This window comes from Pseudomonas sp. UF-293 (genome assembly GCF_058245595.1).
Window position 1 is genome coordinate 341,078 of sequence record NZ_JBSICA010000001.1, and the last position, 57,467, is coordinate 398,544.

At 55.7% G+C, this 57,467-nt stretch carries 49 protein-coding genes and 3 pseudogenes (1 of these 52 cut by a window edge); 27 read left to right on the forward strand and 25 right to left on the reverse strand.

All coding sequences use genetic code 11. The annotated features are described in order from the left end of the window. Positions 1-516 precede the first annotated feature (516 nt). Positions 517-2,439, forward strand: coding sequence for an acetyl-CoA hydrolase/transferase C-terminal domain-containing protein (locus AC4IHP_RS01575; RefSeq protein WP_490830708.1), 1,923 nt, complete (start codon positions 517-519; stop codon positions 2,437-2,439). Between the two features lie 132 nt (positions 2,440-2,571). Here AC4IHP_RS01575 and AC4IHP_RS01580 read toward each other — a convergent pair whose 3' ends face one another. After that, positions 2,572-3,144: a xanthine phosphoribosyltransferase gene (locus AC4IHP_RS01580; protein ID WP_016772573.1), complete on the reverse strand. Its 573-nt coding sequence runs from the start codon at positions 3,142-3,144 to the stop codon at positions 2,572-2,574. Positions 3,145-3,201: 57 nt separating this feature from the next. After that, positions 3,202-5,211, reverse strand: a complete 2,010-nt coding sequence (gene rep, locus AC4IHP_RS01585) for a DNA helicase Rep (RefSeq protein ID WP_016772574.1) — start codon at positions 5,209-5,211, stop codon at positions 3,202-3,204. 272 nt (positions 5,212-5,483) lie between these two features. Here rep and AC4IHP_RS01590 point away from each other — a divergent pair, with 272 nt between their 5' ends. Further along, entirely contained in the window at positions 5,484-7,157 is a 1,674-nt protein-coding gene (locus AC4IHP_RS01590; RefSeq protein WP_490830709.1) for a putative bifunctional diguanylate cyclase/phosphodiesterase, read from the forward strand. 128 nt (positions 7,158-7,285) lie between these two features. Here AC4IHP_RS01590 and AC4IHP_RS01595 read toward each other — a convergent pair whose 3' ends face one another. Then, the gene (locus tag AC4IHP_RS01595; RefSeq protein WP_490830710.1) at positions 7,286-8,680 is read right to left on the reverse strand and encodes a NorM family multidrug efflux MATE transporter; all 1,395 of its coding nucleotides are present in this window, start codon (positions 8,678-8,680) and stop codon (positions 7,286-7,288) included. A gap of 159 nt (positions 8,681-8,839) precedes the next feature. Here AC4IHP_RS01595 and AC4IHP_RS01600 point away from each other — a divergent pair, with 159 nt between their 5' ends. The 3 genes from AC4IHP_RS01600 to AC4IHP_RS01610 all read left to right on the forward strand — a co-directional run bounded on the left by AC4IHP_RS01600 (position 8,840) and on the right by AC4IHP_RS01610 (position 13,334). Beyond that, on the forward strand, positions 8,840-9,760 hold the full coding sequence (locus AC4IHP_RS01600; protein ID WP_490830711.1) for a LysR substrate-binding domain-containing protein: 921 nt from the start codon (positions 8,840-8,842) through the stop codon (positions 9,758-9,760). Positions 9,761-9,947: 187 nt separating this feature from the next. Then, positions 9,948-11,924, forward strand: coding sequence for a methyl-accepting chemotaxis protein (locus tag AC4IHP_RS01605; protein WP_016772578.1), 1,977 nt, complete (start codon positions 9,948-9,950; stop codon positions 11,922-11,924). A gap of 195 nt (positions 11,925-12,119) precedes the next feature. Beyond that, positions 12,120-13,334, forward strand: coding sequence for an aldose 1-epimerase family protein (locus AC4IHP_RS01610; protein WP_490830712.1), 1,215 nt, complete (start codon positions 12,120-12,122; stop codon positions 13,332-13,334). Here AC4IHP_RS01610 and AC4IHP_RS01615 read toward each other — a convergent pair. Continuing rightward, positions 13,331-13,978: pseudogene (locus tag AC4IHP_RS01615) on the reverse strand (ATP-binding protein); the annotation flags it as partial. The gene AC4IHP_RS01610 and the pseudogene AC4IHP_RS01615 sit on opposite strands and share 4 nt — an antisense overlap. Positions 13,979-14,215: 237 nt before the next feature. Here AC4IHP_RS01615 and AC4IHP_RS01620 point away from each other — a divergent pair. From AC4IHP_RS01620 to AC4IHP_RS01640, 5 genes are all read left to right on the forward strand, one after another. Beyond that, complete coding sequence (locus tag AC4IHP_RS01620) at positions 14,216-14,785, forward strand: TnsA endonuclease N-terminal domain-containing protein (protein ID WP_490830790.1); 570 nt, start codon at positions 14,216-14,218, stop codon at positions 14,783-14,785. Continuing rightward, complete coding sequence (locus AC4IHP_RS01625; RefSeq protein ID WP_490830713.1) at positions 14,782-16,704, forward strand: transposase; 1,923 nt, start codon at positions 14,782-14,784, stop codon at positions 16,702-16,704. Before AC4IHP_RS01620 ends, AC4IHP_RS01625 begins: the two co-directional genes overlap by 4 nt. Continuing rightward, complete coding sequence (locus tag AC4IHP_RS01630; RefSeq protein ID WP_490830714.1) at positions 16,701-17,588, forward strand: TniB family NTP-binding protein; 888 nt, start codon at positions 16,701-16,703, stop codon at positions 17,586-17,588. Before AC4IHP_RS01625 ends, AC4IHP_RS01630 begins: the two co-directional genes overlap by 4 nt. Before the next feature lie 32 nt (positions 17,589-17,620). Continuing rightward, complete coding sequence (locus tag AC4IHP_RS01635; RefSeq protein WP_490830791.1) at positions 17,621-18,664, forward strand: TniQ family protein; 1,044 nt, start codon at positions 17,621-17,623, stop codon at positions 18,662-18,664. Positions 18,665-19,124: 460 nt separating this feature from the next. Then, positions 19,125-20,090 carry a hypothetical protein gene (locus tag AC4IHP_RS01640; protein ID WP_490830715.1) on the forward strand — a complete coding sequence of 322 codons (966 nt, stop codon included), beginning with the start codon at positions 19,125-19,127 and terminating at the stop codon, positions 20,088-20,090. 13 nt (positions 20,091-20,103) lie between these two features. On the opposite strand, the gene AC4IHP_RS01645 is transcribed toward AC4IHP_RS01640, so the two are convergent. Beyond that, positions 20,104-21,927, reverse strand: coding sequence for a hypothetical protein (locus AC4IHP_RS01645; protein WP_490830716.1), 1,824 nt, complete (start codon positions 21,925-21,927; stop codon positions 20,104-20,106). 799 nt (positions 21,928-22,726) lie between these two features. On the opposite strand from AC4IHP_RS01645, the gene AC4IHP_RS01650 reads away from it, so the two are divergent. Continuing rightward, complete coding sequence (locus AC4IHP_RS01650) at positions 22,727-23,116, forward strand: hypothetical protein (RefSeq protein ID WP_490830717.1); 390 nt, start codon at positions 22,727-22,729, stop codon at positions 23,114-23,116. A gap of 52 nt (positions 23,117-23,168) precedes the next feature. Here AC4IHP_RS01650 and AC4IHP_RS01655 read toward each other — a convergent pair whose 3' ends face one another. Then, the gene (locus tag AC4IHP_RS01655) at positions 23,169-23,876 is read right to left on the reverse strand and encodes an antitoxin Xre/MbcA/ParS toxin-binding domain-containing protein (RefSeq protein ID WP_490830718.1); all 708 of its coding nucleotides are present in this window, start codon (positions 23,874-23,876) and stop codon (positions 23,169-23,171) included. A gap of 299 nt (positions 23,877-24,175) precedes the next feature. Here AC4IHP_RS01655 and AC4IHP_RS01660 point away from each other — a divergent pair, with 299 nt between their 5' ends. From AC4IHP_RS01660 to AC4IHP_RS01675, 4 genes are read left to right on the forward strand one after another with little or no spacing between them, the layout of a single operon-like run. Further along, on the forward strand, positions 24,176-24,496 hold the full coding sequence (locus tag AC4IHP_RS01660) for a hypothetical protein (protein ID WP_490830719.1): 321 nt from the start codon (positions 24,176-24,178) through the stop codon (positions 24,494-24,496). A 21-nt stretch (positions 24,497-24,517) separates the two neighbouring features. Beyond that, positions 24,518-25,729 carry a PfkB family carbohydrate kinase gene (locus AC4IHP_RS01665; RefSeq protein ID WP_490830720.1) on the forward strand — a complete coding sequence of 404 codons (1,212 nt, stop codon included), beginning with the start codon at positions 24,518-24,520 and terminating at the stop codon, positions 25,727-25,729. Beyond that, on the forward strand, positions 25,726-26,331 hold the full coding sequence (locus AC4IHP_RS01670; RefSeq protein ID WP_490830721.1) for a 7-cyano-7-deazaguanine synthase: 606 nt from the start codon (positions 25,726-25,728) through the stop codon (positions 26,329-26,331). Before AC4IHP_RS01665 ends, AC4IHP_RS01670 begins: the two co-directional genes overlap by 4 nt. Next, positions 26,309-26,989: a nitroreductase family protein gene (locus AC4IHP_RS01675; protein WP_490830722.1), complete on the forward strand. Its 681-nt coding sequence runs from the start codon at positions 26,309-26,311 to the stop codon at positions 26,987-26,989. Before AC4IHP_RS01670 ends, AC4IHP_RS01675 begins: the two co-directional genes overlap by 23 nt. Here the strand turns inward: AC4IHP_RS01675 and AC4IHP_RS01680 are convergent. The 4 genes from AC4IHP_RS01680 to AC4IHP_RS01695 form a co-directional block, all read right to left on the reverse strand. Next, the gene (locus AC4IHP_RS01680) at positions 26,924-27,757 is read right to left on the reverse strand and encodes an 8-oxoguanine DNA glycosylase (protein ID WP_490830723.1); all 834 of its coding nucleotides are present in this window, start codon (positions 27,755-27,757) and stop codon (positions 26,924-26,926) included. The genes AC4IHP_RS01675 and AC4IHP_RS01680 overlap by 66 nt on opposite strands. After that, positions 27,757-28,434, reverse strand: coding sequence for a DNA adenine methylase (locus tag AC4IHP_RS01685; RefSeq protein ID WP_490830724.1), 678 nt, complete (start codon positions 28,432-28,434; stop codon positions 27,757-27,759). Before AC4IHP_RS01685 ends, AC4IHP_RS01680 begins: the two co-directional genes overlap by 1 nt. Before the next feature lie 134 nt (positions 28,435-28,568). After that, complete coding sequence (locus AC4IHP_RS01690) at positions 28,569-29,294, reverse strand: hypothetical protein (RefSeq protein WP_490830725.1); 726 nt, start codon at positions 29,292-29,294, stop codon at positions 28,569-28,571. Positions 29,295-30,099: 805 nt separating this feature from the next. Beyond that, positions 30,100-31,080, reverse strand: a complete 981-nt coding sequence (locus tag AC4IHP_RS01695; protein WP_490830726.1) for a toll/interleukin-1 receptor domain-containing protein — start codon at positions 31,078-31,080, stop codon at positions 30,100-30,102. A 247-nt stretch (positions 31,081-31,327) separates the two neighbouring features. Here AC4IHP_RS01695 and AC4IHP_RS01700 point away from each other — a divergent pair, with 247 nt between their 5' ends. From AC4IHP_RS01700 to AC4IHP_RS01710, 3 genes are all read left to right on the forward strand, one after another. Beyond that, complete coding sequence (locus AC4IHP_RS01700; protein WP_490830727.1) at positions 31,328-31,798, forward strand: hypothetical protein; 471 nt, start codon at positions 31,328-31,330, stop codon at positions 31,796-31,798. Positions 31,799-31,871: 73 nt separating this feature from the next. Further along, the gene (locus AC4IHP_RS01705) at positions 31,872-34,931 is read left to right on the forward strand and encodes an HsdM family class I SAM-dependent methyltransferase (protein ID WP_490830728.1); all 3,060 of its coding nucleotides are present in this window, start codon (positions 31,872-31,874) and stop codon (positions 34,929-34,931) included. A 74-nt stretch (positions 34,932-35,005) separates the two neighbouring features. Continuing rightward, entirely contained in the window at positions 35,006-35,659 is a 654-nt protein-coding gene (locus AC4IHP_RS01710; protein WP_490830729.1) for a hypothetical protein, read from the forward strand. Positions 35,660-35,822: 163 nt separating this feature from the next. On the opposite strand, the gene gapS6b is transcribed toward AC4IHP_RS01710, so the two are convergent. Together gapS6b and gapS6a are read right to left on the reverse strand one after the other, a co-directional pair. Further along, the gene (gene gapS6b / locus AC4IHP_RS01715; protein ID WP_490830730.1) at positions 35,823-39,155 is read right to left on the reverse strand and encodes a GapS6b family protein; all 3,333 of its coding nucleotides are present in this window, start codon (positions 39,153-39,155) and stop codon (positions 35,823-35,825) included. Between the two features lie 20 nt (positions 39,156-39,175). Continuing rightward, on the reverse strand, positions 39,176-39,520 hold the full coding sequence (gene gapS6a, locus AC4IHP_RS01720) for a GapS6a family protein (RefSeq protein WP_490830731.1): 345 nt from the start codon (positions 39,518-39,520) through the stop codon (positions 39,176-39,178). 267 nt (positions 39,521-39,787) lie between these two features. Between gapS6a and AC4IHP_RS01725 the strand changes: the two genes are divergently transcribed. Beyond that, positions 39,788-41,062 carry a YiiX/YebB-like N1pC/P60 family cysteine hydrolase gene (locus tag AC4IHP_RS01725; RefSeq protein ID WP_490830732.1) on the forward strand — a complete coding sequence of 425 codons (1,275 nt, stop codon included), beginning with the start codon at positions 39,788-39,790 and terminating at the stop codon, positions 41,060-41,062. A gap of 56 nt (positions 41,063-41,118) precedes the next feature. On the opposite strand, the gene AC4IHP_RS01730 is transcribed toward AC4IHP_RS01725, so the two are convergent. The 5 genes from AC4IHP_RS01730 to AC4IHP_RS01750 all read right to left on the reverse strand — a co-directional run bounded on the left by AC4IHP_RS01730 (position 41,119) and on the right by AC4IHP_RS01750 (position 44,684). Further along, on the reverse strand, positions 41,119-41,448 hold the full coding sequence (locus AC4IHP_RS01730) for an antitoxin Xre/MbcA/ParS toxin-binding domain-containing protein (RefSeq protein ID WP_490830733.1): 330 nt from the start codon (positions 41,446-41,448) through the stop codon (positions 41,119-41,121). Positions 41,449-41,721: 273 nt separating this feature from the next. Next, positions 41,722-41,991, reverse strand: a complete 270-nt coding sequence (locus tag AC4IHP_RS01735; RefSeq protein WP_490830734.1) for a hypothetical protein — start codon at positions 41,989-41,991, stop codon at positions 41,722-41,724. A 164-nt stretch (positions 41,992-42,155) separates the two neighbouring features. After that, positions 42,156-42,593 carry a hypothetical protein gene (locus AC4IHP_RS01740; RefSeq protein WP_490830735.1) on the reverse strand — a complete coding sequence of 146 codons (438 nt, stop codon included), beginning with the start codon at positions 42,591-42,593 and terminating at the stop codon, positions 42,156-42,158. 839 nt (positions 42,594-43,432) lie between these two features. Next, positions 43,433-44,215: a hypothetical protein gene (locus AC4IHP_RS01745; RefSeq protein WP_490830736.1), complete on the reverse strand. Its 783-nt coding sequence runs from the start codon at positions 44,213-44,215 to the stop codon at positions 43,433-43,435. 43 nt (positions 44,216-44,258) lie between these two features. Beyond that, the gene (locus AC4IHP_RS01750; RefSeq protein WP_490830737.1) at positions 44,259-44,684 is read right to left on the reverse strand and encodes a hypothetical protein; all 426 of its coding nucleotides are present in this window, start codon (positions 44,682-44,684) and stop codon (positions 44,259-44,261) included. Positions 44,685-45,013: 329 nt separating this feature from the next. Here AC4IHP_RS01750 and AC4IHP_RS01755 point away from each other — a divergent pair. The 3 genes and pseudogenes from AC4IHP_RS01755 to AC4IHP_RS01765 all read left to right on the forward strand — a co-directional run. Beyond that, positions 45,014-45,574, forward strand: a pseudogene (locus tag AC4IHP_RS01755) (type 1 glutamine amidotransferase domain-containing protein); the annotation flags it as partial. A gap of 71 nt (positions 45,575-45,645) precedes the next feature. Next, positions 45,646-46,272, forward strand: coding sequence for a glutathione S-transferase family protein (locus AC4IHP_RS01760; protein ID WP_490830738.1), 627 nt, complete (start codon positions 45,646-45,648; stop codon positions 46,270-46,272). A 106-nt stretch (positions 46,273-46,378) separates the two neighbouring features. After that, positions 46,379-46,918, forward strand: coding sequence for a hypothetical protein (locus AC4IHP_RS01765; RefSeq protein WP_490830739.1), 540 nt, complete (start codon positions 46,379-46,381; stop codon positions 46,916-46,918). A 184-nt stretch (positions 46,919-47,102) separates the two neighbouring features. On the opposite strand, the gene AC4IHP_RS01770 is transcribed toward AC4IHP_RS01765, so the two are convergent. From AC4IHP_RS01770 to AC4IHP_RS01780, 3 genes and pseudogenes are all read right to left on the reverse strand, one after another. Continuing rightward, a complete protein-coding gene (locus AC4IHP_RS01770) occupies positions 47,103-47,486 on the reverse strand; it encodes a hypothetical protein (protein ID WP_490830740.1) in 384 nt (127 codons plus the stop codon). Positions 47,487-48,248: 762 nt separating this feature from the next. Continuing rightward, positions 48,249-49,100, reverse strand: a pseudogene (locus AC4IHP_RS01775) (YifB family Mg chelatase-like AAA ATPase); the annotation flags it as partial. 381 nt (positions 49,101-49,481) lie between these two features. Beyond that, positions 49,482-49,946 carry a hypothetical protein gene (locus AC4IHP_RS01780; RefSeq protein ID WP_423522332.1) on the reverse strand — a complete coding sequence of 155 codons (465 nt, stop codon included), beginning with the start codon at positions 49,944-49,946 and terminating at the stop codon, positions 49,482-49,484. A 251-nt stretch (positions 49,947-50,197) separates the two neighbouring features. Here AC4IHP_RS01780 and AC4IHP_RS01785 point away from each other — a divergent pair, with 251 nt between their 5' ends. Next, positions 50,198-50,467, forward strand: a complete 270-nt coding sequence (locus AC4IHP_RS01785; protein ID WP_490830741.1) for a HigA family addiction module antitoxin — start codon at positions 50,198-50,200, stop codon at positions 50,465-50,467. A 212-nt stretch (positions 50,468-50,679) separates the two neighbouring features. Here the strand turns inward: AC4IHP_RS01785 and AC4IHP_RS01790 are convergent, their stop codons facing one another. Then, entirely contained in the window at positions 50,680-50,940 is a 261-nt protein-coding gene (locus tag AC4IHP_RS01790; protein ID WP_007920416.1) for an accessory factor UbiK family protein, read from the reverse strand. A 394-nt stretch (positions 50,941-51,334) separates the two neighbouring features. On the opposite strand from AC4IHP_RS01790, the gene glnK reads away from it, so the two are divergent. The 4 genes from glnK to sutA all read left to right on the forward strand — a co-directional run bounded on the left by glnK (position 51,335) and on the right by sutA (position 54,116). Beyond that, entirely contained in the window at positions 51,335-51,673 is a 339-nt protein-coding gene (gene glnK / locus AC4IHP_RS01795) for a P-II family nitrogen regulator (RefSeq protein ID WP_002555808.1), read from the forward strand. A 37-nt stretch (positions 51,674-51,710) separates the two neighbouring features. After that, on the forward strand, positions 51,711-53,048 hold the full coding sequence (locus AC4IHP_RS01800) for an ammonium transporter (protein WP_041476939.1): 1,338 nt from the start codon (positions 51,711-51,713) through the stop codon (positions 53,046-53,048). Between the two features lie 214 nt (positions 53,049-53,262). Next, on the forward strand, positions 53,263-53,688 hold the full coding sequence (locus tag AC4IHP_RS01805) for a secondary thiamine-phosphate synthase enzyme YjbQ (RefSeq protein WP_490830742.1): 426 nt from the start codon (positions 53,263-53,265) through the stop codon (positions 53,686-53,688). A gap of 101 nt (positions 53,689-53,789) precedes the next feature. Then, positions 53,790-54,116 carry a dormancy-specific transcriptional regulator SutA gene (gene sutA / locus AC4IHP_RS01810; RefSeq protein ID WP_016772583.1) on the forward strand — a complete coding sequence of 109 codons (327 nt, stop codon included), beginning with the start codon at positions 53,790-53,792 and terminating at the stop codon, positions 54,114-54,116. 189 nt (positions 54,117-54,305) lie between these two features. On the opposite strand, the gene AC4IHP_RS01815 is transcribed toward sutA, so the two are convergent. The 4 genes in view from AC4IHP_RS01815 to dapF are tightly spaced (at most 13 nt apart) and all read right to left on the reverse strand, a layout consistent with a single transcriptional unit that may run on beyond the window. Then, positions 54,306-55,013: an HAD family hydrolase gene (locus AC4IHP_RS01815; RefSeq protein WP_490830743.1), complete on the reverse strand. Its 708-nt coding sequence runs from the start codon at positions 55,011-55,013 to the stop codon at positions 54,306-54,308. Further along, complete coding sequence (xerC, locus tag AC4IHP_RS01820; protein WP_039757393.1) at positions 55,010-55,909, reverse strand: tyrosine recombinase XerC; 900 nt, start codon at positions 55,907-55,909, stop codon at positions 55,010-55,012. The genes AC4IHP_RS01815 and xerC overlap by 4 nt, the downstream gene beginning before the upstream one ends. Before the next feature lie 2 nt (positions 55,910-55,911). Beyond that, positions 55,912-56,637, reverse strand: coding sequence for a DUF484 family protein (locus AC4IHP_RS01825; RefSeq protein ID WP_042607115.1), 726 nt, complete (start codon positions 56,635-56,637; stop codon positions 55,912-55,914). Positions 56,638-56,650: 13 nt separating this feature from the next. Continuing rightward, on the reverse strand, positions 56,651-57,467 hold the 3' portion of the coding sequence (gene dapF / locus AC4IHP_RS01830; protein ID WP_122506201.1) for a diaminopimelate epimerase. Its footprint extends 14 nt past the window's final position; 817 of the gene's 831 nt are visible here — the last part of the coding sequence; its start codon lies beyond the right edge, outside the window; it ends in the stop codon at positions 56,651-56,653.

The following is a 57,467-nucleotide window of genomic DNA, read 5'->3' on the forward strand; positions in this document are numbered from 1 at the left end:
GCAGCATCCTTGCCAACACTGTGAACAGCAGCTAGTGCATGGTCGTGAACCGCTGCTTGCTGCGCTCAAGTTACTGAATGCTTGAATCGCCAAAGTTGAGATTGGTGTCGTTGAGTTTAGAACGCGTGCTCGGGCACGACGGATTGCTAAGAAGTCGATTTCCATAATTGAGCCTTGACGTGAATTAGTGTTTGCCTTGATGGCATAAGTTTCTGGAGTGTTCCGTTATGAATCCTAGCGAGGATTGAAATAACTTCAATTCAGACGCTTCCTGTAGTCATGCATGATTAAATTCGGTTCGATGTAGGAAAAATACCTAGAAGTTTGTGAGGTGATTCATTGGGCGCGGACAATTCATTGTTATTGCTATATATTTTTTTTAGGTATTTGCAACCTGACTTGAGGTTCGACCCATCAAGAAATTTCGCGGTTTTTCTTTTTAATCACCTTCCCTCGGAAGTAATTCCCCGGCAATCTCGGTCTACCCCTATCAACGGAACGGGCGGGAGGCTTCAGATGGTGCAGTTGTGTTCGATCGAACAGGCGGTGGACGACGTACTGGCGCGCTTGCCTGCGCACATCCACATGGGCCTGCCGCTGGGGTTGGGCAAGCCGAATCACTTCGTCAACGCGCTGTACCGGCGCATCAAGCAGATGCCCGAGCGGCAGCTGACGATCTATACCGCGCTATGTCTCGGTCGGCCGAATCTGGGCGATGGCTTGCAGAGGCGCTTTATCGAGCCCTTCGTCGAGCGCGTGTTTGGTGATTATCCGGAATTTGATTTTCTCGCGGATCTCCAGCATGACAGCCTGCCCGCCAACATCCGCATCCAACAGTTCTTCATGCAGCCGGGCAGTCTGCTCAACAGCGCGCCGGCGCAGCAGGATTACGTCAGCAGCAATTACAGCCATGCCGCCCGCGACATCAATGCAGCGGGTCTGAACCTGGTGGCGCAACTGCTGGCCAGCAGCAGCGAACATCCCGATCGTCTGAGCCTGAGTTGCAACCCGGACATCACCCTCGACCTGTTGCCGATGATCGCCAAGCGCCGCGAGGCGGGGGAGACCGTTGTGCTGGTCGGCCAGGTGCATACGGATCTGCCGTACATGCCCGGCGATGCTGAAGTCGACATCGACACCTTTGATCTGCTGATCGACGAGAAGGACAGCAGCACGCTGTTTTCCACGCCGAACATGCCGGTAGGCTTTCAGGATCATTTCATTGGTTTGCACGCCAGTGCGCTGGTGCGCGATGGCGGCACGTTGCAGATTGGCATCGGTTCGATGGGTGATGCCCTGACCGCTGCGTTGCTTGCCCGTCAGGCCGATAACGCCGGTTATCAGGCGTTGCTCGATGACATCAACCTCAGCCAATGGGCGCAATTGATCCAGCGCGAGGGCGGGACCACGCCATTTGCCAAAGGCCTCTACGGTTGCAGCGAGATGTTCGTCAACGGCCTGCTGGTTTTGGCGGATGCCGGGATCATCCGGCGCAAAGTCTATCCGGATGTGCCGACCCAGGAGCAGGCTAACGCCGGCACCCTCGACGAAGCCGCACAGCCCGACGGTATTTCGGTGCACGGCGGCTTCTTCCTTGGCCCGCGCAGTTTCTATGAGCGGCTGCGCGAGTTGCCGCAAAGCAGGCTGCTTGATTTCAACATGACCCGCATCAGCTACATCAACGAGCTGTACGGCCAGGAAGAACTCAAGCGCTTGCAGCGCATCGATGCGCGCTTCATCAACACCGTGTTTACCATGACTCTGCTCGGCGCCGGCGTGGCTGATCAATTGGCAGACGGACGTGTGCTCAGCGGTGTCGGTGGCCAATACAACTTTGTTGCTCAGGGCCACGCGCTGGACGGCGCACGATCGATGTTGATCCTGCGCAGCTGGCGCGAGTCCGGCGGTGAGGTCAGCTCCAATATCGTCTGGGATTACGGTCACTGCACGATCCCGCGGCATCTGCGTGACATCGTCGTCACCGAGTACGGCATCGCTGATCTGCGCGGTAAATCCGACGCGGCGGTGATCGAAGCGCTGCTCAATATCAGCGATTCGCGGTTCCAGCCGGGGCTGATCGAGCAGGCGCAAAAGGTTGGCAAACTGCCGAAGGATTTTCGTCTCGATCCACGTTTCGCCGACAACACACCGCAACGCTTGCAGGCGATTGCTGCGCGGCATCCGAACCTGTTTCCGGAGTATCCGCTGGGTTGTGATTTCACCGCGATCGAACGGGATCTGCTGCGGGCGCTGAACTGGCTGAAGAGCAAGTTCAAGCTGACCGAGATTCTGGAATTGGGCAAGGCAGCGCTGGATGCACCCGAGGCATCGGCGTTCCCGGAACATCTTGAGCGGATGCAGCTGACGAATCCGGAAGGCTTGAAGGAGGACCTTTTCCAACGCCTGCTGCTCACAGGCCTCAAAGCTACCGCGCAATAACTGACCACCCCCAGAACCCACTGTGGGAGCGAGCCTGCTCGCGAAAGCGGTGTGTCAGTCACTCAACAGGGTGACTGACACAATGCATTCGCGAGCAGGCTCGCTCCCACAGGGGTAACTCGGTGCCGCTGGTTACTCGATGAAGGTGACGACGCCATCCTTCAGCGATTGCACGCGAGCCAGCGATTCAACGCGGTAGCCCTGCGAGTCCAGTTCGGCGCGGCCGCCCTGGAACGATTTCTCGATGACGATGCCCAGACCGGCAACGGTGGCGCCGGCCTGTTTGATGATCGAGATCAGTGCTTGCGAGGCCTTACCGTTGGCCAGGAAGTCGTCGATGATCAGCACGCGGTCGCTGCTGGTCAGGTGGCGCGGGGAGATGGCCACGGTGCTTTCGGTCTTCTTGGTGAACGAGTAGACGGTCGCCGAGAGCAGGTTTTCAGTCAGGGTCAGGGACTGTTGCTTGCGGGCAAAGATCACCGGTACGCCGAGGTTCAGACCGGTCATGATCGCCGGAGCGATGCCTGAAGCCTCGATGGTGACGATCTTGGTGATCCCCGAATCCTTGAACAGTGCGGCGAATTCGTCACCGATCAGCTTCATCAGGGCCGGGTCGATCTGATGGTTCAGGAAAGCGTCGACTTTCAGGACCTGATCGGAAAGCACGATGCCTTCTTCGCGGATTTTTTTGTGCAGTGCTTCCACAACAGCTTCCTCTGTTGGCGCGATGGGCGCCGAAGGTAGATTAAAAAGTAGTCGATTCTAGCGCTTTAACATCGCGCGTATATCGGCCAATGCGCTATTGCCACGCACGGCTTTGACTTCAGTCGGGGTGTCGTCGTTGCCTTCCCACGCCAGATCGTCCGGCGGCAGTTCATCCAGGAAGCGGCTCGGCGCGCAGTCGATGATTTCACCGTACTGCTTGCGCTTGGCTGCGAAGGTGAAGGCCAGGGTCTGGCGGGCGCGGGTGATGCCCACGTAGGCCAGGCGACGTTCTTCTTCGATGGTGTCGGCTTCGATGCTGGAGCGGTGCGGGAGGATTTCCTCTTCCATGCCCATGATGAACACGTAGGGGAATTCCAGCCCTTTGGAGGCGTGCAGCGTCATCATTTGCACGCCTTCGGCACCGTCCTCTTCTTCCTGCTGGCGCTCGAGCATGTCACGCAGCACCAGTTTGCCGATGGCGTCCTCGACGGTCATTTCGCCGTCTTCGTCTTTCTCGAGGGTGTTTTTCAATGCCTCGATCAGGAACCAGACGTTGCCCATACGGTAGTCGGCAGCCTTGTCGCTGGAGCTGTTGGTACGCAGCCAGTTCTCGTAGTCGATGTCCATGACCATGCTGCGCAGCGCCGAGATCGGATCTTCGCCGGCGCACTGCTCGCGGACCTTGTCCATGAAGCGCTTGAAGCGTGCCAGCCGATCGGTGAAACGGCTGTCGAGATGTTCGCCAAGACCGATTTCGTCGGTGGCGGCGTACATCGAGATCTTGCGCTCGGTGGCGTAGTTGCCGAGCTTTTCCAGGGTGGTCGAGCCGATCTCGCGACGCGGCACGTTGATCACGCGCAGGAAGGCGTTATCGTCATCCGGGTTTACGATCAGGCGGAAGTAGGCCATCAGGTCCTTCACTTCCTGGCGACCGAAGAAGCTGTTGCCGCCGCTCAGGCGATACGGCACCTGATGGTGTTGCAGCTTCAATTCGATCAGCTTGGCCTGGTAGTTACCGCGATAGAGAATTGCGAAATCGCTGTACGGGCGGTCGGTGCGCAAGTGCAGGCTGAGGATTTCCATGGCCACGCGCTCGGCTTCGGCGTCCTCGTTGCGGCAGCGGATCACGCGGATCTCGTCGCCGTGGCCCATCTCGCTCCACAACTGTTTTTCGAATTCGTGCGGGTTGTTCGAGATCAGCACGTTGGCGCAGCGCAGGATGCGGCTGGTGGAGCGGTAGTTCTGCTCGAGCATGACCACTTTCAGGGACGGATAGTCGTCCTTGAGCAGCATCAGGTTTTCCGGGCGCGCGCCACGCCAGGCGTAGATCGACTGGTCATCGTCGCCCACCACGGTGAACTGGTTGCGCTTGCCGATGAGCATCTTCACCAACAGATACTGACTGGCGTTGGTGTCCTGATATTCGTCGACGAGCAGATAACGGACCTTGTTCTGCCACTTTTCGAGAATGTCGGCGTGCTCTTCGAAGAGCTTTACCGGCAGCAGGATAAGGTCGTCGAAGTCCACCGCATTGAACGCCTTGAGCGTGCGCTGATAGTGGGTGTAAACGATGGCGGCGGTCTGTTCCTTGGGATTGCGCGCGTTTTCCAGGGCCTGGGCGGGCAGGATCAGGTCGTTTTTCCAGGCGCCGATCATGTTCTTGATCTCGTCGACGCCGTCGTCGCCTGCGTATTCCTTCTGCATGATGTCGGTCATCAGGGCTTTGACGTCGGTCTCGTCGAAGATCGAGAAACCGGGTTTGTAGCCCAGTCGCGCATGTTCCTTGCGGATGATGTTCAGGCCCAGGTTGTGGAAGGTGCAGACCGTCAGGCCGCGCCCTTCGCCGGCACGCAACAGGGTGCCGACCCGCTCTTTCATCTCGCGCGCGGCCTTGTTGGTAAAGGTCATGGCGACGATGTACTGGGCGCGGATGCCGCAGTTCTGGATCAGGTGCGCGATCTTGCGCGTGATCACGCTGGTCTTGCCGGAGCCAGCACCGGCGAGCACCAATAGAGGGCCGCCGACATAGTTCACGGCTTCTTGCTGCCGGGGATTGAGTCGGGACATACGAAAATTCGGGAGTCGTTGACGAAATGGGCCGGCATTTTAACAGGCTCAGCGATTTCTGCTGCTCTGTCCGACTTGTGACGCAGCACGCGATTCAGATTTGCCGGTTTTGTTACTTTCACGCAGGATACGCGGGGATTTTGCGGCTAATGTTCTCATTCGTGACACAAAATAACGTTTCGATGCCGTTGTCATCAGACAACGCATTGGTCATTGTTCAGCACACCGGCATAATGCCCCGCCTACATCATTGCAGAGTCTAGGGAGTCAGCTTGTCTACGCCTGTCGAACCCTTGCGTTTGCTGCTACTGGCCGAAGAGCCAGCGTGGACAGCGTTGTTGCGTGAGTGTCTGGCTCCGATGGGGAGCGCGGCGGTGCTGATCAGCGCGCCGAACTGGGATTCGGTCAGCCGCCTGTTCGAGGACAACCGCCACGCGGTGCTGCTGACTCTGCCAGCGTTGCAACCGGCGCCGGGGCGTTGCAGCCTGCCGACCGTTCTGCTGCTGGAACACGAGCCGGCCACCGCGCCGGTCGGTGTCAGCGACTGGCTGGTGTTCGACGCCCTCGACGCTGGCATGCTCCAGCGTTGCCTGCGCCATGTGCGCGAACGCGGCGTACTGGAAAACACCCTGCAGCGCCTCGCCGAACAGGATCCGCTGACCGGCATCGCCAATCGCCAGGGCTTTCAGACCCTGCTTACTGCGCGTCTTGCCGAAGGCGACGGGCGCGGTCTCGCCCTCGGCCATCTCGATCTCGACAATTTTCGCCATGCCAACGACGCCCTCGGGCATCAGGCCGGGGATCGTCTGATTCTGCAGGTCGTCGCGCGGCTGAAAAGTCAGCTGGAGGCCGGCGATCAACTGGCACGGCTGGGCAGCGATGAATTCGCTCTGCTGATCGATACCCGCCGCGCGCCGCAACGCGCCGAGTGGATGGCCGAACGCATCACTGAGGCGTTGGCCGAACCTTATTGGGTCGACGGCGAGAGTCTGCTGATCGGTTCCAGCCTTGGCATCGCCCATGCCCGCGCCAATGGCGGTGCCGATCCGCTGATGTGGCACGCGCACATCGCCATGCAGCAGGCCAAGAGCACACAGGGCTGCACCTTTCATATCTTCAACGAACGCATCAATCGCAATGCGCGGAGCATGGCTGATCTGGAAAGCGAGCTGCGTCGGGCGTTGCGCCGCGATGAACTGGAACTGCATTACCAGCCACGCCTGAATCTTGAGGACGGTCAGATTGTCGGCCTCGAAGCGCTGGTGCGCTGGCGTCATGGCGAGCGCGGTCTGTTGCCACCGAGCGAGTTCGTGCCGCTGGCCGAGCAGAGCGGGCTGATCGTGCCATTGGGTTACTGGGTGATTTCTCGCGCCTTGCGCGACATGCAGGCCTTGCGCGAGCAGGGTCTGCCGGCGCTGCACATGGCGATCAACCTGTCGTTCCGCCAGTTTCAGGACAGTCAGTTGCTGCCGACGCTCAGCCGCTTGATTGCCGAGCGTGGCGTCGAAGCGCAGTGGCTGGAATTCGAACTGACCGAAACCGCGGTGATGCGGCGCAGCGATCTGGTCAAGCAGACCATGGACGCCCTCGGCCGCCTCGGCGTGCGCTTCTCGCTGGACGATTTCGGCACCGGTTTTTCGTCGTTCGTGCACCTCAACAGCCTGCCGATCACCTTGTTGAAGATCGACAAGAGTTTTGTCGGCGGCATGGAACAGCGCGAAGAGAACCGCAAACTGGTGCACGCGATGATCAACCTTGCGCACAACCTGCACCTGGAAGTAGTTGCCGAAGGGGTCGAGACGCCGGAGCAGTTGGATCTGTTGCGCGGATTCGGCTGCGATCAGGTACAGGGTTACCTGATTAGCCGACCGTTGCCGCTGGATGAGTTGGTGGAATATCTGGCGTCTGGATCGAACCAGCAGCCGGCTTTGGAAATCGTCGGTTGATCACGATTGTTGCGGCCGGCACAAATCCCCGTGGGAGCGAGCCTGCTCGCGAAGGCGTTCTGTCAGCTGAATGATCTGTGCCTGACGCTCGGTCTCCGCGAGCAGGCTCGCTCCCACAAAGGAAACCCTCATTCGGCCTGGGGGATGTTGAAACCTAGAGATTGCGGCTCGCGCCGAATCATCCGCTGCATCTTCCATTCAAACGCCAGCGTCAGGCTCACCGCCGCGCACGCCAACCCCAGCGCCAGACCCCACCAGACGCCGGTTGGTCCCCAGTTCAGGTGAAACGCCATCCACCACGCCGCTGGCGCGCCAATCAGCCAATAGCAAGCGAGCCCCACGAGAAACGTCGTCTTGGCATCCTTGAGCCCGCGAATACAGCCCATGGCAATCGTCTGCGTGCCGTCGAACAGCTCGAACCACGCCGCTACGGCCAGCAGGCTCACCGCCAGACGGATCACCTCGGCAAACGCCGGGTCGTTGTGGTCGAGGAACAAGCCGACCAACTGGTTCGGCCACAGCCAGAACACCAGGGCAAAGCCGAGCATTACCACGGCGCCGAAAGCGATGCCGACACGCCCGGACATCCGTGCATCGATCAGTTGCCCGGCGCCGTAGTGTTGGCCGACGCGCATGGTGATGGCATAGGACATCCCGGCCGGGACCATGAACGCCACCGACACGATCTGCAGTGCAATCTGATGCGCGCCCATCTGTGTACTGCCCATGGTGCCCATGCACAGCGCAGCGAAAGCGAACAACCCGACTTCCACCGCATAGGTGCCGCCAATTGGCAGGCCCAGGCGCCAGAGTTCTTTCAGGTATTGCCGGTTCGGCCGCGACAGGCCGGCGCGCAAGGGATAAGCGTTATATGCCGGATGCCGGCGAATGTGCCAGGCCAGCGCCAGGGCCATGCAGTTGGCGACAATCGCCGTGACCAGACCGATGCCGGTCAGACCCAGTTGCGGCAGGCCGAACATGCCGGTGATCAGCGCGTAGTTGAGCAGGAAGTTGGCCACGGTGCCGGCGAGGCTGATGACCATCACCGGCGTCGCCCGGCCGATTGCACTGGTAAAACCGCGCAGGGCCATGAAACTCAAATAACCGGGCAGGGCGAAGGGCAGGGCGATGAGAAATTGCCCGGCGGCGTTGACGTTGGTTTCGGTCTGGCCGAACAACAGCAATACGGGTTTCAGGTTCCACAGCAACAACCCGGCGCCGAGCGCCATCAGCCAGGCCAGCCACAGTCCGGCCTGTGTCAGGCGCGCGGCACCGATGATATCGCCGGCACCCTGACGGATCGCTACCAGTGTGCCGACCGCTGCAATCACGCCGATGCAGAAAATCGATACAAATGAGTAGCTGGCCGCACCGAGGCCGCCACCGGCCAGCGCCTCGGGACTGAGGCGCGCCATCATCAGGGTGTCGGTCAGCACCATCAGCATATGCGCCAACTGCGAAGCAATCAGCGGCCCCGCCAGCCGCAGGATGGCCCAGAGTTCGGTACGCACAGGATGCCGCATGGTCATCACCACCTGATTTAAGAGGGAACAGAAGAGCGTCGATTCTCGGCGCTTGGCAGGCTTTGCACAAAGGGATAAAAAGGATGGGTGACATGATTAATACTCATGCTGAAACGTGCCCGCCGAATTGGCCATATCCCCGCTACTGGAGCTTTGTGTATGTCCCGACGCCTTCCGCCGTTGTATGCCCTGCGCGCATTCGAAGCGGCAGCGCGACACAGCTCGTTCACCCGCGCGGCGGAAGAATTGTCGATCACCCAAAGCGCGGTCAGTCGGCACATGCGCACTCTTGAAGAGCACTTCGCCTGCCGGCTGTTTCATCGCAGCGGGCGCAACCTGCAACTGACCGAATCGGCGCGGCTGCTGTTACCCGGTATCCGCGAAGGCTTCGCCGCCCTTGAGCGCGCCTGCAATACCTTGCGCGCCGAGGACGGCATTCTGCGCATGAAGGCGCCTTCAACCCTGACCATGCGGTGGTTGCTCGCGCGGTTGAGTCGCTTCCGCCATTTGCAGCCGGGCAATGAGGTGCAACTGACCAGTGCGTGGATGGACATCGATTCGGTGGACTTCAACAATGAGCCATTCGATTGCGCGGTGCTGCTGAGTGACGGGCATTTCCCGCCGGACTGGGAAGCGAGCCTGCTGTTTCCGGAGGAACTGATCCCGGTCGGCGCGCCGAACCTGCTCAACGATCAACCTTGGGACGTGGCGCGTCTGGCGACTGCTGAACTGCTGCATCCGACTCCGGATCGCCGCGACTGGCGCAGTTGGCTGGAGCGCATGGGCCTGTCCGATCAGGTCTCGCTCAAGGGCGGTCAGGTGTTCGATACGCTGGAGCTGGGCATGATCGCGGCTGCACGCGGCTACGGCGTTTCGATGGGTGATCTGTTGATGGTCGCCGAAGATGTCGCGCAAGGGCGCTTGAGCCTGCCTTGGCCGACGGCGGTCGCCAGTGGCCTGAATTATTACCTGGTGTGGCCAAAACCGCGCCCGGGAGGTGAACGTTTGCGCCGCCTCAGCGATTTTCTCCAAGGCGAAGTCCGCGCCATGCAATTGCCGGCGGTGCAGCGCTTGAGCTGAAACGTTCGAGCCGGCACAATGCCACTACCGCGCCATACCCACGCAATCCGCTCAAGTATTCGGATTTTCCGCCGACTACGAGCATGTGGAACCGTCGTGCCGGTTCCGCGCTACTCCCATTATTAGAATATTTTCCGGGCAATTACCGCGATCAAGGAGGATTCGGTGGCTCGGCCAGGAGCTGTTCATGTCTCAACCTCGTGCTCGGATCGCCTCGCAGCTGGGCCTTGCCCTTGCTGTGATACTGGCGATAGTCATCAGCGGCAGTACGGTGTTCGCCTTGCGTTCGCTGGATTCCGCCAACCTCGCCACCCGTGAAGAGCATCTGGCCAGTGAGGCCCGGCTGCTGGCCGATCAGCTGAGTACCTTCCACGGTACGCTGCGCGAAAGCACCCTGCGTCTGAGCGGGCTGTTCGAAAAGCGCTTCGGCAGTGGCCTGAGTGTGCACCCCGATCAGCCAGTGACCGTGGCCGGCGTGCAGACCCCGGGCCTGCACCTTGGCAACGAGGTGCTGAATAACAACTTCAAGGAAGTTGACGAGTTCAAGCAGATGACCGCCGGCGTTGCCACGGTGTTCGTGCGCAGCGGCGAAGACTTCATTCGCGTCAGCACCAATGTCAGCAAGCAGGACGGCACCCGTGCCATCGGCACCGTGCTCGATCATGCCAACCCGGCCTACGCGAAGCTGATGGCGGGGCAGAGTTACGTCGGCCGCTCGCTGCTGTTCGAGCGCTACTACATGTCGCAGTACACCCCGGTGCGCGATGCGGGCGGCAAGATCATCGCCGTGCTGTACGTCGGCTTCGATTACACCGACGCGCAGAACGCGCAGTTCGCCAACCTCAAGCGCTTCCGCATTGGCAAGACCGGCTCGCTGGCGCTCCTCGACGAGCAGAACAAATGGCTGGTGCCGATTGCCGGCGTCGAAAACCTGGATCAAGCCGCCCCGACCATCAACAACCTGGTAAAAACCCCGGGCAAGGGTGAGTTCTGGAGCGACAAGGGCGAGGACTTCTACAGCATCGCCGTGCCGTTCGAAGGTGGCCCGTGGTCGGTGGTGGCGAGCATGCCGAAAGCCGAGATCCGCGCGGTGACCTGGAGCGTCGGTACACAACTGGCGATCGGCAGCCTGCTGGCGATGTTGCTCGCGGTCGGTTCCGTGGTCTGGCTGCTGCGCAGCAAACTCGCGCCGCTGGGCGATCTGGTGCGCCAGGCCGAGGCCTTGGGTGCTGGTGATCTGAGCGTGCGGCTGAACGTATCGAGCCACGATGAAATCGGTCAGCTGTCCCGCGCGTTCAACCAGATGAGCCAGGCGCTGTCGACCATGGTCGAGCACATCCGCCGCGCTTCGGAAGAGGTCAATAGCCGTGCGCAGGCGCTGTCCGGTTTGTCCGGTGGTGCTTACGAAGGCATGGAGCAACAGTCGGGCGAAATCACCAGCATGGCCGGTGCCGTGGAAGAGTTCAGCGCGACTTCGTTGAATATCGCCGACAACATGGGCGCGACTCAGCGCCTGGCGCAGGAAAACGCTCAGCAAACCCAGATCGGCCGCAGCTCGATGGAAGAAGCGTCGTCGTCGCTGGAGCAGATCGCCGGCGCGCTGAACAGCACCGCCAGCGTGATCAACACGCTGGGGCAGCGCTCGCAGGAAATTGGCGGCATTGTCGGTGTGATCACCTCGATCGCCGAGCAGACCAACCTGTTGGCACTCAACGCTGCCATCGAAGCCGCGCGTGCCGGTGAGCAGGGTCGCGGTTTTGCCGTGGTCGCCGACGAAGTGCGCAGCCTCGCCTCGCGCACCCGTCAGGCCACCGACGAAATCTCCAGCATGATCCACAGCATCCAACAGGAAACCGGCAACGCGATCAGCACCATGGAGCAGGGCAATGTGCTGATGCAGGAAGGCCTGTCGCGCAACGCCAATGTCGCCTCGGCGCTGGCGCGGATCGACGAGCAGAGCCGTTCGGCAGGCCAGCAGTTTGCTGCTATCACCACCGCCACTCAGGAACAAAGCAGCACTGCCACGTTGCTGAGCAGCAATTTGCAAAGCATCGCCTTGGCCAACAGCGAGCAGCGTGAGGTGGTGTCGAACCTGGCTGTCACCGCTAAAGAGCTGGAGAAGCTGGCGGCGGATCTGCGTTCCGAGGTTGACCGCTTTCGTTGATGCGTCTCTGAAATAGCTATCGCGAGCAGGCTCGCTCCCACAGTTTTCGGTGTGATTCACAAAGGTTGTGAAATCCGGAAACCCCAGTGGGAGCGAGCCTGCTCGCGAATGCTTTTCTCCCACCGCTTCTTTGCACTTGCTGAAACGTTTCCGCAGCGCTATAAAAATGGCACAACTCCAATAAAGGCTGCTGCCATGACCCCGCTCAAACTCCTCGTCGCCCTCGGCGCGTTCTCTGCCGCTTCCCACGCCATGGCCTGGGACTATGTCCTGCTCGACGCCAACACTCCGGCAAAAAGCTTGACGATCACCAGTGAACAACTCGGTGTAAAAACCGCCAAACCGTTTTCCGTGACCCTGCGTACCCTGCATGGCGGTCGTCAGGAGGGCGTCAGCATTGTCGATATCGATAACGGCACGATGAAGCTGTCGGTCGTGCCGACCCGTGGCATGAACGTGTTGCAGGCTTCGGTGGGCGACGTGCGCATGGGCTGGGATTCGCCGGTCAAGGACGTGGTCAACCCGGCGTTCATCGAGCTCAACGGTCGCGGTGGTCTGGGCTGGCTGGAAGGCTTCAATGAGCTGGTCACCCGTTGCGGTTATGAGTGGGTTGGCCATCCCGGCATGGACAACGGCGAACTGCTGACCCTGCACGGTCGGGCCGCCAACATCCCGGCCAGCACCGTCACCCTGCACATCGATGAAAAGCCGCCGTATGCCATCACGCTGCGTGGCGAGTTGAAAGAGCAGGCATTCAAGAAAGTCGATTTCTCGGTAGCGACCGAACTGGTCACCGAACCGGGCAGCGCCAGCTTCGCCCTCAACGATACCCTGACCAACAACGGCGACTATGCGAAGGAATATCAGGCGCTGTATCACAGCAATTTCAGCACGCCGTTCCTTGAGCAAGGCGCGAAGTTCGCCGCGCCGGTGAAGCAGGTGTCGCCGTTCAACGACAAGGCCAAGGGCGATCTGCCCGACTGGCAGACCTATCGCGGGCCAACCAAGGACTACGACGAAACGGTCTACAACGTCGTGCCTTATGCGGACGCCAAGGGTGACACCCTCACCGTGCTGCACAACAAGGCCGGTAGCCTCGGCGTATCCGTTGGCTTCAATACTCAGCAGTTGCCAGTTTTTTCGCTGTGGAAAAACACCGACACCCAAGGGCAGGGCTACGTCACCGGCCTCGAGCCCGGCACCAGTTTTTCCTACAACCGTCGCTATCAGCGGCCGTTGAATCTGGTGCCGACCATTGCCCCAAAAGAACATAAACAGTTCCAGATCAGCTATAGCCTGCTGGCCGACAAAGGGGCGGTGGATAACGCCTTGAAGCGCGTGACCGAGATTCAGGCCGGACGCGACACCGAAGTGCGTCAGGCACCGCTGGTTGATCTGACGGAGCATTAAGGTGTCGCCGGCCGGTATTGCAGTGCCTCGGCCAGATGCTCGCGGCTAATCGCGTCGGCCTGTTCAAGATCCGCCAGCGTGCGCGCGACCTTGAGCAGGCGATGCGCCGAGCGCAGCGACAGGATCAGTCGCTCGCAGGCCGCTTCCAGCCATTTCACGTCGGCTGTGGATAACTTGCAGTGATGCTTCAGCCCCGGCAGATCGAGAAACGCATTGGCACAGCCTTGACGTTTCTGCTGACGCTCCCGCGCTTCGGCCACCAACGCCGCAGCGCTGGCGCTGTTTTCGCCGGCCTTGGTTGCCGGATTCAACGCGGTTGCCTCCCGCGCCACGGTCAGGTGCAGATCGATTCGATCCAGCAGCGGCCCTGACAACTTGTTGCGATAGCGCTGGACCATGTCCGGCGTGCACGAGCATTTGCCACTGGGTTCGCCAAGGTATCCACAGGGGCACGGATTCATCGCGGCAACCAATTGGAATCGCGCGGGGAAACGTACGCGATCCTTGGCCCGCGCGATGACGATATGTCCCGACTCCAAAGGCTCGCGTAAAACTTCCAACACTTTGCGATCAAACTCCGGCAACTCATCGAGAAACAGCACGCCATGGTGGGCGAGGGTGATCTCGCCGGGTTGCGGTTTCGAGCTGCTGTAGGGCGTAAAAATAGATGCGACGACTAGTCCCGCTAGGCCTTTCATTCCGGTATGCTTTTTCAGAAATAGCTGCGCCATATGTCAGAAATAGCTGCGACGGCCCTACAAATGAATAGAAATAGCTGCGACAAAACTAAACCAAGGCCGGTTCGCTCGATCAAACCTACGAAGCGGAGCGTATCTGGAGTCTTTCCTTTTCGCGGTGAAGGGGGGATTCCCTATGAGTCCATGCTCGAGCGCGACTTTCTTTTTCGAACTGAATTCTCCAGGGAGGTCCTAGAGATCATCCCGCAGCCAGTGATGATTCCATTCGAGAAAAATGGTCGCCCATATACCTACACTCCTGACTTTCTGGTGTATTACCGCTTAGGAAGCAGACATTTCGAAAATTATCCAAAGCCCATGCTCGTCGAGGTGAAACCCCAAGATGCATGGTCTGAAAACTGGAGGGAGTGGCTTCCAAAATGGAAAGCCGCTTGGCGTTACGCAAAAGACCAGGGCTGGAAATTTCATATCCACGACGAAACACGTATTCGTGACAGCGCTTTCTACAACATTCAGTTTCTGGAGCGGTACGCCCGCATGGTGTTCGCACCGGAAGACAGTACGTGGATCATCGATTCTGTGCGTGAGATGGGTGTAGCACCGGTTCACTACATTTTGGCGACGCATTCCTGTGACCGTTATCGCGGGCAGACTATCAGCCACCTTTGGCACCTTATCGCCACTCGCCGGTTGGAATGTGACATTCGCCTACCCCTCAACGATCACCTGGAATTATGGGTTCCCAATCCATGAGCAAAGAGATGAGAACCAATGATGAGCTAGTGCCCTATGAGCCGAATCGCCAACAGATGGTTATCGAAATTGGGGCAATGGTCGGTTCGGGTAATCACGCTTACAGGATTTCCCAGATCCTGGATTTCAAGACTGTTGTCGGGATTGAGGTCGAGTCCGGAAAAGCTGTTGCCTTGCCGATTGGTGGATTGAAAGCACTCAAGAAAGACAAGATAGATGGGCTGTACGTTAATTATGACGTGGCGGATATCGGCGCAAAAGAGTGGGCGACCGCGCGCGAACGTTATGCAGTGATTGAGCCTTTGCTGGGTAATTCGATTGTTGGGCGACGCGATGTTGAGGAGAGAAGTGCAGCGGTTGGTGTGGATGTCGCGACTATTTACCGGTGGATAAAGCGATACAAGGAATGGGGTGAGCTACTAGCACTGATTCCACGAAAGCGCGGATGGCGCGAGGGTGAAGCCCGCATTTCTGCAGAGGCCGGTCAAATCATCGAACAGGCGATCAAGAACTTCTATCTGAAAAAGCACCGGCCTAGCGTGCAAGCCACAATCAAACGTATACAGGAGGACTGTGAGGCTCAAGGAGTCAAAGCCCCTGGTGTATCGACCATTCGAGAACGGTTGAAGGGGATACCCGACAGGGATTTTCTGCGCGGAAGAGGCTTTGCTGAGAAAGCGAGAAACAAATACTCGGCGTCCCCTGGTTCCTTTCCCGGAGCTTCTTATCCACTCGCGGTCGTCCAGATTGACCACACCCCTCTCGACATTCTGCTGGTTGACGATGTTCACAGGAAATCGATTGGTCGAGTTTGGGTAACGTTAGCGATCGATGTTCACACCCGTATGATCACGGGTTACTACTTGGCATTGGATGCGCCGGCAGGCATTTCCGTCGCGATGTGTGTGGCTCATTCGATCCTTCCAAAAGAGGAATGGTTGGTTGCACACGGTATTGATGGTGAATGGCCGGTTTGGGGTATTCCCAAGGTTCTGCATTCTGACAATGGGCCTGACTTCCAATCTGAAGACTTGAAGAAATCCTGCTCCAATTACGGTATCGAAAACCGTTTCCGGCCTGTCAAACGTCCAAAATTTGGTGGGCATATCGAACGGTTGATGGGGACCTTTGCTCAGACTCTGAAGGATTTGCCTGGTAAAACATACAGCAATAAACAAGCACGCGAAGGCTACGATTCCGATGCAAATGCTGCGTTGACGTTCAGCGAATTTGAACGGTGGTTAGTTCGAGAGATTCTGATCTACAACGAGTCGTATCACTCCGGGATCTACATGAGTCCTAGCAGGAAATGGCAACTCGGCATTTTTGGCAACGCCGATCTCGATCCCTTGGTCGGCGTGCCACCCAGACCGACTGATCCTTACACAATACAGCGTGATTTCCTTCCCTCTTTCGAGCGTACCGTGCAGCACTACGGTGTTCAGCTGGACGTATTCTATTACTCGGAAGCCTTGCGCCCATGGATCAACGCCAAGGACGAAGCGACGGGAAAAACGCGTACCTTCATTTTCCGGCGCGATCCCCGCGACATCAGCCTTCTGTGGTTCTTCGATCCTGTGCTCAAGCAGTATTACAAGATTCCTGTTTCTAACCAGGCTTTTCCCGCTGCCAGCGTGTGGGAGTTTCAGGCTGCGAAGAAGAAGGCTGTCGAGGAAGGGCATGCGAACATAAACGAGGCACTGATCAAACGGTACATCCTTGAGAACCGCGCGCTTGTGAACCACTCGGAAACCCAGACCAAGAAAGCCCGCAGAGAAGCTCAACGCCAGCGTGTTCACTCAAAAGGCCGGACACCTGCGCAGCCCAACCCTCAACCTGAAGCACCGATGCAGCCTCACTACATGGAGCTCGCCAGGATGCTGGAAGGGGATGTGGATGATTTCGGAGATATCTCATGACCGAATACCCGCACATTCATCCCGACTTTCGCTCGATACTGAGTCACTCAGGCGTCGAGCGTATTCAATTTCTGCTTGAGCCTCGCTGGATCGGTTACCCCGCAGCGCAGAAGGTTGTTGAACTGCTCCGACACATGATGTCGCTGCCAAAGCGTTCGCGGATGCCAAACCTGCTAATTGTTGGCGACTCCAACAATGGTAAAACCACTATTGTGCAGCGATTTAAAGAGTTGCACGGCCAAGGTTATGTGAGCGCAGATGCCGAGGCGGTTAAGCCCGTCATGCTCGTTCAATCTCCACCGACATCAGACGAAAAAGCGTTCTACGTGTCGATACTTGAGGAATTTTGGGACCCTTATCGAGCTACTGATTCTGTGATCAAGCTGCGCTATCAGGTGATTCATTTAATGCGCGAGTGCAATGTAAAGATCTTGATCATCGATGAAATTCACTCGTTGTTGAGTGGTTCTGCCATCAAGCAACGCGAAATGATGAACGTGATCAAAATGCTTTGTAATGAGCTCGCAATTCCAGTGGTTGGCGTCGGAACGGCTGATGCGGTGCGAGTTCTTCACACCGATCCTCAGCATGCTAGCCGGTTCGACGTGCTGACTCTTCAACCTTGGACTGTCGGAGTGGATTTTCAGCGGTTCCTCAAGGGGTTCGAGTCCGTACTGCCTCTGAAACAAGCATCTGGCCTACACCGTCCGGAGGTAGCGTATCTGTTGCATTCGATTTGCGAAGGTAATACAGGAAATCTTCATAGGCTTCTCATTGAGTGCGCCACGGAAGCAATCAAATCCGGTAAGGAAAAGATCGACGTGGATATCATCAAGAGTAAATCATGGTTGCAGCCTACACGTGGCATCCGCGAGTTGATGTAGCGAACGCGAGATGGCCACTCGCGCGTAACCTGATGGAGGACGAACTATTATCCTCATGGCTTGTTCGCAACGCGTTCGCACATTACTGCCCGCCACTGGTGTTGACCGGTCATCTCTGGCCCCGCTGGAGATGCTGGACGGTGGACATCGACCGGGGGCTGACGTTGGAGCATGCGCAGCGCCTATCAAAAGCAGGGGGCCTTTCAGAGTCCGAGATCGCTTCGTGTACCTTGCGGAATATTGCACACGATATTTCGCCTTGGTTGATTGATAAGGCAGCTATCTGGCCTTGGATTCTTAGCGTGGGCCAGCGTAATCGCCGCCATGCCGGAGGGCTTCAGTGCTGTCCGCTTTGTCTTGAGGAGGGGATTCCTTACTATCGATTGTCATGGCGGTTGGCATGGCATACCTGCTGCGAAAAGCATTTGGTAAGCCTCATGGACAGTTGCCCATTTTGCGGCGTCCCTCTTCAACCCCATCGTATCGAATTGATAGGTGCCGACTTGGCAAAGTGCTTTTGCTGTGGTCAGCGGTTACTCCCAGAACTTGAAACTTTGAGCTTCGAGCCTGCTGCGTTAGCTTTCCAAATTGAGGCTGATGACTGTCTGGGCGGTGACTCACGCATGTCCGGCGAGTTTGGTGAGCCACCACAGTGGTTTTACCATTCGCGCTTTGTGTGGGGCATGCTACGCGCCTCTGCAAACCGGAGTACGCGCGCGGCAAGCCGGTTTCGCGAGTATTTTGGGATAGGAGACTTGAGAGCTCCGATATCCGGTCTCCCTATGGAGATGCTTCCAGTCTCCGAGCGTATGAGATTTTTGAGTGCCGTTTGGAAAGTCATGGCATTTGAACCTGGTGCTATTTATGACGCCATCCTGGAAAGCTCGTTGACCCGCACTGCTACGTGTCTGCCCGTTGGTGAATGCCCAGCATCGTTGCGAACAGTGATTGACTCACTGCCCCTGGCACGGCCTTACACAAAAACTCATCCACCTACGACGAAGCAAGCTACGTCGCGAGCTGTAGTGATGAAAAAGTGGTCTCGACTAAAGAGAAAAATTTTGCGCAATGGTTAATCCTGAAGTCGACTTGCCCTGCTGCGATGCCGCTGGCTGCGGCCGAAGAATGATAAAAGCTAAAAAGGTTCATGATGGCCTGCGCTATTGCGAAACATGCTACGCCCGGCTGTTTAAAAAGCGCCTTTGTCCGGAATGCGGGGATAGCGCGCGCCTGCCCGTCTTTGACTTCACTGCCTCATGCACGAAATGCCGAAACAGTCGCCCATGTATTCGGTGTCATCGAGTCGGCCGCCCGGTTGGCAAGCTGACGATTGAAGGACCCGTGTGTAATTCCTGCTCTCACTACGTAAATGCGTCGGGGATCTGTGAGGTTTGTGGTGAGTTTCGGACACGGCTCGCCAACAGCGCCGTCGAAGGACATGTCCGCCGCTGCTGCACCCGCTGCGCAAGGACTACGTCTGCGACATGTTCAAAGTGTCGCCGCCACCGAATCTTGAGCAAAGTTGCGGATGGAAGCATGCAATGCAAGCTCTGCGCTGAGATGGGTGAGGTCGCTTGCAATTCCTGCAACCAGAGTATGCCTGCCGGACTGGGTAGCGAGTGTTTGGCGTGCTACTGGAAGAAGGCCGCGCATAAGCGACTGAGCATCGAGATTAAAGAGCGGCTTAGCAGTTTGCTGTATCAGGAGGAGTTCTATGCCTATGGCGTTTGGCTTATCGGTCAGGTCGGTGATAAAGAGGCGGCTCTGCTGGTCAACAAGCACATGGCATTCTTCGTTCAAATGGAGGAACGGTGGGATTTCTTGCCAGGCTACGAGCAAATGCTCAGCACGTTTGGTGCTGATTGGTTGCGTCGGGCCAAGTATCCGGTGAGATGGTTGATTGCACGCCACGGATTGGTGATTGATGAGACGCTAAAACAGCGAGCGACAGAGCAACGTCGGATCAATGAGATATTGACATCGGTTGGGCCGGGTTTGCCTCTGCAGATGCTGGCTGGCTACCGCGACGTCCTGCTCACTCGTGCCGCTGCACAGACCACTACCCTAAGATCCAGTCGGATTGCTCTTCGTAGCGCCGCAAACTTGCTAATACATTCCACGGCCCATGGGTCCAAACCGTCATCTAAGAGATTGCGAGAGTTATTGGTTAGGACGCCAGGGCTTGCAGCGTCCCTGAAGGGTTTCGTCACCTTCCTCAACGAAAGCTACAACCTGTCGATTCAGCTTCCCAATTACAGCGAAACGCAGAAGCTTAAGCGCAAAAAACAGGAACAGATGATTATCACCCTAGCCAGTCAGGCTCGAGAGGGGGAGGACGTTTCCAAGCAGTGGGTTCCTGCTGCGCTCAGGTATTTCCATGGCGTATCGAGGTTGAGGCAGTCAGACCTGAGTGTCCGTGATGACGTAGAGGGCTTACTGGTGACCGCCGATGGAACCGAGTACTGGATTCCATCCCCCACCATGGGGTTGACGCACCGTTGACTGCTTGAACGAACTACTCCAAAAACATACCCAGCTGTTGAAGTTTGCTCACGAGCACATTTTCGAAAATGATAGGTGGAGCATTCCGGTGGTGATCGAAAGTAGTATGGGGGTACTGAGACATGGTCTGTTTATAAATGCGCCCCATGTGCAAGCACACCGCTTTCAAAATGAGTCGGATCTCGTCCATCGCGGCGTCACCATTGTTTGGTAGTTCCACAATCAATCCCCGATATCTCTCCTTGTCAGGAGATGCGCTTTCAGAGGCTTCCCCCAATGGCCGATTACGCTGTGTCTCAAACAGGTAAAAGGTTCTCGTGCGGCAGGTCAGACGTATGATCAACGCACCTCGAAGGATCCGAGGTTTTTGGCGCATATACGTCCAGTCCTTGATGCCGATAGGTATGTCCTTTTCTGAGATGTGAGGTCTCAGTGGTTCGAATTCAGGAGTTCCTCCTTCGACAAATTCATCGGCGAAAGTGAACCATTCGACCTTTGCTATCGATGTTGGGTATTTGGTACCCAGACCGGTACAGCTTTTCCACATTTGTGCCAGGGCGCCGTGCAGAACGTGTTCTGGCGCATTGCCTTCGCCTTTTCCTATTCCCTTACCCGAGCCACGAGCGTCGCCGGTGGACAGCGGCTGGTGATTGTTTTGACCCGGAAGAGCGATACCGCGCTTCCCTGGGATCTTGGTGCGTACGGTCATCCGCCTGCGTTTTTTACCAAGACGCTTAAACGGTGGGTCATAAAAAATGGTAGCTGCATTGCTGTCTGGGGCTGCAGAGTCAATCAGATCCAGTTGCTGGTCGATTGGGATGTCCTTGGCTGACTTGGTGTAAATACGCTCGCCCGCCATGCCGCCTGTTGCGTCCGTACCCTGGCGCTCTATGACGATCAGATCCCCAGCGGGTTCGCTCATCCCTTTGACGTCCAACATCAAGAACGTCTCGGCGTCGATCCAAATGCCTTTTCCCTCTATCAGTGCCGAACCTTCAAACCAAGGGCCGGTATTAAGACAGGGAAGGGAGCCCTTTCTATTTTTTTGTTTATCAAATCCGACTCGCAAATCTTTGTAGAGCCGCTCGATGATGCTTTTCGTATAATCATCGTAAAGCGCGTGATGCAGCAAGACCGCTTCGCTGGATCTGACGTGATGATTGAGTCGAACGCTATTAGAGGCATTGTCCTCATCATCAAAGAAGAACCTTTTTTTCGCTTCTTTCCAAGGTGAACGAAGAAGCGTCCGTATGGTTTCCGTGCTCCTGCCATAGCCGCGCACAAAAAACTCTGTGCAGGGTACGAGGATTGTCAAATCGTCAGCGCTCTTCAATTCGACGAGCATGCTGCGCCTGTCCGCATAGTGAAGGTTCAATAAACGGACAAGCCCCACGTCCTCGGCGGACACCAAATTCCAATCGCCGCGACTGAAGGAGACCGTTCTCTGCGCCAAATACGCCAGTGCAAGATTTCCGACGCTCACTCCGCCCGACCAGACGCTGCCAAACCGCAAATTCCCAAGATGGGTCATGGCTGCCGGCACTCGCGCAACTTGGCCTAAAGTGTTGTCTGGAAGGAGTTCTCGAAAGAGTACCGAGTTGAGCGGAATGGTCCCTTCTTGCCGATTCTTTGAAAGCGCGCCGTACCACCATACGATCCAGCGCCCTTTCATTTGCTGCAGCTGTTTATCAAACCTGACTCGAGCAACGGAGGGGTTTGAGGGGCGTAAAACGAGGGGCGATGTGCTCTGCAGGTTCAAATAACCGTCCAATTGTTCAGCTCTTTTCCTTGAAAATTCCGACCTGTTGGGCAGCAGACGGGCGATTCTTATACCCATTAAATTTGTCCGTGCTTCAGCTAGAAACGCGGTTTGCAGCGGTTCCTTTCGCCATCCGGATGGGCCAAGAGGCTCGATCGTGTCTCTCAACGACAGGGAAGTTTGAATCCAACAAACCAATCTTTCTGACCACGGCTGACTATGGGGAATGACCGCATCGGCAGCGAGTCTCCTCCGCGCCACCGTTACCCTTCGAGCGAGAAGCATCGGATTGAGCCGAGCCGCATTTGAAGCTTTTTAAGCATGTTACCTATCCCGACGGTTCATTTCATTAGGCTTGGGCGCCCTGCACGATTGGATGTTGAGCTAGATGACGGCACATCGATGGGGGACGTAAAGTAGGATAGCTGGACTGCTTGATGGCATTTTGCTAGCGTGTTGTTCCTTCTTTTGCTCGGTAAATATCGAGCGCACTGCTGCTGAGCAAATCATGCGAGCAATACTGAGGCACAGGACTGGGATTGGCACTTTTTACATTGCCCAGGCAGCGAACGGCACTTTTCACCCTATCTTCGATCAGGTGAGTTTGGGCAGTTACCGGCGAATCACTCATACCATTGATGATTTGGTAAATGACGCAACCGATTCCGTGCTTCATCCCGACACATTTGAGCTGGTAGACACATCCGTGTTGGGCCTTCCAGATGATCCGGCTGAGTGGGAGCGACTGTAGCGACAGCGCAGTCGAGCTTTGCTGATATTGGATACTCAATGGCACGGTTTGGCCGCAAAAGATTGGTCAGCGTCAAAACCTGCACGACCAATCATGCGTGATATTTAGTAAAAATCAGAGTGACATATGGCGAATATGAAAAAAGTGGCGTTGTACGCGGGGATCGTTGGCGCACTGGCATCAGTTGGGACGTTGCTCTTGCCGACGAGTGCGTCCTCGCAGAGTACTACTGGCGTTAATAGCCCTGCGATCTCTGGCAACGGAAACAGCGTAAATTACGTTTCAGGATTTCCTGATCTGAAAACCATTCAGGCTCAGCGGCCAAACATCAGTGACGAACAATACGACGCGATCAAGACAGGAATGTCGTATCAACAGGTCTTGGACATTGTGAAGATTCCAGGGCGCGAGTCGTCCAGTAACGGCAATGTCCTCGTTTATACCTGGGGCAACGAGCTATACATCTACATGATGGTCACACTGATTGATGGGAAGGTTCACTCAAAGCACCGCTGACATAATCAATGGTGCCTTCACTGCTGAGGTTCAGCTCATTGAGCAGCGAGGATCAGAACGGCATCCCTTCGGTTGCTTGAACGAGCAGATCCTCTACCTGACGGAGTCCGACGGTAGTCGAGAGCAGATCAATCGGGCTTTTTCCCGAGAATTCAGATTTTGGTTTGGACAGCCAGCGCAAAGCCTTTTTAGTGTCGCCAAAAAAAAACTCGGCTAACGCAATGGCGTGTGCCAGCCGGAACAGATCATCACTTTCACTGGCGGTTAGTCGCTCGCCACTGGCCTGCTTCATTTTGAGCGATTGGAGGGGAACGATCGCCTCCAACGTACCAGGTGCAATCAGTCCTAGATGGCCCAGTGCCGTCAGGGCGGTTACCTCAAATCCGGCATCGATAATTTCGTGAATTTGCAGATCAGTTGCATCGGTGGGGATCCCGAGCAATACATTCATGCGGCTTCGATAGCTCTCATCGGCTTGAGCGCGTAAGACGTCAGTGCCTTTGGGGTATTCAGGCTCAAGAGAGCGGATCGGTGTCAGAGTGATCGTATCGCCGGCGATGTTGAGTGCCAAATTGTCCCCGACTCCCAGGCCCAATTCCTGCAACAGAACCGCTGGTAACTCGACGATGACATCGCCGCTGCCATCATTGGTTGCCAGTGGTTGAACAAACCAGCGTCCGTCATTCTCCATGTCATCCACCCGATAGGCCGTCAGCGAGAGAGGGTTCCATATGCTCGCGCGTGTAATGACTTCTGTCATGGAATAAAAGAGCCACGGCATGGTGCGAAGCATTAAATTGCGATAAGCGGTTCACTCGGTCGTCAACCGTAAAAAATATTTATCTTAATTATTCACTGATTGAAACAAGCTACCAGCCATGATTATGGATGATGTTAGCTTTATACAAATTGCCGTAATTGATCTGTAATAATTTAATGTTGTGTTTTGGCATGGTTAAGGGTGTTGAATAATTGGCAATTGAATAAAGGTGGTATGGCATTCTGCCTTTACTCTGTGGTATTGCTAAAAATTCAATCGACTCGCAAAGGGAAATGCTTATGTCTGGTTCCGGTGGTAGCTACCTGGGTCCCTCCACGCCGACCACTTCCTGTACGGCTCTCCAGTTCGATACGCAGCTTGCCTCGCCGAAGGCGCCGGTAGTCGCGCAGCTGAGTGTCGGCGACATCCTCGACATCGTGTTTGCGCTGCCGGGCAATCAGCAGATTGTTTCTGCGTTGTGGAATGGGGCTGAGGCGGGAGGAATTGTCGATCCTCACTTAAATCAACTGCGCAATTGCATGAGTCAGGGCGAACAATACATTGCGCGCGTGTTGCGCCTTGGCGGCGGGCAGGTGCGCGTTCGAGTTTATCACGTCTAATTTCAGAGCAAGGAGAGCTCCATGATCACCATCGTGGGAGGTGTTTACCGCGAGCGTTGCATGCGCCCAGCGTGGGATGATGTTTTTGGGTCCGCCGGGCGGGCGGCTACCGCAATCGCACGTTTCGGCGGACAGGCTGAGTTGCAAGCCTATGTCGATAGCAGCAGCCAAATCGTCATGGGTGCCCGCGCCGGCGCAGAAGGTTTTCAGTTCAACGCTGCCGGCATCCAGGCGGGGGTGACCTTCGAATACATTCATGGGCTCGCCACTCCGGATATTCGGCGTGAGGCTCCGCTCAGCTCAGTGTTGCAGGCCAGCGCTGAGAAGGTCCTGCGCTTCGGCATGATCGATGGGACGGCTATCGTTGACGCTAAGTACGCTGTGTTTGACCCGCAGAATGCCGAAGGGCCTGAGTCCTTTAGAGCAAACGGCTCCAAAGCTGAGCACCTGGCATTGGTGCTGAACCGTCATGAAGCTCACCTGCTGGTTTCTGGTTCTCGTGGGCTGTCTGCGCAGGAGCTAGCCATTACGCTTGCAGCCCAAGAGGGCGCACAGGTGGTTGTCATCAAGATGGGGCCTTTAGGGGCGTTGATATATGACAACGGTGCGATCTCCACCGTCCCCGCGTACCGGACCGACCGGGTGTGGAAAATTGGCTCTGGAGACACGTTCGCTGCTCACTTTGCGCTTGGCTGGATGGACAACAACCTTTCGGCTCATGACGCTGCTGCTCTCGCTTCGACTGCGACGGCCTTCTATTGCCAGAATCAAGGATTTCCCGACCCTGTCTTGCTCGCCGGCTTCCATCCGCAGCCGCTGCAACCTTCTTTGCAGTATTGCGAAGGGCGTATCCCCAGGGTCTATCTTGCGGGCCCATTCTTCACGCTCGCGCAGTTGTGGATGGTTGGCCAGGCCCGTAGAGATTTACTGGCGATGGGATTGGAGGTTTTTTCTCCCTATCACGATGTGGGTCTTGGTTCAGCCGAGGATGTGGTGGAGAAGGATCTGGAAGGAGTGCGTGATTGTGATGTCTTGTTTGCGATCGGTGATGGGCTCGATTCGGGCACGATTTACGAGATCGGCTACGCCCGGGCTTTGGGTAAGCCTGTTGTTTTCTACGCTGAGAACGAGTCCAAGCAGGACGTGAAAATGATGGAAGGGTCAGATTGCCATATCACCGATGATTACGTCAGCGCGATCTATCAGACGGTCTGGGAGGCGGTGGTGCTATGAAGACGGGACTTTTGCTGTCTGGTGGTATGGATTCTCTGACGCTGGCCTGGTGGAAGCGTCCCGACATCGCATTCACTCTGAACTACGGCCAGCTAGCAGCACAGGCTGAAATCCAAGCATCAAGGACGATCTGTCAGGAGCTTGAGATTGCTCACCACGTGATCGAAGTCGATTGCCGCCAGTTGGGGTCGGGAGACATGGCGGGCAGTCAGGCTGATAACCTGGCTCCCGCTTCTGATTGGTGGCCATACAGGAACCAGATGCTGGTTACCTTGGCGGCGATGAAGGCTATCTCGTTCGGTGTAACGCATCTGTGGATCGGTACAGTGAAGTCAGATGGCTTTCACAGGGATGGCTCCCCTGAGTTCATGTCGGCGATCAGTCATTTGCTTTCTCTGCAGGAGGGCGCGATGGTGGTAGAAGCGCCTGCCATTGAACTGTCCACTGCGCAGCTCGTGCGTCAGTCTGGAATTCCTCCAGTAATGTTGGCGTGGGCCCACAGTTGCCATAAATCGCACGTGGCCTGCGGCAACTGTCGAGGCTGTAACAAGTACATGGAGGTGTTTCAGGAGGTGGGGTATGACTTGGATCGACCTGGGTGATCCTCTACCTAGACCTTCACCTGAGCAGTATCGGCCCATTGATTGGGAGGTGGGAGAGGTCTTCCAGCTTCCGATCTGCTCAAGTGGATTGACCCTGGCGTTCGGTGAGGTGTTGGACGCACGCGTTTCGCGACGCGACTTCGGCGTTGTGAACGACTCACAGCTTAGCGCATTTCTTTGGCATACCTGCAGAACACGTTGGGTGGGAGCGTCGGAGTTGGGTTTTGATCTTGAGCATCGGGCATCACCCTCGGCGGGAGCTATTCATCCGATACATGTAGTCCTGAAGCGCCCAGGGTGTGGGCGGTGGTGGTTGTACCAGCCCAGGTCTCACGAGTTGCGCGAGCTCAAACATGGTGACGGTAAGCTGGCAGGGCTTTACGAGCAAAGTTTGAAGGTATTGGAAGGGGATGATGCGGTTCGCATCCTCTTCTTGGCTGAGCCCGGGAAAACCCTGGGGAAGTATCAGGACGGTTGCAGTCTTGTCTGGCGCGATGCGGGCGCGCTACTGGCCGTGATGGCGCTCACCGCGACAGCCCAGGGTCTGAATTTCTGTCCGCTGGGTATCACTGGTGAGCCCTGGGCCAGCGCGTTAGCCGATCAAGGAAAGCTGGCCGGAGTGGGTCTTGCTCTTCTTGGTACGGCTGCGGGAGCCTGAGTCGGGTGCATGGTGCCCCGTACCCATGATGCTCTGCACGGTGGCGGGGGAGGACATCATTTCCAGCCACATCAGAGCATCCAGTTCTGATGCTCTGACGCCAAGTCCTTTGCTGAAGCGGATAAACTGCTCTTCAAGCTGGAGATAGTGGCGTTCGACAGTTAGGTTGCTTTCAAAAAATCTGCCCAGCAAACCGGCCCTCAGAATGTGAATGTCGAGGATGGCCACGTCATCCGCATCCAGCCAGTTGCGGGCAACCCATGACGCGGTTTTGTAGCCGATCCCCGGAACGTCCAGTAACCAGTTGCGCAGCGCCTTGCCCGTACCAAGTGGTGGGTGTTCCACGGACAGTTTCTGGAGGGCTGCGCAGAGATAGCGAGCCTTCTGTTTGGCGAATCGGTACCGAACAAAGCGACCTTCGATGGCCAGGGGCTCTCTCAGCCACTCGAGCAGGGTTTCCTCTGTCGGAGGTTGCTCACCGAAAGCACCGCGTTCTTTGACGTGGTGAAAGGCAGCCAAGCCAACGCTGGCAGGGATGCCATGGCCGCCTAGCAGGCAGGCTCCGACTTCCTCTTTCAGGGTCGCTCCGAGCTTGTAGTTGATTCGATCGCCCGTCAGGCGGCGGGCATATACCTGATAGGCCCAATATGCCGGCGTCGGGAACGCTTCCATAGCTCCCCAAGGAACGCCTGGAATTACTTCTTCGTCTGCTGTCGGCAGTTCAACGTTGAAGACCACTTGGTCCATGAAAATAGCGCCCAGTTGCATCAGGCGGCCTCCTCGGCATTGCCGTAGTGATCCTGCATCCATTGCAGTAGCTCGTGTCGCTCAATGGGGTTCAGGCTCTCGATGCGATTACGAAGTCTGGATTGTCGACGCTGAATGGTTTGACGGTCCCGAAATGTCTCACCGATGTATCGGCTATCGTGCAGGCGGTCGGCTGGCTCGAAGTTCATCCATACCGTTTCCTCTCGCACTTCAACATGAGTCTTGGCTGGAAAACTCACCTTGCGCCATCCGTCGAGCTCACGGTTGTAGAGATCACAGTCATAGCCCGAAAGCATCACTTTGCAAGGTAACGCGACCAGGCAGCGTAGCAAGCGCATGTGATCCTCCTCCGTGTAATCGCAACGATAGACCTTCTCTCGGCGACGTGTTTCCGGCATGTAGGGAGGGTCGACGTACACCAGCTCCTCGCCTTCAAACGGATAGCTTTGCAGAAACGTCAAGGCATCGGTCTGATGCAGCTCACATGTGCCGGGATGCTCCGTCTGCCATAGCTCAATAACTTTGGCGTCCAAATCCAGACCAATATTCCGTTGCGCTGCTTTCTTGTTGCGCATGACGGCCCCGCCACCAAGGTGGGATTCGATGTATGTCTGATGCGGTGGCATCAGGTTGATCAAGCGCTGATAGCACTTGCCTTTTCCGCCTGGATATCTCATGTACCCAGCATCGTCAGAAATGACGATGATGTCAATGACGAGGCGCTGAGCGGTCTCAAGCGCAAAAATCAGTAGTGCTCTGAAACGTAAAAAGGCCCCGAAGGACCTTTATGTAGCAAGCGGTTGTCACTGCGTCAGCGTGTATTTGCAGTCTTGGCAGGCGACGTTTGCGCTGGAGTGGCGGCTAAGGGTGCAGCGGGAGTGCTGGGTTGTGTTGCTGCTACTGTAGGTTCGGTAGTCTTGTCTGTCTTGTAGTAAGCCAAGGGGGCGTAGATCGCAGCGATCACGCAGGCAACGCAAGAAATTGCTGTAAGCCACGTAACGAGGGACTTGTTGCTCTGTCGTTTGAGTGCCTTGAGCAGGTCCTCGCGGTAAAGATCCAGCTTCTTCTGAGCTTTGCGCAGATTTTCGAGGTGCTCGGAGCATTTCTCGTAATAGGCTTCTCGCTCCTCCGGAGCGCGCGGCTCTAGGATCAAGTCCCTGGCGTCGTTGGCCTCTTCCTTGATCTTGCGATAGTCAGGAATCGTTTCACTGATGATCAGCAAGCGAAAATCGTCTTGGAATTTCGCGATGACTTCCAGCTGGTGCGTGACCCCGGCTTCCACGGCGTCATAGATCGCCCGCTTGCAGTGGCTTTCGGCCTTGCTCAGCTGTTCTTCGGCTTTATCACCGCCCGCCAGAAACTGGGACATGTGAAAGCCGGCGTATCGCAGTTCGTTGATGGCGGGAATCGAAAGCGCCTGGTTGAGATTCTCAACCAGTTTGATTTTCTCTTCGGCCAGCCGGAATAGGCGCACGAGCTCAGTTGCTTGCGTGCGCGACTCCAGCTCCTGCGCAGCAGGAAGGGTAAGAATAGTCACGGGGCAGGTTTTCTCAGAACGCGTGTTGAGCAAGCTTTTGCTTGCGGATTTCTAGCTGTTCCGAAGTAAGGTATCGGCCACGCTGAAGATTCACATTACCGCGAGCGTACGAGCACACGATGTTGTGAGCAGCAATGTCTGCCGCTTCCTTGGAGGATTTAGCGGGTATTGCAACCCGTGAAGGGAAAAGCGCTCTCAAGAGCTTCTGGAACCACATCCTATGATCCTTCATCTGTGACTTGCCTTATTGCGCCTGCCTTGGAGCGGCAAAGTCAGCGGTTCAAAATAAGACCTCAAAGGGTCTGCTTGTGATGATGCTTGGTGATCATCGTGTTTCGAAAAAAGCGCGCGAATTATAGAGATTGCGCAGCGCTATTTCTACCACTTTATGAAGTCATAGTGCCATTATTGTGGCACCACTATTCATGCATACCATGATCTATCTCGTTTGAGTTCATGCGTCAACACGACTCTATGTATGCCCCTCTTTGAATGACGCTCTCTTTAGAGGGTAGCTAAGCCCTGAGGTTCCTTCGGGAGTGCTGCCTACCGGGCTTTGAGTCTGTGCGTGACGTCTCTGACATTAGCTGATCGGTGACGAGTTGGAACCTGGTCGCTCGTATTAATTCGATGCGGTTTGTTTCAGTAGTCACCGTCGAATGGATGATTTTTTGAGATTGCCGTTCGTCGGGAATGCGCTCGCGCTTTGCGTACCAGCGCATATGCAATATGCCGTGCTGATCGATGAGGGCCGTTCAGGTGATTTCTGAACGGCCTTTTGGTCTGTGTTTAAGGCGTCTGGTTGCTAAGCGACTTCGACATCCGTATCTGCCGCATTCAATAGCATTTCCAATGCTTCGTAACCCTCATCGCGCCGCATCAGGAAGCCAACGATATCTTCCGCGTTAAAAGTGAATGGCTCGGTAATCAAGACTGTTCTGAAGAACGTGTTGGCGAGAACGATGCCTCCCTGGTTTAGAAATCTTTGTTCGTTCTCGCCGGTGAGTTGCTCAAAGAAAACCGACAACAGTGCAGTGGCGAGCGGGCGCATGTCGATTGATGAGGAGGATAGCTCCCAGTGCCAACGCCCCTTGGTTGGGCAGAACGTTGGGCCGTCATCGTTGAGCATGTAGTTCCAGTTATCGCTTTCCCACATCCACTGCGGCGCGAGCAATAGTTGGGGTGCTGCATCTTCTCGATAAACCATCACCTCGTGGGTGCGGCCATTGCCCCAGATCGTCACTGGGCGCTCGCGCAGGAAGTTCAGCGCACGCTGGCGTAATTTGAAGGCGGCCAGTTGGGCGTTGATGCCTTTTTGTACCTTTGCTGGTGTCATCCCTTCGGCAACACTCATTACGGCCATTCCGAGATCGATGTTCAGTTGGTGTAAAGGCTGCAGATTCAGGTATAGGCGACCAGCCAAAGGCTCAGGAAGTTTGTCGGTGCATCCGCTTTCAAGAATGAGCGGGACGATCCGTACTCCAGGCTCGTCGGCAATCCTGGTCAGCATCTGCAGCTCGCGATAGAGTCCTGAGCCCTCTTGGTGGGCCGCCCTTACATAATCCTGATCGCATAGGCAGAGGATCAGTATCGGACGCTTGGACAGCGCCTGAGAAATAACGCCGTCGATCGATTCGCCATAGGCAATGCTGTCTCGATCCCAAAATACGTCGTGGTTCCAGTCCAAATTGCTAACGATGCGCTGACGTACCCATTCCTTGTTTTCTAATCCAGTGCCCCATGCGTAGGAGATGAAGATCGAGCCGCAGTTTTCGACTTCTGTCATTTTTTACTCTTTGGGATGTATTGAGGGCGGCACCAACCAAGCCGCCTGACTGGATTGACGGCAGTGGAACCAGCATCAATGAAGGGAACCCTACTTGGAAAAAATAAGGTCAGCTATCGACGTCCTAGAGCGCTTGAGGCATGCAGTGCTCAAGTGGGAGAGGGAGTAGATGCCCTGTCTCTTGCATTCGAAGGGATTTGTAGATGTGGTTAGCAACATTCTAAATCGTTGTTAGCAACGATTTAGAATGGGGTATACTCAAAATATGAGATTTGTACCTGCCCAAGCCAAAGAAGCCATCGGAATTTCCGAGGAGACATTCCGACATTGGCGACAGACACTAGCGCCTCTAAAAGGGAAGCGTGGTTACGGCCCTTGTTTTTCCTCAGGCGATCTACTCTCGCTTAAGGTCGTGGCTCAACTGCATGCGCTGGGTATTCAAGTGCGTCATGTCGCTCCCCATGCTGAAGCTTTGTTCCAGAGCTGCTCTCAAGTTGCATGGTTTGGTCTTGAGGACAAGGCAATTGTTTTCGATGGCGAGTCCATTGAGTTAACGAGCGTAGCTGCGGATCCGAAATGGGATAAACGTCCTCGCATCGTTATTCCGCTTAGCCCGTTGATCTCTGAGCTTCACAAATGCCTCTCCGTTGAAGAAGCGAGCCCTCAATCCAATCTAGTGTTTCCTCCTCTCGAAGTGTTGAAGGGGAGGCCGGCGTGATGTCACAACAAAGCTGCTCATCACTTTGCTTGCGAGTAGAGACGCCAGTCTGCACAGTGCAAAAAACAGGGAAATGTTGACGATGTTGCCTGCTGAGTTAACCCGCCAATCCATTGCAACCGCGTTGGGCACACAGCCTGAGGCGGTGGTGACTTTTGCGCAGGCGTCATTTGCACTTCGGCCAGAGCACCTAGATTTCTTGGGCCTAGTCAATGCACACGCCCGTGAAGAGCCTACGCCAGATGCAGTGGTGCTAAAGGATGATCAGCCACTGTTTTACATCTGGGATCTTAGGCACGAGCCCCCGCAACATGCTCAGGATCGATGCCGGGACATGTCTCGTCTTGCACTCAGGGCGGATGCTCCCTACGTCGTATTCCTGCGTCCTGGCAGTGTCCAGGTCTACGCATTGGGGCAATCGCGAGATGTAAATGCCTCACCGCTGTTGGAGGCTACGGATCTGCATCCGGGACTGCTCGCCAAATTGGCTTTCGGGGATGTATCGACGCGCTCCGACGGTATCAGCACGCACGACCTAATGCTCGAGTTGCTGAATGTCGTTACTGAAGAGCTGATTGGGTTTCGAGGCGTCAGCGCCAATGAGGCCCTAGCATTGACCGGACGGGCGATTTTTCTTCGATTCCTGCATGACCGGGGAATTCTTGAGGATCAAAATCCGTTCCCTGGCGTGCCCCGTTTTCTGGATTGCTTGTCTACGCCAGAGTTTGCCGCGATCAGTTCGGCTTGGCTTGACGAGACCTTTAACGGCGATTTGCTGACCCTTCCGGATAATGGTGATGAGGTCTATTTTCGGAGCCTGAACGTCATTAATGGCACCTCGGCTTTGGACGATCTGAGCGCGATAATCAGAGGCGACAAGCCTGTGGGGGATGGTGCTTATCAGACACAGTTTTCTTGGAATGATCTGCACTTCGCCTATATCCCCGTAGGCCTCCTTAGTCAGGTGTACGAGGAATACATCCATCGGTTTGAGACGGAAACAGCAAGAGCGCAGAGCGTCTATTACACGCCCCGGCACTTGGCAGAATATGTCGTAGATCAGGCATTGGGCATGTTGGGACAAGAAGCCTACAAGGCTCGAGTACTAGACCCCGCTGCAGGTGGCGGCGTGTTCCTGCTAGCTGCATTTCGTCGACTGGTTCAGGGCTACTGGCGAGCTACAGGCAAGCAGCCCACTACGAAGGTCATACGGCACATACTGAACAACCAGTTGGTTGGAATGGACATCAACCCGGCAGCGCGACAGTTGAGCGCTCTGGCGTTGTATTTGACCGCTTTGGAGCTGGATCCTGATGTCGCCAAGTTGCAGGATCTAAAGTTTGACCATCTCCAGGGGCGCGTATTGCTTGATGCTGAGAATTGGATGGATGAGACCAGTGGTCTGTGTCTCGGCAGCCTGAGCCGTCCCGCTAGTGATTTATTGTGCGGCCAGTTTGATGTTGTTGTCGGTAATCCCCCCTGGACCTCCGTTGCTGCGCCCAAGCAACAGAAAGCCTTTGACCAAGTCTCACGTCAAGCAATGGTCGAGCGTGGCATCACACCGGTAGCCAATCCCGATGGGGTGCCAGATTTGCCATTCGTTTGGCAATCCACCCGTTGGGCGAAGCCCGATGCCGTGCTGGCTTTCGCGCTTCACGCCCGTTTGCTGATCAAGACGACACCGCAAGGTCTGGATGCGCGCAAGGCGCTTTTCAGTGGGTTGGATGTCAAGTACGTTCTGAACGGCATGGAGCTGCGTAATACTCCTGTATGGCCAAGCAACTCCGCATATTTCTGCCTTCTTTTTGCTCGCAATCGTGCTGCTGAAGCGGGAAGCCAGTTCTATGCTGTGACGCCCGCTGTTGACCGAGCGCTCAATGCAGAGGGCCGTATACGTATCGATCACAAAGATGCTTGGGCATCTGATGCCGATATGGTGGGTCAAATACCTCACCTGTTCAAAACGCTCGCGAAAGGTAATGGCCTAGATGTCGCGTTGCTGGAAAAAATACAGCGTGACGTTAAGCGACCTCTCAAGGGTTCCAATACCCGCGATTCCAGCCTCCAACCCGATGCGCACCGGCCAACTTTAAAAGTCTATGCCGACAGTGTCGGTATCCACCATGGCCACGGGTACCAGACCAGTAGCGGAGACGAAGACGCGGGATTTCTCGCTGGTTTGCCGATGATGCCGGATCCAAGGGATGCGTTGTGGCACGTAGTGCCTACTCAGGATTTGCCCCCGTTCGAGCTTGAGCGTGTGCATCGTAAGCGTCAGTCCAATATCTACGACCCACCGCTAGTGTTGCTGAGGAAGTCGCCCAGTACTCAGGATAATGCGCCTACAGCGATGCTGGCTCTGGATCGGGTTGCCTATCGCGAATCGTACATAGGATACAGCTGTGCAGAAGTCTCGGAGCCTCGTCTGATGTCCGTTTACCTATGGGCATTGATGAACAGCAAGCTCTTTCTGTACTACGCCTTGATGACCAGCAGTATTTTTGGCTGCGAGCGTGAAGCTATGCAGAAGTCAGATATCGAGCAGTTCCCAGTGATCCCGCTCGAATCGCTTTCAAAGGAAAGTATCGATCTTTTGCACCAACTCCTCGCGAAGGCCGAATCACGTGAGTTCGCAATGCAGGATGTCGACTCGATTGTCAGCGCTATCTATCGATTAGCGCCGGCGGATATCACTCTGGTTGAAGATCGCCTATCCACGGCTCTGCCTTTCTCTCGGGTAAAACGGTTTGCTGTGTCTCCGCCCAGTGAGTTGGATGTCGATCGGTATCTGGAGTCGCTCGAAAAGATCCTTAAGCCTTTCGACATGAGTGACCAGCCTCTTGAGTTGACCGCGTACCCACAGAGCCCGCTTTCGCCATGGCGATTTATTAGGGTCGGGGAGCACAGTCTTGATGACATACCCAACGCTTCTGATTTATTGGGGGCGTTGAACATGGCAGATGACATGGGATGCACGCTGGTGGAGTTCCATCAGGAGAATGCTGTCTATTTGGGCATCTTGAATCAGTGTCGCTATTGGACCCGAACCGCCGCACGTACGCTTGCCCTGGATTTAATCAAGCGTAACGATGCGATTCTCAACCGAGTGACAAGGAGCAGGGTCGCTAGATGATCGGGCCACATGGAAGTCCTGGAAAATTGATCTCAAGTAATACCGGATTCCCCGTTAAGGTCTCCCCAAATGTCTTGGCCGTAGTGATCCAGGCATTGCAGCAGGCGTGGGTCGTCATTTGCTCAGATCCGGCCAAGCACCTCTCGCCAGTCACACCTGGCAACCCCGAAGAGGATCGTTATACGGATGCACTTTGCGAGATACTTTCTTATTTTTTGGACTCCGACGATTGTCCCATCGATGGTTTTACTTCCGATGTATTTGAAAATGTCGAACGCTCACCCAATATCGGAAACTTCGATTTAGGTGTTATCAACAAGCAGCCAGACCTTGTGATCCGCCTCGCCAATCGTCCGATGTCTAACTTTCGTCGTTACGTTGGTATTTTTGCAGAAACAAAAGTTGTATCGAAGGGGAAGAGCCTAACTAATTACACAAAGGAAGGTGTTTCTCGGTTTGTGCGTGGTGACTATGCATGGGCAATGCAGGATGGGCTGATGATCGCGTACCGAAAACAGCCTCATCGGGAAATAGCTACGCTGGCAACACCGCTGGAAAAGGATCATTCATTGTTGGTCATTCAAGATAATTCTCAGCATCTCACTCAGTCAGGGTTGCCGGTACCTGCCTGTGGCAAGAGCACCCATGATCGTCAGTGGAGTTACCAAGCTGGTGGGGCGCCTGGAGAGATCCGCCTCTGGCATCTCTGGGCTTTTGACATCCCTTAGCCTTCAACAGGCTACTGAGCTCCAGCTGTTATCTCACCGAAAGCAGGCGACGGCTGGAGCGAAGAATGCTTCTTCAAAGGAGAGCAAATGCTCAACTTGAAACTTTCCTTCACTCCGCACTGGCGATGCTAAAAGAATGTCACTCAATTCTCGTGAGAGGAGTTCAAGTCTGGCCGCTTTCAGTGGCCTCGGGAGGCGGTGACATTACAATACTTAAGTTCTCTTTGATTATCTCCATGTCAAAGAAATGTCCTTGAGCAAAACTCACAAAATATTCAATAGCGTATTCTAGGAAGCTTTGTTTGTTTGTGATCTGTTCAGAGATGTGGGCGAGCGCGGTAGCGAATCGGTACTCAGCGGGACCTTTATTAAAGGATGATAGGAATAGCTGCAATCCGTGGTTGAACACATGTGAAGAGTAAGACATGACAGGTGTATAGGGTGGCGAGTTGATGCTGCTGCTTGAGAAGAATTGGCCGCGTAGGTGAGCAAGTATCAAATCAAGCAAGAATGCAAGATGTTCGATCCCCACAAAAATCTGTTTGCCGTGGTTCTGGATGATTTTGAACAGAATGAATCCGGCAAGATTATTAGGGTGCCCTGCGAGCTTTTTGAGCTCTGAATACGTAAGAGGCAGTGGTAATGCCCCCATGGCGTACAGCATGAGTGCATGTCGCTTATGCTCAAAATCAAATGGTGCGCAGGACATTGCTCGAACAATTAACGCATGAGCATTGACCACCAAACGATCAGAAGAAGCGTGCAGTGAAGCGAACACTGGGTCCATACAGAGCCAAGGGATGTTGCTTACTGATGAGAGCTGCATTGCGTCATACACTGTATGATCGACACCACCCCTGATGGAGTAGACCTCCAGCGCAGCGTTGTGTAGGCCGGGGTGGACTACTGTCGAGTTTTCCATGATGCATCTCAGCGCGGCAATAACATGCCCGTTGTGAGCTTGGAGGTCGGACGCTGTGGTGCGATAAAATTTTCCTGCGCCCGTAACCCCCATCACCATGAAGTTTTCGTCGCTGATTTCTTCGATCCAGGTACCTAACGCTTCTTTGGTGGCAGCCGGCAAGATGAACGTTATGCCGCTTTCCAGCAACCGTTTCGCTAGGTCCGTGACAGCAAGGTAGCTGATGCTATATGCATCTAATATCACCGTCGTTGGGTCGGTTTCCCCGTTGGCATAAAGCAACGATTTGGAAATTCCGGCATCGGTCCAGCAATTGAATGCGGCCTTGAACGCACTCTCAGCAAACAACCCATGCCCGCGCATGAACAGTGGGATGTTGTCGATCGTCCGAAGTTCAGACCGTCTTTCTTTTCCCAGACTCAGCTTTTCCTCGAGAAAAGGTACAAGCTCTGCACGGTCTGATGGAGGTTTCATAATTACAAAGCAGTCGCTACCGTCATTGTGTGTATGCCGGAGTTGAGCTGCCATGCGAAGGCAAGCAACGTAGGGCGGAAGGCGCTCCTCGATCGCGTATGTCACCATCCCGAGTGTCAGCTTCTCGTCGACGGCTGAGCTCAGCAGCAACTGCCCCAGATTGCTAGAGCCCTTTAACGTGCATTCGCTCACATCTAAGTGATCCTCGACGATCAGCTTGGTTTGCCTGACACCGTCCTGGGTAAATTGAACAGCTCCTAGGCATTGCGGCAACGTTTGCGAAACCTCCATATCGGCCCGTCCGAACGTGCTGGAACCAAAGTGAAAGTCGACGAAATCGATTGCCCGGTTGAGAGGATCCTGGGTAAACCAATCCACCCACCTAGTCTCTGCACGTTTGAAATTTCCTGATCTCGTCATGAAAAACAAAATGGCCACCGCCTCTCTGGAGTAGTGCTCCAACAGAGAGTCGGAGATCCGCGCTTGAAAGTTGCGCTGCTCCTCTATGTCCTGATATCTGTCCCGCAGATAACAACCCCGGTACCAGCAATGCGGTAAGTCCGGGGCGAGATCGATCATTTGGTCACTGATTTCTAAAGCGAGCGGGATTTCCCCTAGCTTTTCGTGTTTTAGCGAACAGAAATTCATCAATGAAAGGGACGAATCAGCGTCTGCCACTCTACTCAGGACTTCATCAAAGGTTTTGAACTGCTGTGCTTCTAACAAGCATTTGAGATGCGTTATGACAAAGTTTGATGGCCAAAGCGCGTTGTCACCTATGATCGGTGACGTCAAGATCAGTGCCTTGTCAGGCAGCTTTGCGGCGAACAGTTTCTCAGCGAGTTCGAAGATTCGTTCGGGGGAAATTTCATTGAGCTCATGACCCCATTTGTCGGAAAAGTGCTCTACCGCCTGAGCTAGTGCGCTTCGCTGTGCCAGGTCATCTTGTTGTTCTGCTGCCCTGAACGAGCGAGCAAAGAGCTGCGTGAATGCGGCTTCCTTTTCCGAGAGATCGCTGATCCTCATCTCACCAGCTAACCACTTCGTTATTTCGGCGGGGGTAGCAAGGTGGATAAAAGGAATCACCTGATTAATGGTATGAGTGCTTTCGGCAAGAAAGTCCCTGCACCAAGCATTTCGTGTGGCGGGGCTTTTACTCGCGGCATGCAGGTCGCGCCTCCACTGAGGAAGTTGGGAGTCATCACCGGCTAGTGCTTTGAGCTGAGCAGCGGTTTCGGCGTGGGACGGCCCCAAGAATTCAGCGTATTTGTTAAGCGTGTCGAGCAGGGCGGGAGGATGAACCCCTTGATAGCAGTTCAGTATGGGGCATGCCATATTGTAAAGACGTGGGTCTGTGCCGTTTGAGCGTCCCAAGAGATCGACAACTTCAGCCGTCAGCGCGTCCAGCTTCTGCTTTACCCGGGGGGAGCACAGCCATAGGTGGCGTTGTTGTAGTTCGCTATTGAGCGCCAGGGCACTCACCAACACTCGCAGCACCTCGGCGTTATAGCTCGGATGCATCTCGAGCAGTCGATCCCCAGCACGCACTGCGATGTCTAGCAGTTTCAACCGTAATGCACCCTCAACGATGCCGGTCATCTCACCTTCAGTGAGGACGAACTTTCGGCTGAATTCCTCCAGTTCGGCCTCATCCGCAAGGAGGCTTAAGAATGCTTCTTTTGCATACTGGCCAGGCTGCGATTCCGAGGCGAAGTATTTTTTTGTGTCCGCCTCTTTTTCGGTTTCGGCAGAGAGCCTGATCATCGCAGCAAGGCAGACATCTTTGACAATCGGGTTCTCGGTCGCCGAAACGATTTTGAAGATGGTGCCCCATGCAGTGCCTTGTTCTGCGGGCTCAATCAAATCGCCATAGATTGAAATGGCTTCCAGTAGTGCGTCGGTCTCGAGGTCCTGGTGAGTCATGGACTTCAGCAGGCTCATCTGGGTTTTTGCCTTCTCCAGGTCTTTTTTGCGCAGGCTATCGAACACCATCTCCATCGGCCTGAGAAGGACGTCCGGAGCTAACGTTTTGATCGTTACAAAGATTTTATCTCGAACGTTGTCGCCACTTCCGCTGTGATGCTGCTCAAACGTACTCAACCTGCGCTACCTCAGACCGATCAGTTTTTAACGATTTTATTGCCGGCAACGTTGTCTCCACTGCCGGTATGGGTTTGAGTGACGGTATTGATTTGTGATGGTGCAAACAAGGCCGCCTGGGTGTTGATGCTGCGAATCAGACCTTGAAAATCAGCTGATTCATCTAGGCGTCGAGTGATGGCTATCTCGCTCATTTCATCGCTGATTTTGAGCTTGGCCAGCTCTTCAGCCACAGTGTCGGCCAACACGTCGTCTTTGATCCACTGAGCTAAACGCTCTTTCAGTGACTGGCCTGTAAGCTTCAAGCCATGCTTAAAGATGTCGTAGGCGGAGCTTGCGATGATGCCGGAGGTAATGAAGTCCATTGTGCTGTATTCCTTGAATTAACATGGTCTGAGGAGCCGTCCCCTCAAGAGAAAGGATGGGTCGTTCAGCTGTGAACCGGTCGAGCTAGAAAGGGCTGCGGTAATGAGCGTCAATTTAACTGGGGCGATCTATGCTAGCACCTGTGACGTAACCCGGTGCCGTTACCAGACTGTCGAATGTCTTCAAATTGCTGGTCTTTTGCTGACTTCGCCAGAGTGGCTTTGGCATCTCCTTTATACAGAACCTGCGCCGGAGAAATGTCCAGAATGAATGGTAAGACGAATGAATTAAAAGTCCGTCCTCGGGTGTTCGACTCCGATCTTATCCAGCTCGGCGATATTGTCCTGACGACCACCCCGGATCCCATGAGCCAAACGATCCGTAGAGTCACCGGCGCCGACATCTCTCACGCAATGATTTGTGTTGGTAAGTCGAGTGTGATCGATTCAACTGGCGACGGTGTACATGCACGCAACCTTGAGCGGTTCATGCTCGAACCTGGCTGCGCGGGGTATGTGCTCCGGCCGGTAACACCACTGACCACTGAGCAGTTGCATTCAGTCATCTCCTTCGTGAGAGCAGCAGTTGGCACTCGGTACTCCAAGACTGGAGCCGTCAAAAGTGTGCTTGCTGGTTTTTTCGCTGGTCGGAGACAGTACTGCTCGCGCTTAGTCGCCCAAGCTTATCGTAGTACCGGCGTGAACCTGGTGATGGATGCGGACTTTTGTCATCCCGGGGAGTTGCTGAAAAGTACGGCGCTCGTTGAGGTCCCAAATGTACTTAGAGAGCTCAACGAAGCAGAAGAGACTGACAGGCGTGACAGTATCGACCACGTTCAGGCGATGCGCGACTCAACCAACGTTTTGCTTGGCGAGGCTCGCAAGCTGTCTTCCAGCATTGAGTCACTCAACGATATCGACGCATACCTGGTTGAGCATCAGGAGGCGGACGTTCACTTGGTGCAAGCTCTGAGAGCTTCGAGATATCTGGATCTATGGCGAGATGAGCTCGAAAGGAACTCCTGGCAGTACCACGTTGCTGTTATGGAGGGGGACGAACGGTCAGTGGAGGGCAAGACGGGGTACTGTGAGGAGCTATTGGCAAGCGAGAAGTTGGGCCAAAATCGTTTTGTCCTTAACCACGCGGGCTACGTGACCTTGCACGCATTGCATCCTCGCCAATATTTCGCTCTGAAGATTGAATTGTACGAGCTTCTGTCCCAACTGCATGTTCGACGCATCAAAGCGGCCACTACTTGGCTTGAGCGCAGAGGGCTGCTGGAGCCCGAATCTCGCACGCTGCTCCGCCCTCACACATCGGAGTGGTTCGCTTCGCTACGGGAATGGAACCCAAAGCAGGCTGCGATGACAGAAGCAGCCATTAAGGTCGCGGGAAGCCTGGACATATGCACTGTCTGCGCAGATGAGCCCGCCCGAGATTATGTTCTCTTGAGAATGCCTGCCGCTGGACCAGGGACGCTTCGGCTTTGCGATGATTGTTTTCACATCCGCTCCATTGATGACCCAATGAAGACTTTTTAGCCAAAGAAATTCCAAGCGGTGTGGATGCTGGTCAACTGCGCAATGGGTTGCGTTGCTCAATACACGCCATACTTGATGCGCTCCAGATATTCTCTGACCCGACGATAGCCATTGTCATCAGTCACAACGCTGCAGGGCGATTGGTAGTCTAGGCCGCGGGCGGGTTTGTTAAACCACTGAGCGGCAAGATCGCGATTGCCGAGAACCTCTGCCGCCTGGGACAACACCATTCCTCGCCTTTCCAGATAAGCCAGGTACTGCCGGCTCAGGCAGGCGGCGGTGGGAGAAACGCTCGTGCCGATTGACCAGTCGTCTGGCTTGGATTGCGCGCTTGAGTGCATTGTTGCCACCTGCAAGTTGCGATGTTCAACAAGGTCAGCATACAACGGTACTAGCCATCAGAGCAGTGCCCCACGTCGTCTGAAAAAGACCTTCGCGGCAGAACCTTTCGCTGACCTTACCCAGCCAGAAAACATCGCTGGTCGGCGCCCCCAACTACTAGCTCGAAAGATCCTTTGTTCCGGACAGAGTCGGAAGCAAAGCGCATGGTTCCGCTTGCAGAAGTAGCCTGTCAGGGTAAGGCTCGATTCGAACGCGCGTCAGGAGATCGTCAGTCGTTTAAAGCCTACCTGCGCAGGCTTTAAACGATGAAGGTGCTTTCAGGGCCTCTTTTTCCCCTGAAGCTTTTGAAGCTCCTGCAACAGTTGAAGATTGATTTTTTGCGACGCATCCAGCTGGTTTTGATACTGCTCGAACAAAGGCGCCATTAGGTTGTAAGCATCGATAGCGCCGGCATTGCGCACCGCTTGCGCGCCACCTTGTTGAGCCAGAAGCATGTTCCGGGATGCGCCACCTGAAGACCATTTACCGGTTTTCGGGTTGAGCGTCTTTTGTGTCCATCCAGCATCATAATCGTCACGGTTGATCATGCTCACCTCCGTTTCATTGACTCCCGATGCCAAGCTCATGAACAACAGCAGCTTGAAGTGGCCGAGAGTCGGCTTTAACAGAGTAGCTCAGGCATCCCGTTGGAAAGGGGGCGCTCATCGCCGGCGTCGACCCGTGCGTCGGTTTACAACACACGATTAGGGGCTCATCGACCCCCTAATCCTGCACTCTCGATTAAAAGATCGTGGGCGTCGTGCCAGGCGTCAATGAGTTCTTCGCGGCCCAAATTATTTGCAGCCTCTGAATAGGCCTTCAGGAATTCAGAGCTTGTCAGCCATTCCTCCGATCTTCCTACGACTTTCCTACCGTACAACGTAAGCACGATGATCTGATTGTCGACTTCCTCGTCCAACGATCTCGCGTCGGACATGCTTGTCTCACGGATCAACGTCATGAGCATGTTGACCATGCTGATTGATTCGGCCTCCGCGAGTCGAACGAGAGTACTCACCATCCCCTGTGCGATGTCGTCGAGTAGCTCTTCTGATACACCTTTTGGCACATTATTACGAACGGCTCGGGCTTGCTTCGCTTTCGTCTTTGCGCGCTTAGCCCGTTTGGCCTGTTTCTGGGTAGAAGCCATTTTTTGTTCCTTCAAGTGGCTTTGAACGGCTCCGTCGATCGCTTTAATTGTCGATAGAGCCGGCTGGGATTTCACTTTCGTAACCCAATGCTCGAATGGATCGTCGCTTTAACATCAGGCGCTGGATCTCTGGGACATTGGCTGTCAAAGACGTCTCAAGAGGCGCAACGTAGTCATCCGTCTGCTTTCACAGCAGTAGCGACGGTGGTGCAACGTTGTCGTCGCTCGACTTGCGTTACTTTAAGCTTGGGTGTGATTTGAAACATTTAAGGTGAGCCGAACCTGCCCGCGCGCAGGTTGGCTCCAGTCAACACGACTTACACCCTCGAAAGAACGACAGCAGCGCAGAGAACTAGTACGACAGCGGTTACAGGCTCTACGCCGACGCCACAAAGGGCGACGACTGCACCGCCGAACGCTTGGAGGCGTTGGGCTAGGGCCGCTGAACCGTTATCTGGTTTGGAAAGTTGCATAGATTTCCTCCCTAGACGCCCATCCAGTCCCTTGATGCGGCTGGTATGAATGAGCAGGTCCAGACTGCGCCACTTTAAGTGTTCGCCGGACACAAGGGGTGGCACCCAACCGGTTCATCTGGCCTCACGCTAGGTGGCGAGAAGCCATTAGTGACTTGAAGAGTAGTTTGAGTCGGCTGAAAATGAAATCTCTATCAGCTCATTCGTAACAAATTTTGACAACGCGGGTGTAGGGCTGCCAACGATGTCGCGCGCAAGCCTTTGTTGTAGGGTGAATCGTAGCTTTATTTGGGGTGCTCACCGAAACAAGAACCACCGGCCCTGTAATTCGTCACGCGCCGATTTCGCGCTTGACGTGTGAGGGTATCAGGCGGAGGTCCGCGGCTCCTTTATCAGCTTTGCCGGCACGCCAACTTGCTTGTAGAGCACGTCAAGATGCCTAAGTCCATTGAGCCAGTCCGCAGATGAGGTGTCGCCGCTTTTGATCCACGCCAGAAAGTCGGAGTAGGAGACGTCGTTAGTTAGTTGAGGGAGCTCGTACTGAAATTCAAACTGGCGCCCCTCGGTGCCGGCGACCGCTTTGAGATGGTGTTCCAATGCCATTTGCACGGACTGCCTAGGCGTACGTCTGGTACGTTTGGCAAACATGAGTTCGGAAAAGATCCAGGGAGAGGAAAGGTATTGGTCGTCCTCCATGAGGTCTTTAACCTTCACGGAGTGATCTGTATCCAGAAAGATCAGTAGTTCAGAACGGTCAATCATCTCATGCAACGCTGAATTTAAAATCATGTGGACGTTGGATGTAGTGCGATTTCTCAACCCATAAAAGTACGAATTTTCTTTGTCTCTGTTAGCGCTGAAATTCTTGTCTACCTCTAACAAGAGATTGTCAGCATGACCCCACACGCACGAATCAACGAACGCAGTGAGTCCGAGCCTCTGAAAAGCGATAGCGAGGCTGATCGCTTTAGCCTTGTCTGCATGAGCATGTGAGATGAAGACGTCTACATTAAATTTGGGAAATAGGTGATTCTCGATCGCCGTGGCGTTTAGGTTTTTTTCGCCGTCGACTAGGTACTTCTCTATATCGGCGGTGAGGTTGGCATTTCGCGACTCAAACTCCGCGATTTCGTCACTAGTGGCGCTCAAGCCCGTTCCGGTAAATCCATCTATCCGTAAGTCCAGAAACATATCAACCTCTCGGGGAAAGCCAGAAGGCGAAAACAAAACCAGCGATCATGGGGATATGGAACCCCCAAATAGACTTCCTTGCCAAGACAGTCCAGTAGGCTTCCTTGACAGCATTGATCGTTACCGCATCAATCACAAAACTTACTTCCTTGGAGAGGGGCTGTGCAGCTGCTACATTATAGAGCTTCACAAATGCGCGCTCCTGTTGCAGAAAGTAGGCGTGGTAACACATGAATATCACGCCTGGCAGAAGGAACATCCAGGCATGAAACGTGACATGTTCTCCACCAGCGAAGGCTAGCAGTGCACTCAACACTGTAACGCTGGCACCTTTGATGACTGAGGAGCTATTGGCCAGGCGTGAAACTATTCCCTGAACAATGTTCAGGTATGCCACCCGCAGAGCGGCGCTATCTGGACTAGACATTAATAATCCTTAATACATCGACGTTTTTCACTGTCCCGAACGCTGGGTTGGTGGGTGGCACATTGGTATCACGAGAGCTATGCCTTCGTAAACACTAGTCATCGCTGATGCTGTGAAGCTCAATAGGCGGAGCACGCGTTTGGCTCCGTCACCTCACTTGCCAACAATTGCCGCTACCTATTATGGGCATTCCGTCCGCAGCAGCCTGGCAGCCGAAGCTATACGCCTGAAGATGATGGAATCGACTTCTCCCAGTCCGGACTGGATGGGCAGACGTTTCTGTTGGAGGTTGGTAGAAATGCGAAAGGAAACGTTTCATGGATCAGCACGAAGCGGTTCTGGCATCTCCAGCAGGGGGACAGCCCCCTCTGGATCCGAAGAGCGAGCTACCCGACTTCCAAACTGAGATGCCCCATCGATTCAATGCCGACCCTGCTGCACAGAAGGCCTTGGCATCAACGCTCAAACTCGACACAGTTAGCGAGGTCGATTTTGACGCCGTGTTTTATCCAGGTGGTCATGGCCCGTTGTGGGATCTGGCTGAATCCAAGACTTCCATTAGTCTAATCGAAGCCTTCGAGCGCGCCGGTAAACCCATTGGCTTCGTTTGCCACGCCCCTGGAGCGTTGCGACATGTTAAGGCTGCTGACGGCGCGCCGCTCATCAAGGGACGCCGAGTCACTGGTTTCACAAACGGTGAGGAAGCTGCTGTTGAACTCACTGATGTCGTGCCGTTTCTCATTGAAGACGATTTTCAGCGCTTGGGCGGGCACTACGAGAAAGGACCGGACTGGGCACCGTTTTTGATTGAAGATGGCAAGCTGATCACTGGTCAGAACCCCGCCAGTTCTGAAAATGTTGCCAAGGCAATCGTTGGCCAACTGAAGTAGCCCGCTGGTTTTTCCTGAGCCCTTGAAGGGCTCAGGTGCGGCGAGATCCATAATGACTAATGAGGCCTACCATGATCAAACTTCACCATCTCAACGACTCTCGTTCCCTGCGTATTCTCTGGCTGCTAGAGGAAATTGGTGCACGCTACGAATTGGTTCGCTACCGACGTGATCCTGTCACGCACCTCGCGCCAGACTCGTTGAAAGCCATCCATCCACTGGGTAAGTCACCAGTGATTGAGTTTGAGGGGCAGGTGTTAGTAGAGTCAGGTGCCATTGTCGAGTACCTGATACGTCGTTTCGCCACTGAACTGGAGCCAGCATTTAATTCGCCTGACTACCTTCAATACCTCCAGTGGATTCACTTTGCGGAAAGTTCTGCGATGGTGCCGGTGCTGCTCAAGGTGTTTACACAGTTCGAGGCTAATGCAGGCACCCAGCTCAAATTTCTAGATGGTTACACGCAAACTGAATTCGAAAAGGTGTTGGGGTTTCTTGACAGCGTTCTCGCCGACAAGACGTTTATCGTGGGCGAAAAATTGTCTGGCGCCGATTTCATGCTGGCTTTTGTGGCGATCACTGTTGTTGAACAGTTGAGTGCCGGCGCGCAATTCCCCAATCTGGCTGCGTACCTTCAACGACTGACGTCGCTCGACAGTTGGAAGCGAGCGTTGAAATTGGAGCGTGAGAACGGTTGAGCTGTTTCGGATTAATCATGGACGGCATCAAGGAGTCGTAGCGTTCTAGCCACCTGAGCTAACCTCGACGAAACCGCGTTTATCGACACCGAAGGATGAGTTTTCTGTGGCTGAGAAATTGAAAAAAGGTCAACGCCTTCAACTGTTTTACGATGAGCTTGCCAAGGAGGCTCAACCCCGCTCCGTGGTGGAGTCTCGAAATATGATGGCGGAGGTCATGAAGCGTATCGAAAGCAAACACGCACCTGGGGATTCAGATCCAATGACCATCCCTGAGCTATCACATTGGACAGTCGCCAAATACGGTCAGGACGGAGCCTACATTCCGCTGATCAACGGGGAGATTCACATCAACGCCAATGGGGCGGCCGGCTTTCATGACAGTCGCATGGGCCAATATGCATTCGTAATGAGTTCTGCAGACGGGGCCGACTTCGCTCCCGAAGTTGGGTACAGGTATTCATATGAAGATGCTCAAGCTCGGCATAAGGCCGTTACTGTAACAGCCTCGACTGATGTTACCGACACCGCATCAAGTGAAGCTCCGTGTGAGGTTGCAGACACCACATCACGAACAGAGTCGGAAACGTCACCAACTGCTAAGAAAGTCGGATTGTGGCAGCGCATTGTGGGGTTATTCAATTAATTAAGGAAATCTCAACCAGCTTTGATCGACTCACCTTGATTACGCCCACGCTAAATTGACCCAAGTGCTGACATGGGATTAGCCACATCCCATGTCAACAGCTACTCAGCAAGCCGAGCAGAGTATTAGGGCGATGTTTTTATATGATTCTCTCGATCTGTTACATAAAACGAACCTTCAAGTGTTACTCGTTGAGCTTCGCTGAAAGCCATTTTGTTTTCCCGTTTGCCCCTTTGCCGGTCTCCAACAAAAAGACCTGACCATCGAGGCCTCGGGATGAAAAGTCGACGGATCCGTCTGTTGGTGTATAGGTTCTTGCGGTCGAGCGGTAAGGACGGAAAGCGGAAAGCAGGTATCGTCGGCCATCGGCCAATGAGGTGAAATAACACCCGAGGCTCCCAGCAGATGTCTTATTTGACCAGACCTTGAAGTCCAACCGAGCAAGCCATGTGCCGGTGGGAACGTCTTCCCAAGCATAGGATTTAAGCTCTAAACCCGCATCCAATGCACCCTTGTAACTCCATCCTCGCAGCGAGCTTTCAGCGGGTGTTTCAAAGGTTTTTTCCACTTATTTCCTCCTCCGTGATCGTTTTGTCTGCACAGGCTACGCACCGACACTCCCATGGTGGACGGTTGACGTCAATTCTTGCTGGGTGTGGAGGGGCCTACCTGATTCGGTTGGAGCATTTCACTCGTAACCGCAGCATCGTGTCGATGATGCAGGAAGACGGCGAGCAGATTGGGCGATTCAACGTGCGAGCTCGTATTTCATCAGCTACTTCGAGAAGCTGCTGGGCGAAGGCCAGCGCCTGCTGCATATGCATTTCGACTACATCATCAGTGCCGCTAGTACCACCGTACGGCTCGGTCGAGATCATGAGGAAATAATTGACGCGATCGTCGCTCTAAACCGATGAAGCAGAGCGAGCGGCGTACGAGCACACGATGATTTTTCAACGGCGTTTCTTGGCGTATTTACAGCAAAATTTTACAGAGAACATGTCCGTAAAGTAGTTGGCTGCCCGGAATGCTCCCCGAGACCAAATCATCCTCATCCTAGCGATCTAGACTGAGCCTGGATCAATCCATGCGATTGACGTTGCGCTCCTTGCGGATCACCAAGGCTGGTTCCCGTCGCCTGAAAACTCCCACTAAGATTGGGCATATGTATACAAATTAGGAAGTTTATGTCTTGAGCATAAACTCCCTAATTTCGATATATAGTACCTACCGCTTGAGAATGTGAAGGTCTCCTAGACCACTGTGAAGCCATCGTTAGAGCTTAAAGTCCGTCGCATTAATTTCCAAAAAGTCGCATCTATTTCCGAAACCTACAGCTGCCACCGACCAGTGCTGGCCCGGATGCGGAGTGGTGGGGCTGGCGGAAGGGGCGTTGCGGCCAGTGAGTCAGGGGTACCCCGCTGGCGACCGATTGAATCGCTGCCACTTCCAGCGCCTCGCATTCGGAAAGCGGTGGCAGCAACCCCGGCAAACGACTGGCCAGCAATGTCTTGCCAGTGCCCGGCGGCCCGCTGAACAACAGGTTATGTGCCCCCGCAGCGGCAATCAGCAGTGCGCGCTTTGCGGCTGTTTGACCCTGCACCTCGTTGAGGTCGGGATAGGGCTTGGCAGCGTGCATCAAACCATCGGAAACGTAAGGCTCCACCGGCGTATGCCCATTGAAATGAGCCACCGCTTCCAACAAATGATCCACCGCAAACACCTTCAACCCCGACGCCAGACATGCCTCCTCAGCATTCGCTCGAGGCACCACCAGCGCCCGCCCGGCCTTGCGCGCCGCCAGTGCTGCCGGCAGCACACCACGCACCGGCCGCACGGCACCTGACAGCGCCAACTCACCCAGACATTCCACATCGTCCAGCGTCAGGCAGGGCACCTGCACACTGGCCGACAAAATCCCCAAGGCAATCGCCAGATCGAAGCGTCCGCCATCCTTGGGCAGATCCGCCGGCGCCAGATTCAAGGTGATCCGCCGCGCCGGAAATTGCAGCCCGGAATTGATGATCGCGCTGCGCACCCGATCCTTGCTTTCCTTCACCGCCGCTTCAGGCAGGCCGACCATGGTCAGCGACGGCAGGCCGTTGGCCAGGTGGACTTCGACAGTGACGGCTGGAGCTTCCACGCCAACCTGGGCGCGGCTGTGGACAATGGAGAGGGACATGGTCGTTCCTTGAGCTGAATCGGGAGCCGCTTCCTGCGGGTTTTTGAAGGGTAGTTGAGCCGGGTTTCACTGCTGAAATAGAGGTTTACAAGACGTATCCAGACCCGATGGGCTGTCACTGCTTGCCTGAATTAGAGCGTTGACTCTCGCCCGGCATTGAAGGATCATCCCATTCGAGGACTGCAACTGCGCATTCGTCGGGACTGGGCACCAGCAAAAGCTCCCCCGCATTTTTGGCAGCAGAGAAAGCTGGTTTCTCTGAAGTAGTGACGACGGGCTAGCCTGTCGGATTCTGAACCCAAGGCTGTAAAGCCCGGAGCTAAAGAATCGCTGCGACTACTCCTCAAAAAATACTTAAAAGGCGTCCATCGGACGCTTTTTTTATTTCTGATTTGACGGTGCTCGTGGTATCTGCCCCACTAACGTGCCATGTGCGCGTTTTTGCGGGTACCAAGTCACCACGAAGTAACCAAATCCTGTGGCGCGCTCGTGTCGCGGTTCAAGAATCAGTGTTCCCATAGAAGTCCTTAGTACCGCGACCCTGTTTCCACATCGCTGTTCTTTGAACTCACAATAGATTTGTGCTCCCGGGACGATCATTTTCGCAACAATCGCTGCTACCCCATCGGCAGTCTGGCAACCATGCTTGAGCAAATCGGCATTATGGGCTTCCCAAATGTGCACTACGCCAAAACCACTATTCGCTCGACGGTGGATACCTACCCGCAGATAAATCTCCCCGCCTGGCAAGCCGAATTTTGGCATATCGGGGATCGTGCCAAAAATGTAACCACCATCTGGATGCTGAACCAGCGTGTTTTCTTTGAGCTTGAGCAAATCAGACAAGAGGGATCCAGAACCAGAGTGTCTGGCGATCAATGTGTATCGCCTGGAACTCGACGAATAGGATCGACCAGCGCAGGCGAAAGCCACCAGCCTAATCACAGCGAAGAACTCACGGAATCAGGCGCAGACGCTGATGTTTGTAGGGCCATGCCCTAATATTTGTAGGACGCTGGCGAAAGGGGTGTGAAGGTCTTGTACCGGGAGTCGGATGTTCCACTTTGGCCACTCAACGCAGCCTCTGGAGGCGAAAAGTGGACCGCAATGGTATGCGCCCGATTCTTCCGGGCGAGGTTCTGAATAAGGAATTCATGGAGCCGTTGAGCATGACCGTCATGGATCTGGCCATGCCCACGAAATGGCCCGAAAGCGAGATCGAAGAGCTTGTGAAATGCCAGCTCAGGATCTGCGCCGATCTGGCAATCAGCCTTGCCACTCATCTCAACACTACGCCTGAGTTCTGGATGAATCTCCAATCGACTTACGATTTGCGCGGGGCCCAGCTCCGGCATGCGGGTTTATAGCGATTGCAGCATCCGCGAAGCCCTTTTCCACCATGGCCCTGCCCTGGTCGCCAAACCCTCTGCTGAACATTCAGCATCAGATGAGCTTAGAAACCTGGGCTTTTTAGCGCAATCGGACGGCGGTGGTGCAGGTTGTAGGAGGTTGCGGGGATGGTTGAAGGGCTGAAGATCAAAAGATCGCAGCCTTCGGCAGCTCCTACAGGGGACGCGGGTTATTCCGCGGGCGGTGTCAGCTTCGCTTCCATCTCGGCAACCTTCGCTTCCAGACTCTCAAGCCGTGCACGGGTGCGCGCCAGCACCACCATCTGACTATCGAATTCTTCCCGGCTGACCAGATCAAGTTTGCTGAAGGCACTCTGCAGCAGCATTTTGAACTGGCTTTCGATTTCGGCTTTCGGCAGTGGCGTGTCGCCGCTGAACAGGCGGGAGGCGGTGCCGCTCAGGGCGTCGAGGAAGTCTTTGGGCGCGAGCATGGGAAATGTCCTGGAAACAATGGCCGGCAGTGTATCACGCAGTGTCTATAGTCAATCCCGTTGCACGGATGCACGCTTTTCGCGCAGGGGGACGGACGGTGGCGCACCGTTGTTGTGCGTATCGGCAAAAGCTTTTCTGCCCGAGCGCTTGCAACAGGGCCCAAGAGATTGAAATGCAGGGTTTTTGCCGAGCTGGCAAGGTTTCTGCTTAGTCACCCTCGACCCATGCACTGATGCAGTCGCTGTGACGAATGCAGTGCGGCAGACGAAGCGGGGAGTTTCGTCTGATGCGGTTAGCTGGCGTCAACGATGCGTTACAAAGCCAGGCACTGCGCTTAGACTTGAGACGGGTTTGTTTTCCTGGGGCAAGTCCACCAATTCGGGAGAGAGTTTCATGAAGCTAGTCACTGCCATCATCAAGCCGTTCAAGTTGGACGACGTGCGCGAGTCGCTGTCCGAAATCGGCGTGCAGGGCATTACCGTTACTGAAGTCAAAGGCTTCGGCCGGCAGAAGGGTCACACCGAGCTGTATCGCGGCGCGGAATATGTGGTCGATTTTCTGCCCAAGGTGAAAATCGACGTGGCCATCGACGACAAGGATCTGGATCGGGTTATCGAGGCGATAACCAAGGCGGCCAACACCGGCAAGATCGGTGACGGCAAGATCTTCGTGGTCAATCTGGAACAGGCGATCCGCATCCGTACCGGCGAAACCGATACCGACGCGATCTAAGCGCCGCCACAAACCCAACGCCCCAGGAGAAAACAATATGACTCTGCGTAAATTCGCAGGGCTAGGCGCCCTGTTGTCCATCGTAATGCCCGGCATCGCCATGGCGGCAGACGAAGTGGCAGCGCCAGTCCTCAATTCCGGCGACACCGCCTGGATGCTTACCTCGACAGCGCTCGTGCTGTTCATGACCATCCCCGGCCTGGCGCTGTTCTACGGCGGTATGGTTCGCTCGAAAAACATTCTTTCCGTGCTGATGCAGTGCTTCGCCATTACCGGTCTGATCAGCATCCTGTGGGTCATTTATGGCTACAGCATTGCCTTCGACACTACCGGCATGGAGCAGGGCGTCGTCAACTTCAATTCGTTCTTCGGCGGCATGGGCAAGGCGTTCCTCGCCGGTGTCACGCCTTCGAGCATCACCGGCCCGGCGGCGCTGTTCCCCGAGGCGGTGTTCATCACCTTCCAGATGACCTTCGCGATCATCACCCCGGCGCTGATCGTCGGTGCGTTCGCCGAGCGCATGAAGTTCTCTGCGATGCTGATCTTCATGGGCATCTGGTTCACTCTGGTTTATGCACCGATCGCGCACATGGTCTGGTCCGGTAACGGCGGCCTGATGTGGGACTGGGGCGTGCTCGACTTCGCCGGTGGCACCGTGGTGCACATCAACGCCGGTATCGCCGGTCTGGTGGCGTGCCTGGTACTGGGCAAGCGCAAAGGCTTCCCGACCACACCAATGGCTCCGCATAACCTCGGCTACACGCTGATGGGCGCGGCGATGCTGTGGGTCGGCTGGTTCGGCTTCAACGCCGGTTCCGCTGCTGCTGCCAACGGCACTGCCGGTATGGCCATGCTAGTTACCCAGATCGCCACTGCCGCTGCGGCACTGGGCTGGATGTTTGCCGAGTGGGTCACCCACGGCAAGCCAAGCGCACTGGGTATTGCTTCGGGTGTGGTTGCCGGTCTGGTCGCGATCACTCCAGCCGCTGGCACCGTGGGCCCGATGGGTGCACTGGTGATCGGTCTTGCCGCAGGCGTGGTGTGCTTCTTCTGCGCCACCACCCTGAAACGCAAACTCGGCTATGACGATTCCCTGGACGCCTTCGGCGTGCACGGCATCGGCGGTATCCTCGGCGCGATCCTCACCGGTGTGTTTGCCGCACCGGCACTGGGCGGCTTTGGCACCGTGACTGACATTGGCGCGCAGGTCTGGATTCAGATCAAAGGCGTCGGCTTCACGGTGATCTACACCGCGATCGTCACCTTCATCATCCTCAAGGTGCTGGACGCCGTCATGGGTCTGCGTGTAACCGAGGAAGAAGAGTCGGTCGGCCTCGATCTGGCACAACATAACGAACGCGGCTACAACCTGTAAGTACGCGCGATAAAAAATTGCCCGGTTCGCCGGGCATTTTTTTGTCCGGGATTTGTCATTCAAGGAGCGGCTGAAAGGATTTTTCTTACGGCTTTGGTCGTCTTTACGGCGAGGCTTTTTCTGCGGGCAATCGCTTACATCGCTGCAGGAATATTAGGGCCTTTGTTTTTTTTCAGAGCACGCTAGAATGCGCCCCGAACGAGCGGAGAACTGTATGTGGCAACAGACTCTGATAACCCTGCGGGCAAGGCCCCGGGGGTTTCATCTGGTGACGGACGAGTTGCTCGCAGGCTTGCCTGAACTCAGGACCTGTCGGGTCGGTCTGTTGCATTTGTGGCTGCAGCACACGTCGGCGTCGTTGACCATCAACGAGAACGCCGATCCGGCAGTTCGTCGCGACTTCGAACGATTTTTCAATCGTCTGATCCCACAAGGAACGGACGACTACGAGCACAACGACGAAGGCCCGGATGATCTCCCGGCGCACTTCAAGGCCAGCGTGCTCGGTTGCCAGATCAGTCTGCCGGTTGCGGCTGGACGGCTGGCAGTGGGTACCTGGCAAGGGATTTATCTGGGCGAGCACCGTGATCATGGCGGTGCCCGTAAAGTCCTCGCCACCTTGCACAGTGAACAGGCATGAGCCGCTGCCGGGCAGCGGCAGAAGATTTTTCAACGGCGGCTTCGACAGCCGCCAAAGCTGGTCTATAACTAATCTGCTTTTGGCAAGTCATGAGGTAGAACATGAGCGACGATGATCTGGAAAACGACGACCTCGAAGTAGGCGACGAAGACGAGGCCGAGGAAGGCCTGGAAGCGGCAGCGGAAGACGTTGCCGAAGACGATGGTGGTGACGACACGCCGGCCCCGGCTGCCAAAGGCAAAGCCAAGGCTGCGGTATCGGTCGATGAGTTGCCGAGCATCGAAGCCAAGAACAAGGAGCGTGACGCCCTGGCCAAGGCCATGGAAGAATTCCTTGCGCGCGGCGGCAAGGTGCAGGAAGTGGAGGCCAACGTGGTCGCCGACCCGCCCAAGAAGCCGGACAACAAGTACGGCAGCCGCCCTATCTGAGGCGCGTCGCTCGCTTGCTGGAAAAGCCCGCCGTCGCTGCGGGCTTTTTCATGCCTGAAATAAATCCGTTGAAAACAAATGCAGTCCGCTGTGGGAGCAAGCCTGCTCGCGAAGAGGGCATGTCAGCCGACATACATGTTGGATGACACATCGCATTCGCGAGCAGGCTCGCTCCCACAGGGCTATAGATCAGTTCGAGGAGGAATTCCAGCGGGAGAGGACGGCGGGCAGTTCCGTGAGGCTGCGAATCTGCGCATCCGGCAAGCGCTCCGCTTCCCACACCTTGCCCGTCGGGTTGAACCACACCGCGCGCAAGCCCGCCTGCTGCGCGCCGGCAATGTCATCACCGGGATGATCGCCAACATGCACCGCCGCTTCAGCACCCACACCACCGCGCTGCAACGCTTCATGAAACAGGCGCGCATCCGGCTTGGCGATGCCGATGTCTTCGGCGCACAGGGCGAACTTGAAATAATCCGCCAGCCCCAACCGACGCACGTCGGCATTGCCATTGGTGACCACGCCGAGGGCATAGTGATTGGCGAGCAGCTCCAGCAGCGGCTCGACTTCCGGGAACACTTCGATCTGATGCCGAGCGTGCAGGAACACGTCAAAAGCCTTGTCAGCCAGATCCGATGCCTCGCCGTGGGCATATCCGGCCTCTTCCAGCGCGTGGAACAGCACACGTCGACGCAGCGCGCTGATGCGGTGCTTGAGCCCCGGTTCGCCCGCCAGCACGCGCTCGCGAATCGCCCACAAATGCTCCACCGGCACCGCGCCCAGGCTGGACGCATGTTCGCTCAGCCACTCGCGCAACACGGTTTCAGCGCTGGCGATCACCGGCGCGGTATCCCACAAAGTGTCGTCGAGGTCGAAGGTGATCAACTGAATGCTCATGAATCATCGCCTTTCATGCGTTTGGCCCGGGGATGGGCGCTGTCGTAGACCGCCGCCAGATGCTGGAAGTCGAGGTGGGTATAGATCTGTGTGGTTTTGATGTCGGAGTGGCCGAGCAATTCCTGCACCGCGCGCAGGTCCTGCGAGGACTCGAGCAAATGGCTGGCGAACGAGTGCCGCAGCATGTGCGGATGCAGGTTCTGCCCCAGTTCGCGCTCGCCAGCCAGTTTGACCCGCACCTGAATCGCGCGCGGGCCGAGGCGTCGACCTTGCTGGCTGACAAACACCGCATCGTCCGCCGGGTTGGTCATGGCGCGCAGCGGTAACCACTGCTCCAGTGCTTCGCGGGCCTTTTTACCCACCGGCAACAGCCGCGTCTTGCTGCCCTTGCCGAGCACCTGAACCATACCGTCGGCGAGGTCGAGTTGATCGAGATTGAGCCCGGTCAGCTCGGACAGGCGCAGGCCGGAGGAATAGAACAGCTCAAGAATCGCCTGATCGCGCCGGGCGAGAAAATCGTCCTCGACCGCACCTTCCAGCAATTGCAGTGCGCGGTCGGTATCGAGGGTTTTCGGCAGGCGTCGTTCGCCTTTTGGCGGGGCCAGGCCGGTGGCCGGGTCGTGGTCGCACAAGCCTTCGCGATTCAAGTAGTGATAGAGCCCGCGCACCGCTGAGAGCAGGCGGGCGAGGCTGCGCGAGGACTGGCCTTGCGCATGCAATCGGGCGATCAGGCTGCGCAGGCGCTGGATGTCCAGCGCGGCCCAGCTGCCGATGTTCTGCTTGATGCACCAGCCAAGGACTTTATCGAGGTCGCGGCGATAAGCCGACAGGGTGTGCGGCGACACCTGTCGCTCACTGCGCAGATGTTCGCAGTAAGCGTCCAGTTGTCGTTCCATGGTCAGCGTACCGAGCGCAGCGAGCTGTTGACCCGTGGCAGCACGCGGCCCATGACCTCGGCGATGTAGCTCAGGAACAGGGTGCCGACCGAGCTTTTGTAGTGCTGCGGGTCACGACTGGCGATGGCCAGGATGCCGTGAATGCCCTGATGGCTGACGGCAACCACGGCGGTCGAGCCGATCTGCTGGCGTTGTTCTTCGCCGAAGAGGAAATCCAGCTCATGTTCACGCAGGCTGCCGCTGACGCTTTTGCCTTCGGTGAGCAGGCCGCCGATAGCGGTTTGCGCGTCGGCGTGAGTCACCCAGCGGCCGACCGGTGCCGGGTTGTCGCCGAGCAGGATCAGACTGACGAAGGGCACCTGAAAATCCTGACGCAGGCTGTCTTCAACGCTGATGACCACGTCTTCCAGGGTCGACGCATCCATCAGCGCGAGAATCAGGCGTCGGGTCTTTTCAAAGAGGCGATCGTTGTCGCGGGCCACATCCATCAGATGCGAGAGGCGATGGCGCATCTCGATATTGCGGTCGCGCAGGATAGTCATCTGCCGTTCGACCAGCGATACGGTGTCGCCGCGTCGGTGCGGGATGCGCAACGACGGCAGCAGCTCTTCGTGCTCGACGAAGAAGTCCGGATGAGCCTCAAGGTAGGCGGCAACCGCCGCTGCCTCAAGGCTCTCGGACGCTGATTCGTCGGCTGGTCGGGCGGGTACCTGAGGCTTGTCGGTCATGATTTCTGCTCGCTCAAAGACGCACTTGTCCTTCGTATACACGCACTGCCGGACCGGTCATCAACACCGGTTCTCCCGGGCCGGCCCACTCGATGGACAGACGCCCGCCGGGCAGGTCGATCAACAGCGGCGAATCCATCCACCCCTGACTGATGGCCGCCACCGCCGCCGCACAGGCGCCGGTGCCGCAGGCCTGGGTTTCCCCGGCGCCGCGTTCCCACACGCGCAATTGTGCGCGGTGGCGATCGATGACCTGAAGGAAGCCGACATTGACCCGCGCCGGGAAGCGTGGATGGTGTTCGATCTTCGGCCCCAGCTCATGCACCGGTGCGCTGTTGATGTCGTCCACGCGAATCACCGCGTGGGGATTGCCCATCGACACGGCGGCCAGTTCGACCGTGGTGCCGTCGACATCCAGCTGATAACTGGTGGCCTGGGCCGGCGCCTGGAATGGAATGTCCGCCGGCACCAGACGCGGCGCGCCCATGTTCACGCCGATCTGGCCGTCGTTACGCACGTCCAGCTCGATGATGCCGCCCTTGGTCTCGACGCGGATCTGCCGTTTTGCAGTCAGGCGCTTGTCGAGCACGAAGCGGGCGAAGCAGCGCGCACCGTTGCCGCACTGTTCCACTTCCGAACCGTCGGAGTTGAAGATCCGGTAGCGGAAATCCACGTCCGGGTTACTCGGCGCTTCGACGATCAGCAACTGGTCGAAACCGATACCGGTGTGACGATCGCCCCATTGCTTGGCGTGTTTAGGCTGAATGTGCGCGTGCTGGCTGACCAGGTCGAGGACCATGAAGTCGTTGCCCAGGCCGTGCATTTTGGTA

Excerpts from the sequence above, each read along its gene's own strand:
- AC4IHP_RS01680 (WP_490830723.1), bottom strand. The coding sequence starts at position 27,757 with ATGCAACTGGGCGCTATTTTCATGGACCAAGTGGTCTTCAACGTTGAA.
- AC4IHP_RS01685 (WP_490830724.1), bottom strand. The coding sequence starts at position 28,434 with ATGAGATATCCAGGCGGAAAAGGCAAGTGCTATCAGCGCTTGATCAAC.
- AC4IHP_RS01595 (WP_490830710.1), bottom strand. The coding sequence starts at position 8,680 with ATGCGGCATCCTGTGCGTACCGAACTCTGGGCCATCCTGCGGCTGGCG.
- gapS6a (WP_490830731.1), bottom strand. The coding sequence starts at position 39,520 with ATGGACTTCATTACCTCCGGCATCATCGCAAGCTCCGCCTACGACATC.
- AC4IHP_RS01640 (WP_490830715.1), top strand. The coding sequence starts at position 19,125 with ATGCAATGCAAGCTCTGCGCTGAGATGGGTGAGGTCGCTTGCAATTCC.
- AC4IHP_RS01790 (WP_007920416.1), bottom strand. The coding sequence starts at position 50,940 with ATGCTCGCGCCCAAAGACTTCCTCGACGCCCTGAGCGGCACCGCCTCC.
- sutA (WP_016772583.1), top strand. The coding sequence starts at position 53,790 with ATGAGCGACGATGATCTGGAAAACGACGACCTCGAAGTAGGCGACGAA.
- AC4IHP_RS01605 (WP_016772578.1), top strand. The coding sequence starts at position 9,948 with ATGTCTCAACCTCGTGCTCGGATCGCCTCGCAGCTGGGCCTTGCCCTT.
- AC4IHP_RS01700 (WP_490830727.1), top strand. The coding sequence starts at position 31,328 with ATGGGGTATACTCAAAATATGAGATTTGTACCTGCCCAAGCCAAAGAA.
- AC4IHP_RS01620 (WP_490830790.1), top strand. The coding sequence starts at position 14,216 with ATGCTCGAGCGCGACTTTCTTTTTCGAACTGAATTCTCCAGGGAGGTC.
- AC4IHP_RS01815 (WP_490830743.1), bottom strand. The coding sequence starts at position 55,013 with ATGAGCATTCAGTTGATCACCTTCGACCTCGACGACACTTTGTGGGAT.
- AC4IHP_RS01805 (WP_490830742.1), top strand. The coding sequence starts at position 53,263 with ATGTGGCAACAGACTCTGATAACCCTGCGGGCAAGGCCCCGGGGGTTT.
- AC4IHP_RS01630 (WP_490830714.1), top strand. The coding sequence starts at position 16,701 with ATGACCGAATACCCGCACATTCATCCCGACTTTCGCTCGATACTGAGT.
- AC4IHP_RS01635 (WP_490830791.1), top strand. The coding sequence starts at position 17,621 with ATGGAGGACGAACTATTATCCTCATGGCTTGTTCGCAACGCGTTCGCA.
- AC4IHP_RS01735 (WP_490830734.1), bottom strand. The coding sequence starts at position 41,991 with ATGATCAACCGTGACGATTATGATGCTGGATGGACACAAAAGACGCTC.
- AC4IHP_RS01675 (WP_490830722.1), top strand. The coding sequence starts at position 26,309 with ATGACTTGGATCGACCTGGGTGATCCTCTACCTAGACCTTCACCTGAG.
- AC4IHP_RS01705 (WP_490830728.1), top strand. The coding sequence starts at position 31,872 with ATGTTGACGATGTTGCCTGCTGAGTTAACCCGCCAATCCATTGCAACC.
- AC4IHP_RS01650 (WP_490830717.1), top strand. The coding sequence starts at position 22,727 with ATGGCGAATATGAAAAAAGTGGCGTTGTACGCGGGGATCGTTGGCGCA.
- AC4IHP_RS01800 (WP_041476939.1), top strand. The coding sequence starts at position 51,711 with ATGACTCTGCGTAAATTCGCAGGGCTAGGCGCCCTGTTGTCCATCGTA.
- AC4IHP_RS01670 (WP_490830721.1), top strand. The coding sequence starts at position 25,726 with ATGAAGACGGGACTTTTGCTGTCTGGTGGTATGGATTCTCTGACGCTG.
- AC4IHP_RS01660 (WP_490830719.1), top strand. The coding sequence starts at position 24,176 with ATGTCTGGTTCCGGTGGTAGCTACCTGGGTCCCTCCACGCCGACCACT.
- AC4IHP_RS01725 (WP_490830732.1), top strand. The coding sequence starts at position 39,788 with ATGAATGGTAAGACGAATGAATTAAAAGTCCGTCCTCGGGTGTTCGAC.
- AC4IHP_RS01610 (WP_490830712.1), top strand. The coding sequence starts at position 12,120 with ATGACCCCGCTCAAACTCCTCGTCGCCCTCGGCGCGTTCTCTGCCGCT.
- AC4IHP_RS01625 (WP_490830713.1), top strand. The coding sequence starts at position 14,782 with ATGAGCAAAGAGATGAGAACCAATGATGAGCTAGTGCCCTATGAGCCG.
- AC4IHP_RS01645 (WP_490830716.1), bottom strand. The coding sequence starts at position 21,927 with ATGGGTATAAGAATCGCCCGTCTGCTGCCCAACAGGTCGGAATTTTCA.
- AC4IHP_RS01575 (WP_490830708.1), top strand. The coding sequence starts at position 517 with ATGGTGCAGTTGTGTTCGATCGAACAGGCGGTGGACGACGTACTGGCG.
- AC4IHP_RS01655 (WP_490830718.1), bottom strand. The coding sequence starts at position 23,876 with ATGACAGAAGTCATTACACGCGCGAGCATATGGAACCCTCTCTCGCTG.
- xerC (WP_039757393.1), bottom strand. The coding sequence starts at position 55,909 with ATGGAACGACAACTGGACGCTTACTGCGAACATCTGCGCAGTGAGCGA.
- AC4IHP_RS01600 (WP_490830711.1), top strand. The coding sequence starts at position 8,840 with ATGTCCCGACGCCTTCCGCCGTTGTATGCCCTGCGCGCATTCGAAGCG.
- rep (WP_016772574.1), bottom strand. The coding sequence starts at position 5,211 with ATGTCCCGACTCAATCCCCGGCAGCAAGAAGCCGTGAACTATGTCGGC.
- AC4IHP_RS01825 (WP_042607115.1), bottom strand. The coding sequence starts at position 56,637 with ATGACCGACAAGCCTCAGGTACCCGCCCGACCAGCCGACGAATCAGCG.
- AC4IHP_RS01760 (WP_490830738.1), top strand. The coding sequence starts at position 45,646 with ATGATCAAACTTCACCATCTCAACGACTCTCGTTCCCTGCGTATTCTC.
- AC4IHP_RS01750 (WP_490830737.1), bottom strand. The coding sequence starts at position 44,684 with ATGTCTAGTCCAGATAGCGCCGCTCTGCGGGTGGCATACCTGAACATT.
- AC4IHP_RS01740 (WP_490830735.1), bottom strand. The coding sequence starts at position 42,593 with ATGGCTTCTACCCAGAAACAGGCCAAACGGGCTAAGCGCGCAAAGACG.
- AC4IHP_RS01695 (WP_490830726.1), bottom strand. The coding sequence starts at position 31,080 with ATGACAGAAGTCGAAAACTGCGGCTCGATCTTCATCTCCTACGCATGG.
- glnK (WP_002555808.1), top strand. The coding sequence starts at position 51,335 with ATGAAGCTAGTCACTGCCATCATCAAGCCGTTCAAGTTGGACGACGTG.
- AC4IHP_RS01665 (WP_490830720.1), top strand. The coding sequence starts at position 24,518 with ATGATCACCATCGTGGGAGGTGTTTACCGCGAGCGTTGCATGCGCCCA.